Consider the following 57,671-nt stretch of genomic DNA (forward strand, 5'->3'; position numbering starts at 1 on the left):
CCGTAGAGCGGGGCTTGCCCCGCTGCTGCCGCCGTCCGGTTCCCCGGGCAATCGGGCGGGGGTAGCCGGGCAATCCCGGCTCCGCGGGGCGTTGCGCGGCTTTGCTTGAAGCTGTCATGCGGGCTGGGTACAGTGCCGTTTGTCGCAAGTTGGCGACATACGTCACAGAACAGCACGCTTAGGTTCGGAAGAGAGCCTTCCAGCCGCACGTGGTACTGCACTTGGGGGGTGCGGATGTTGGACAGGGGGGAAGGTGCGATTCTGTCGTTGATCGGTGAACCGGTACTGGTAGCGCTGGGCGTCTTCGCCACCGCACTGGTCGCCTGGGCGATGATCTGGCTGCTGCAGCCGCTGGCCCACCGTTTCGGCCTGCTCGACCATCCGAAAGGACGCAAGGACCATGCGGCGCCGACGCCGGTCACCGGCGGGCTGGGCATCGCACTGTCGCTGCTGCTGCTGTTCGCGCTGGTGCCGCTGCCGATGACCTTGGGCAAGCTGGCCTACCTGCTGGGCGCCGGCCTGCTGCTGCTGGTCGGGCTGCTGGACGACCACCACGACCTGCGCTGGTGGTGGCGGATCTTGGCCCAGGTGGTCGCAGCGCTGCTGATGGTCTACCTGGGCGGGGTGCGGATCGAGCAGCTGGGCCCGGCGTTCGGGTTGCCCGACCTTTCGCTGGGGGTGCTGTCGGTGCCGTTCACCGTGTTCGCCACGGTCGGCCTGATCAACGCCATCAACATGATCGACGGCGCCGACGGCATCGCCGGCTCGCTGGTGGCCGCGGCCCTGGCGATGCTGGCCGCGGCGGCCTGGTACGCGGGCAACGATGGCGTGGCCTTCGTCGCCGCGGCCATCTTCGGCGCGACCCTGGGCTTCCTGCTGCACAACTTCCCGCTGCCGTGGCGGTCGCGGGCACGGGTGTTCCTGGGCAACGCCGGCAGCGCGTTTCTGGGCTACTCGATCGCCTGGATCGTGTTCCGCCTGACCCAGAACGACGGCCACCCGGTCAATCCGGTGCTGGCGCTGTGGCTGATCCCGATCCCGGTGATCGACTGCCTGGTGCTGATCGTGCGCCGCATCCGCCAACGCCGCTCGCCGTTCTCGGCCGACCGCGACCACATCCACCACCTGATGCGCGATGCCGGCTTCAGCACCCTGCAGGTGGCGTTGACCCTCACCGCCTTCAGCCTGCTGACCGGGCTGGCCGTCGGGCAGGCCATGCGCCTGGACGTGCCCAACCCGCTGCTGCTGGGGCTGTTCCTGCTGGCCTGCACGGCCTGGTGCGTACTCACGCTGAAGCGCGAACGCGCGTGCGCGTTTTTTGCTGCGATGCATCGCGGGCTGGCGGTTGTGCGCGAGCGTGCGGGGGCCAAGGCCGGCGCGGAGGCGATCATGGAGCCGGCCGTGGATTGCGGCGAGCCGGGGCTGGAGAGCAAGGGCGGCTGAGCGCAGGCGGCGGCCGCAGGCGCGCCGACCCGGCGCTCCGGTCGGGCAGCAGGCCGTCGCCAGGGTTCGGGACGAACGATTTCCGCTACAATGCCCGGCCGCGCGCCCGTAGCTCAGCCGGATAGAGTAGTGGCTTCCGAAGCCATTGGTCGGGGGTTCGAATCCCTCCGGGCGCGCCATGTACAGACCCCTCGCCAGCGGCGGGGGGTTTGTCGTTTCAGGGGCGGCCCCGCGCCCCCGCACGGGTGCACTCCGCCCCGCTGTCGGTGGCGCCCGTCCGTGGCCGAGGATGATGCGTTCGCCCTGAAGGGCCTTGCGGGCCCTTAACCGAAATTAGTTGCATTGCAGGTAATCAGTGTATATTCGAAAAACAGCTATTCTGTGTTTATCTGCATAGCGGGTACTCGTCATGCCTGGTCCTGCCCACCCCCTGATCGATCCACGGCAACTCGGGACGATCCTGCGGTCCGCGCGCAAGGCGCAACGGCTCACCCAGACGCAGCTGGCCGAGCGCGTTGGCATGAGCCAATCCCGGATCTCCTACCTGGAGAAACACGCTGCCGAGATCAACGTCGGGCAGTTGCTGCGGGTATGCGCGGTGCTCGGCCTGGAACTGACGATCGGGACGCGCGGCAAAGCGAAGGCTGCCGCCGCCCCGGGCGAGGACTGGTGACATGGGGCGACCCTCGCACAGCCGCAGCCTGACCCTCTGGGCCAATGGCGTCCATGTCGGTCGGTGGACCATTCCCACCCGCGGGGACATGGAGCTGCGATACGACGAAGCATGGGTCGACGACGCGCGCGGACGCCCGCTCTCGCTCTCCCTGCCATTCAACCTGCACGGCCAGGCCATCAAGGGCCAGGCTGTCGCCAACTACTTCGACAACCTGCTGCCGGACAGCGATGCGATCCGGCGGCGCATCGCCGAGCGCTTCGCCACCGGCTCGGTGGATCCATTCGACCTGCTCCAGGCCGTCGGACGGGATTGCGTGGGCGCCCTCCAGATCCTTCCCGACGGCGACTGGCCCCAGGGTCTGGACCGGGTTGAAGGCGTGCCGCTGTCCGAAGAGGACGTCGAACGCCACCTGATCGGGGCGGTAACCTCGAGGGGATTCGCCGGGCATCAGGATCCGGACGACGACTTCCGGATGTCGCTGGCCGGCGCGCAGGAAAAAACCGCCCTCCTGCGCTGGAACGGCGCCTGGCATGTGCCCCGTGGTGCCACGCCCACCACGCATATCTTCAAACTGCCACTGGGCCTGGTCGGCAACAAGAACGCCGACATGACCACATCGGTGGACAACGAATGGCTGTGCCTGCGGCTGCTGAAGGCTTACGGCCTGCCTGCCGCCAACGCGGAGATCGCCACCTTCGGCCAGCAGCGCGTACTGGTCGTGGAGCGTTTCGACCGGCGGCCGTCATCGGATGGATCCTGGCTGCTGCGCCTGATGCAGGAAGACTTCTGCCAGGTGGCAGGGCTCTCGCCGCTGCTCAAGTACGAGAGCGATGGCGGGCCGGGTTTGAAGGACCTGTTCGCCACCCTGGCCGGATCCGAGCGTCCCGAGGACGACATGCGCACGCTGATGGCCTCGCAGATCCTGTTCTGGCTCCTGCGTGCTCCCGATGGCCATGCCAAGAATTTCAGCATCGAACTGCTGGCACGTGGCCGGTATCGGCTGACCCCGATGTATGACGTCATGTCGAGCTATCCCGTGCTTGGGGATGGACCTGCCCAGTGGTCCCCGTTCTCGGTCAAGCTGTCCATGGCGCTGCTGGGCAAGAACAGGCACTACAGGATGCACAACATCCAGCGGCGGCATTTCAACAGCACTGCCCGGATCGTCAACTACGGGGCCGATGCCGAGTCCCTGATCGGGGAAATCCTCGCCCGCACGCCTGCCGCGATCGCCCAGGTGGCTGCCGAACTTCCAGCCGGGTTCTCCGACCATGTGGCCAACACCCTCCTGGGAGGGCTGGAGAAATCCGCAGCAGCACTGGCAGCCATGTCGCCATGATCCGTGCGTCGAATTCCTCCGGCGCACCATTGTTCCCCGCGACTCCTATAGAAGAGCCTGGACCTCACTCGTAGTCGGTGCGTGGGCGCCGGCGTGGGTGCAGGCGGCGGCCGCGGCGGCGGCGGCGAAGCGGACATGTTCCACCAGCGACGCCGCCGGGCGCTGCAGCAGGCTGGCGAGATAGCCGCCGACGAACGCGTCGCCGGCGCCGACGGTGTCGGCCACCGCCACTTCGAATGCGGGCTGCTCGATCCGTTCGTCGCCGCGGTACGCGGTCATGCCATCGCCGCCGCGCGTGTACAGCAGGGTCGCGGCCGGGGCCAGCGCGCGCACGCGTGCGAGGGCGTCCTCGGTGGCCAGCGCCGGATAGACGTGGCACAGGTCCTCGTCGGACAGCTTCAGCACCGTCGCCAGTGCGGCCATGCGCTCGAACAGCGGCGGGTAGGTGGCGTCCATCAGGTTGCGGCAGTTCGGGTCGAAGCTGACCGGGACGCCGGCGGCGTGCAGGGCTTCAGCGATCGCGACCAGGCGCGCGCCCAGCGGCTGCCGCACCAGGCTGATGCCGCCGAAGTGGGCCAGTTCGCAGGCGCGTTCCCAGCCTTCGGGCAGGCGCGAGGGATCGAAGGCCAGGTCGGCGCTGTCGTTGCCGAGGAAGAAGTACCGCGGTGGGTCCAGCTGGTGGACCACCGCGACCAGCGGCGCTTTCGCCACTACCTGCCAGAAGCGCGGGTCCAGGCCGGCGGCGCGTGAGAGGTCGATGATCTCGCGGCCGAACAGGTCGTCGCTGACCGCACCGCCCCATCCGGTAGGCACGCCGAGCGTCGCCGCCACCCGCGCCACGTTCCAGCAGGCGCCGCCGGCGATGCTGCGCCAACTGTCCTCGCCGCTGCGGACCAGGTCGGTCAGCGCTTCGCCGAACACGACCAGGCGTGGCAGTGCGTCCGCTGCGCCGGTCACGACCGTCGCGTCCGGCTCAGGCTTCCCCGGCGGCGGGCGCGGCGGCCACCGGCGGCGCCAACACGCGCGACCGCACCAGCAACCCGTAGCAGGCGATCCACGCGTAGCACACCGCCGGCACCAGCAGCGCCAGCGCCAGGCCGATGCGGTCGGCGGCCAGGCCGGTCAGCAGCGGCACGATCGCGCCTCCGACGATGGCAAGGCAGAGGATGCCCGAGCCGCCCGGGGTGTCTTCGCCCAGTCCGTCGATGGACAGGGTGAAGATGGTCGGGAACATCACCGAGTTGAACAGGCCGATCGACAGGATCGCCACCGCCGCCGGCACGCCTTCCAGGGTGGTCGCCGCCAGCAGGGCCAGGCCACCGGCGCACAGCGCGCACACCGCCAGCACCACGCCCGGCGGCACGAAGCGCAGCACCCACGCGCCGATGAAGCGGCCGACCATGGCCAGGCCCCAGTACACCGCGATCAGGTTGCCGGCCGCATGTTCGGAGCCGACCGCACCGGCCATGATCAGGTAGTTCACCAGCGCGCTGCCGATCGCCACTTCGGCGCCCACGTACAGGAAGATCGACAGCGCGCCCAGGCTCAGCCGGGGGATGCGCAGCAGGCGCAGGTAGTCGCCGTGGCCGACCGCGCGCACCGCCGGCACCGGCGCGCGGCGCAGCCACCAGCACAGCGCGGCCAGCACCAGCAGCACGCCGGCGATGATCATGTACGGCAAGCGCACGTGGCTGGCCTGCTCGACCCGGAACGCGGCCAGCGCCACTTCATCCATGCCCGGAGTCGGCTCGGCCACGCCCGCAGCGAGGATCAGCGCCGAGCCGAACAGCGGGCCGATCATGGTGCCGAACGAGTTGAACGCCTGCGCCAGGGTCAGCCGGCTGTGCGCGCGTGCCGGATCGCCCAGCCCCGCGGCCAGCGGGTTGGCCGCCACCTGGACGATGGTGATGCCGCCGGCCAGCACGAACAGCGCGGCCAGGAACGCCGGGTAGAAGCCCATCGACGCGGCCGGCGAAAACATCAGGCAGCCGCCGGCCATGATCACCAGGCCAATCACTATGCCGCGCATGTAGCCGATCCGGCTGACCAGCAGCCCGGCCGGGATCGAGACGATGAAGTACGCCAGGAAGAAGCAGAACTGGGTCAGCATCGCCTCGGCGTAGTTCAGTGAGAACGTGGCCTTGAGCTTGGGGATGAGCACGTCGACCAGCACCGTGCAGAAGCCCCAGGCGAAGAACAGGGTGATGACCAGCGGCAACAGGCGCGAGCCCGCGGGGCCGGTGGTGGTCGCGCCGGTCGCCGACGCGCCGGCAGCGATGGTGCCGAAGGCGGATTCCTGGGGTCCCGAAACTTGCATCTTGCCGCTCCTCAGTGGCGGCGATACGGTCGCCGCGTCCGTTCCGATGATGCCCACGCAGGGCGCGGCAGGCCGCAGGTAACGTTATCCATTGTCGCCCCCCGCTTCATCCCGCATCGCAGCACGGCCGCCGGCCTCGTCGCCCGAAATCTTCGTTGCTTTTCTGTAGGAGCCCGCATGAGGGCGACCCGACGCCGCTGGAAGGGGCGGCGGTCAACGCGACGCATCCGGATCGCCGCGTTCACCGCCGTGTGTTCCGACGACCGGGGGTCGCCCTCATGCGGGCTCCTACAAAAAGAGCCACGCAGTCAGCTCGCCAGCGCGTAATGCAACGCGATGCCGGCGAACATCGCCGCGCCGATCCAGTTGTTGTGCAGGAAGGCCCGGAAGCACGGCCCACGCTCACGCCGGCGTGCGAGCCAGAACTCGTACCCCACCAGCACCGCGGCCGCGCCCAGCGCTATCCAGTAATACAGCCCCAGCTGCGCTTGCCGCCCGACCAGCGCCAGCCCCAGCAGCACCAGCGCATACAGGATCCCCTGCACCACCAGGTCCAGGTCGCCGAACAGGATCGCGGTGGATTTCGAACCGGCGCGGATGTCGTCCTCGCGGTCGACCATCGCGTACCAGGTGTCGTAGGCGGTGGCCCAGAGGATGTTGGTGCAGTAGAGCAGCCAGGCCAGCGGCGGCACCGTGCCCTGGACCGCGGCGAAGGCCATCGGGATGCCCCAGCCGAAGGCCATGCCCAGGTACACCTGCGGCAGATAGGTGTGGCGCTTGAGGTAGGGATAGGTCGCGGCCAGGAACAGGCCGGCGAAGCTCAGCCACACGGTCAGCCGGTTCAGGGTCAGCACCAGCGCGAACGCCACCAGCATCAGCACCGCGAACACCGCCAGCGCCTCGCGCCCGGATACCGCGCCCGTGGCCAGCGGCCGCGCCTTCGTGCGCTCGACCTGTGGGTCGAGCCAGCGGTCGGCGTAGTCGTTGATCACGCAACCGGCCGAGCGGGTCAGCCACACCCCGGCGGTGAACACAAACAGCATCCACAGCGGCGGCACGCCCCCGGCGGCCAGCCAAAGCGCCCACCAGGTCGGCCACAACAGCAGCAGCACCCCGATCGGACGGTCGCCACGGCACAGCTTCCAGTACTGCCCCAGGCGCTCGCGCCAGCGCGGCAGCGGCGCCCGGTACGGGGATTCGAAACGTTCGTAAGCCATGGTGCGAAGGTTAAGCCATCGTCGCCCGCGCCGCCCCGCCCCGCCCCGGCGATAGTGGCTGGTACTCTTGGGGGCTGATCGCCATCGAGGCTTTGCCTGATCCCCGTCATCCTTTCCGGCGGGTCCGGCACCCGCCTCTGGCCGCTCTCGCGCGAGGCCTACCCCAAGCAGTTCCTGCCGCTGGCCGGCAGCGACACCATGCTCCAGGCCACCTGGAACCGGGTCGCGCCGCTGGCCACGGGCGCGCCGCTGGTGGTGGCCAACGAGGACCACCGCTTCATGGTCGCCGAGCAACTGCGCGAAGCCGGCTGCACGCCGGCGGCGATCCTGCTCGAACCGGTGGGCCGCAACACCGCCCCGGCGATCGCCGTGGCCGCGCTGCAGGCCACCGCCGGCGGCGAGGATCCGCTGCTGCTGGTGCTGCCTTCGGACCACGTGGTCGCCGATGCGATCGCGTTCCGTGCCGCGGTCGCCACCGCCGCCCCGGCCGCGACGGCGGGCAGGCTGGTCACCTTCGGCATCGTGCCCACCGGCCCGGAGACCGGCTACGGCTACATCAAGGCCGCGGCCGGGCAGGGCGCGGCGGCCGTCCTCGCGGTCGAGCGTTTCGTCGAAAAGCCCGACGCGGCCACGGCCGAGGGCTACGTCGCCTCGGGCGAATACTTCTGGAACAGCGGCATGTTCCTGTTCAAGGCTTCGCGCTACCTGGCCGAGCTGGAACGGCACGCGCCGGCGATGCTGGCCGCGTGCCGCGCCGCGTTCGAGGGCGCGAAGCGCGATGCGGACTTCGTGCGCCTGGACAAGGATGCCTTCGCCGCCTGCCCGTCCGATTCGATCGACTACGCGGTGATGGAAAAGACCGCCGACGCGGCGGTGCTGCCGATCGCCGTGGGCTGGAACGACGTAGGCAGCTGGTCGGCGCTGTGGGAAGTGGCCGAGCAGGACGGCGACGGCAACGCCCACCACGGCGACGTGATCGCGCTGGACTGCCGCGACACCCTGGCCTGGGGCGACGGCCGCCTGGTGGCGATGATCGGGCTGCGCGACGTGGTGGTGGTGGACACCGACGACTCGCTGCTGGTGGCGCACAAGGACCGCGTGCAGGAGGTCAAGGCGGTGGTGGCCCGGCTCAAGGCCGAGGGGCGCCCGGAGCCGACCCTGCACCGGAAGGTCTACCGGCCGTGGGGCGCGTACGACTCGATCGACATGGGCGAGCGCTTCCAGGTCAAGCGGATCACGGTCAATCCCGGAGCGGCGCTGAGCCTGCAGATGCACCACCATCGCGCCGAGCACTGGATCGTGGTCAGCGGCACCGCCGAGGTGACCCGCGGCGAGGAAGTGCTGTTGCTGTCGGAGAACCAGAGCACCTACATTCCGCTGGGCGTGACCCACCGCCTGCGCAACCCGGGCAAGGTGCCGCTGGAGCTGATCGAGGTGCAGTCCGGCAGCTACCTGGGCGAGGACGACATCGTCCGCTTCGAGGATGTGTACGGGCGAGGGTGAACCCGATCCGGGATCCCCGCACACGACCCGCCTGCCCCTGTAGGAGCCCACTTCAGGGGGCGACCTGGTGCACCTGTGAGGGCGCCGCGCTCAACGCGACGGCTGCGGATGGGCCGCGTTGAACATCGCTGCGCCGGACTCCTTCGGGTCGCCCCCTGAAGTGGGCTCCTACAAGTGGGGGGCGGGGGTCATAATCGGGGCCTGTTCTGTGCTTGGGGTTTTCCATGAGCGTGTCCGTCCAGATCGATGACCGCGTCCGCGTCGCCAACGATGCTCCGTTCGTGCTGTTCGGCGGGCTCAACGTGCTGGAGGACCTGGACTCGACCCTGTCCGCCGCGGCGAAGTACGTGGAGGTGACCGGCAGGCTGGGCATCCCGTTCGTATTCAAGGCCTCCTACGACAAGGCCAACCGTTCCTCGATCCGCTCCTACCGCGGGGTGGGGATGGAGGAGGGGCTGCGCATCTTCCAGGAGGTGAAGGCGCGCTTCGGGGTGCCGGTGATCACCGATGTGCACGAGCCGGCCCAGGCCGCGCCGGTGGCCGAGGTGGTGGACGTGCTGCAGATCCCGGCGTTCCTGGCCCGGCAGACCGACCTGGTCCATGCGATCGCATCCACCGGGCGGGCGGTGAACATCAAGAAGCCGCAGTTCCTCAGCCCCACCCAGATGAAGAACATCGCCGAGAAGATCCGCGAGGCGGGCAACGAGCGGATCATCCTGTGCGAGCGCGGGGCGCAGTTCGGCTACGACAACCTGGTGGTGGACATGCTCGGCTTTCGCGAGATGGTCGAGGCCACCGGCGGGCTGCCGGCGATCTTCGACGTGACCCACAGCCTGCAGCGGCGCGAAGCCGGCGCGGCGGCCTCGGGCGGGCGGCGGCGGCAGGTGGCGGAACTGGCGCGGGCCGGCATGGCGGTGGGACTGGCCGGGCTGTTCCTGGAGGCGCACCCGGATCCGGACAACGCCCGCTGCGACGGGCCCAGCGCGCTGCCGCTGGCGGTGCTGGAGCCGTTCCTGGCCCAGGTCAAGGCGATCGACGAGCTGGTGAAGGGGTTTGAGCCGCTGTCGATCCGCTGACGCCCCTTTGCAGGGGCCCGTCTTGCGCGCGACCCGAGATCGCCGGAATCGCGACGGGCGATAACGGACTCATGGGCCAGGTGCCGGCCTATTCGACAGCGCCAACCGCGGACGCCGCCGGCGGTATTGGTACTCGCCTGGAATGCCCGGGGCTGCGCATTGGGAATCGACTGTCAGCGCAGGGTCGCGGCGAGATAGTCGTGATCGCCCGGCACGACATGGACACGGGTGGTCAACACCGGATCGTCGAAGGCGTGCACCGCGTCCAGGGTCACGGGCAGGGTGGTGCCGGGCTGGTAGTACCATCGGCTGTGCACCATCGCGATCATATGCCTGTTGGCCGACGACAGGTTGGGCATGCCGCGATGCCACAGGCGCGGGTCGCGCAACAGCACGTCGCCTTGCCTGCTGCGGATCCGGACAGGCGCCACGACGTCGGCCCGCGCGCATTGCGCCTGTGCGTCGATGCGCGTGGACCCGGGGATGCGGTGCGTGCCGGGCCACAGTTCGATGGCACCGTTGCCTTCATCCACGTCGACCAGCGGCACGTTGACGATGACCGACACGAACGGATGGACCACGTCGTTGCCGACATTCGGTGCATCGCGGTGCAGGACCTGGAAGCCGCTTCCTGGCATGTTGGTGTTGCACGTATAGAAGTGCTGGTGGACGCCGGCGCCGAGCATCGCGTGCGTGACCTGCACTACCTGCGGGTTGGCCACGATCGAGCGGTGGATGTGCCGTGCCTGCGGCGGCATCGCCTGGGGCAAATGGCCATAGGCGTTCGCTTCCGCCGCCCAGTCCACGCGCTCAGCCAATACCGCCGTGTCCTGCTCGAGCTGGAGCCGCAGCGCATCCAGCGCCGCCGGATCCACGACCCCGGGCAGCACCACATAGCCCAACTGCGCCAGCTGCTGCATGGCCTGGGCAATCCACCCCGGCTCCAGCGGCGGCGGACCCTCATATCCAAGGCGTGGCGCAATGCGCATGGCCGCCTCAGACGAAGCGCTGCGGCTGGCGCTCGAACCACAGTCCCGCCGGCCGCACCACCGCACCCTGCGGCGACCATCGTCCGGGCACCCGCGTGGCGCAGGCCGCGCATTGCCCTGCCGCGTCCAGCGCGTAGCCAGTGACCTGGTAGCCCATGCGCTCGACCACCGCCGTCCCGCACCCCGGGCAACGGGTGTTCTCGAAGTCACCGACCCGGCCCGGCTGCACGCCCGCATAGGTATATCGCAACCCCTCAGCGCGACCGATCGACGCCGCGCGTACGACGTCGGCCGCGCCGGCGTCCGAGCCGCCACGCATGCGGTAATCGCGGTGGAAGTTCCACAGGGTCCATGGAATGTCGGGCGACACCGACGCGATCGCGCGTGCGGCACCGCGCAACTCGTCCTCGCTGTCGTTCCAACCCGGGACGACCAGCGTGACCAATTCCAGCCAGAAACCGCGCTCGGCGACCATGCGCAGGGTGTCCAGCACCGGCTGCAGGTGCGCTCCGAGCGAACGGTAGCGTTGCGGCGACAGCGTCTTCAGGTCGATCTTGACCAGGTCGACGTGCGGACGCAGGAAATCCAGGACCTCCGGCGTGGCGTAGCCGCTGGAGACGATGCCGGTGGTCATGCCGGCGGCCTTGGCACGGGCGAATAGCTCCACCGCCCACTCGGCCGTGATCAGGGGCTCGTTGAGCGAACTCAGCAGCACGCGGATACCGCGCCCGTGCGCCGTGGCGACGATTTCCTCGGCCGACACCGCGGTCGGCCGTTCCGGCGCTTCGACGTCGCGCAGCACCTGCGACAGGTGCCAATTCTGGCAATAGCTGCAGCGCAGGTTGCAGCCCAGCATGCCCAGGGTCAGTACGTCCTCGCCGGCATGCGCATGCATGAAGGGCGCCTGCTCGATCGGATTGATCTGCAGGCTGCCGGCGTAGCCCCACGGTACGTGCAGCAGGCCGTCGCGGTTGAAGCGGACCTTGCAGGCGCCGCGTCGCCCCGGGGGTATCACGCAGCGATGGGCGCAGGCGATGCATTGCACCCGCCCATCGTCGCGCATGCGCGCCAGCGTGCTGTCCGGGCGTGTCGCCGCGTCGAGCTGGGTCGCGACCGCGGTGTCGTCCGCCTCGAGCCGCGTCGGAACCGGAACCACGCTCATGGCGCGCCATGTCCAAGCAGAACCCCGAGGACGAAATGTTCCTGCGTCCCGTCCGTCTCGATGGCCTGGTCGACCAGTGCGTCAAAAACGCCGGTGAACGGGCCGGCCGACAGTCCCTGCGCCTGCGCCACCAGCAGCAGGTTCTGGACGATGCAACCGGCTTCGGCCATCAGGATCCGGTACGACACGTCAGCATACTTTGGCGTGACCCTCGACAAGCGGATGGTCAGTGCAATGAATGCCGCCGCGCCAGCGGCGATCGGGCGGGTATCGGGCAGGCAGAGATCGGCCGGATCGATCGCACGGCCATGCACGCGTTGCAATGCGTGCCGGGCCGGGTCGTACCGGTAGGCGCCCGTCTCGAGGCCATCGACCCGATGCGCGATGACGCACACGTCCACGCCATACAACGCACCCGGCGACGGATAGGCACGCAGGCCCAGCCGCCTCTCGCCCCACGCCAGCTCGCCGGTGATGCCACAGGCGCGACCCAGCCATTGCCCCAGTTGCTCCAGCGACACGGGCCGTCCGGCATAGCGGGTCGGCGAGCGCCGATGGCGCAGGGCGGACGACAACGAGTCGTCCGGCAACGCGTCCGGCGCAGCCAGCGGCAGCCACGCGCCATCGGCGATCCGGCCGGGTGGATCGAAGGTCAGCGCCGCGAGCCGATCGGGGGTCAGCAGGGTCTGCGCGCCGGCACCGCGCATCGACCAGGCGTGCGCCTGCCGCGGACGCGCCCCTTCCGCCGGCGTCAGTGCCTCCCAGCCGATCAGGTCCTGGGTGACCACGCGCGCCAGTTCGCCCCAGCGCAGGCCCATGGCCTCCGGATCAATGCCCTGCGCCCAAGCATCCAGCCACGTGTCCAGGCATCGGGCGTCACCCTCGATTTCCACCGTACGCCGCGTCCGCGATACGACGACCCGGCCATGGTCGCGGCCCACCGCATCGGGCAGGACGTCGAACGCCAGGGTCAGGCGATCGTCGTGCAGGCGCGCGATGACACCGGGCGTGAGCACCCACTGGCCTGTGGGCGCAGGCGGCGCGGATCGCGCCGGCGCCGGACAATCGAAACGCGAATCGGCCACAACCATGCCCGATGGCAGGATCATGTCGACGGAAACCTGATCGGCGGCACGGCACACCGGACTGGCCGCCGCGAAGGTCATCAGCGCAACGGCCTCTTTTCAGTCAGCATCGGAGCCGCTTGGCCGGCGACGTAGGTGCCCAGTTCCGCGACGATGTTCGGAGCCAGCTGCGGCGTGATCAATGCCAGCAGCCCTTCGCCGGACGCCAGCCAGTCACGTTCGGCCTGGGCTCGCGCCGCGCGCTGCAGCGAAGAACCGATGATCAGGGCGATGACCTTGCGCTCGTCCGGTTCCAGGCCCGTGTAGAACGCTTCCAGCTTGCGAATGGCCGAGTGGCTGGCGTCGTGTTGCATGGCGATGCTCCTTGGGGACGGTCCGTGCTTGGGTTGCGTACCTCAAACCGAACGCATGAATGGGCAGCACCGGGCCACCGGCCCGACCAGCGGCATCCATCCCGTCGGCCCGGAACTCCCCGCCACTTCTTCATCCGGTGCCAACGCCGGCCGCGACAGGCTGGACGCCCCTTCCGACGGAGCCGTCCCATGTCCCGCACGATCCTCTGCAGCCTCGCCCTAGCCACCGGCCTGCTCGCCGGTTGCGCCGGGCCGCAGATCGCCGGGGTCCAGCCGATCGACGGGCTGATCTCCGGCCAGTGCCACACCGGCATGGCCCGCGGTGCGGTGGGCCTGGCCGCGTCCGATGCCACGGTCCAGCGCGCGCGGATCGACAGCGACAGTAACGAGGTGCAGGTCGTGCGCGGGGCCGACAAGCGCACGGGCGGGGCCAGCACGCCAGTGGAGGCCACTTCCGGCGGACCGCGCCTGACCATCGAAACCGGCCGCAACAACGCCATCACGGGGATGCATTGCGGCTGAGGGCGCGGTGCGTCCGTCAGCTGGCCGGCGTCGACCGCGCCAGACCGGGCGTCGCGCATCCGCCGGGTTCCGGGTACGCGACAGGCCGCCGCGGCGCGCCGATGGGCACGTTCGATGCGTCGCACCCGGACGAGGCGGACCCCCATCCGCTCAAGGCAGGGCTGTGCGCAGCGCGGTTAACGACTCCCGAATGCGGGCTGCGGCAATCTCGGCGCCTCTGTCCTCCGGAAACCGCCGATGCAAACGCACCTGCTCCGCACCCTGCTGCCGCTCGCCCTGGCCACCGCACTCTGCGCCTGCTCCGCCGGCACCGCGCCGGAAGACGATGGCGCCGAACAGGAGCAGGCGCTCGCCGACGCGCAGCAGGCCGCGGAGTCGGCGGCCACTCCACCCGAAGGCACGGGCGCCGCCGCGCCGCCGCTGGAGTGCGACGACACCCAGGTGCAAGGGCTGGTCGGCCAGGTGCTGGAAGAGTCCACTGCCGAGCAGGCCCGTGTCGACGCCGGCGCGAAGAGCGTGCGCGTGCTCGAGCCGGGGCAGATGGTGACCATGGAGTTCGACGGCGAGCGGTTGAACATCGAGGTCGATGGGGAGCGGAAGATCGTGGCGCTGCGCTGCGGCTGAGGTGGTGTACTGCCGGGCGGCCGCTACGGGCGTGACCGGCATCCATCTGTAGGAGCCCACTTCAGGGGGCGACCCGATCCCGCTGAAGGCGCTGCGTTCAACGCATCGCTTCCGGATCGGTCGCGTTGAACGGGGCTGCGTTCCTGCCACCTGGGGTCGCCCTCATGCGGGCTCCTACAGGGGGCATCCCCGTTCGCGGGACGGTTTCGGATGCATCTTTTTTGTGGGCCGTACGCCTGTTGCGGCAGTGCAGCACTTGTGGTCTAGTCGGGCTTCCGGTGACATTCTGGCAGCGCCCGTTTCGAATGAAACCGGTGCGGTGTCGCCTTCCCTCGCGTCCGGGAAACAGCGCCCGGCATGCATGTTTCGAGATGCAGATGGCCCCCCGCAACCGCCACGGGCTCTACGACCCGAACTCCGAACGCGATGCCTGCGGCTTCGGCATGATCGCCCAGCTCGACGACCAGCCTTCGCGCGCCCTCGTCGACACCGCGATCGCCGCGCTGTCGCGCATGACCCACCGTGGCGGCGTCGCCGCCGATGGACTGACCGGCGACGGTTGCGGCCTGCTGATCCGCAAACCGGTGCCCTACCTGCGCGCGATGGCCGGCGAGGCCGGCATCGCCGTGGGCGACGGCGCCCTGTTCGCTTCCGGCCTGGTGTTCCTGCCCGACGAGGTGGCACTGGCGCAGCGCTGCCGCGAAACCCTCGAGCACGAGCTGCGGAGGGCCGGCCTCAGCATCCTGGGCTGGCGCACGCCACCCACAGACACGCGTGTCTGTGGGGAGCTGGCCAGGCAGACACTGCCTGCAATCGAACAGATCTACGTCCAGGCCGGCGCCGGGCAGGACGAGGAAAGCTTCAACCTGGCGCTGTTCCTGGCTCGCCGCCGCAGCGAGCAGCAGCTGCGCGACATGACCGACTACTACGTCGTGACCCTGTCCTCCCATTCCATCGGCTACAAGGGAATGGTCCTGCCGGACAAGCTCACCGGCTTCTACCTGGACCTGCAACGCCCGGACCTGGCCTCCAGCGCGGTGGTGTTCCACCAGCGCTTCTCCACCAACACCCTGCCGCGCTGGCCGCTGGCGCATCCGTTCCGGATGCTCGCGCACAACGGCGAGATCAACACCATCGAGGGCAACCGCCGCTGGGCGCAGGCCCGCGGCCAGGTGTGGAAGACGCCGAAGTTCGACGTCGCCGAACTGCAGCCGATCGTGTCGATGCACGGCTCGGACTCGCAGAGCCTGGACAACATGCTCGAGCTGCTGGTCTCCGGCGGCATGGAACTGATCCAGGCGCTGCGCATCCTGGTGCCGCCGGCGACCCAGTCGCTGGAGTTCAAGGACCCGGACCTGGCCGCGTTCTACGAGTTCTACGGCCTCAACACCGAACCGTGGGACGGCCCGGCCGGGATCGTCACCATGGATGCGCGCTACGCTGCGTGCACCCTGGACCGCAACGGCCTGCGGCCTTCGCGCGGGCTGCTGACCTCCGACCGCCACTTCATCGTCGCCAGCGAGGCGGGCGTGTGGGAAGTGCCGACCGAACGCATCGTGCGCAAGGGCAAGCTCGGCCCGGGCGAGATGGTCGCCATCGACCTCAAGCGCGGCGACCTGCTCGACTCCGAGGCGGTGGACCGGATCAACCGCGGCCGCGCGCCGTACAAGCAGTGGCTGCAGCAGGGCGTGACCTACCTGCAGACCGAACTGATCGATCCGTCGCTGGCCGAGGAGCCGTTCGACGAGAAGACCCTGCGCAGCTACCACAAGCTGTTCCAGCTCACCTCCGAGGAGATCGAGCTGGTGCTGCGGCCGATGGCCGAGACCGAGCAGGAAGCCACCGGCTCGATGGGCGACGACACGCCGATGGCGGTGCTCAGCCGGCGCAACCGGCCGCTGTACGACTACTTCCGCCAGGCCTTCGCGCAGGTGACCAACCCGCCGATCGACCCGCTGCGCGAAGACTGCGTGATGTCGCTGGCGACCCAGCTGGGCCGGGAGACCAACATCTTCCACGCCGGCCCGGAGACGGTGAACCACATCCTGCTCAACTCGCCGGTGCTTTCGCAACGCAAGCTGCGCCAGCTGATGGTGATGCCGCAGTACGCGCAGAAGAACCGGCTGATCGACCTGTCCTACGCGATCGAAGAGGGACTGGAGGCCGGCATCGCGCGGATCTGCCGCGAGGCCGAGCAGGCCGTGCGCGACGGCATGGTCATGCTGCTGCTGTCCGACCGCTACCCGGTGCCGGAACGGCCGATGGTGCATGCGCTGCTGGCCACCGGCGCGGTCCACCACCACCTGTGCAGGGCGGGGCTGCGCTGCGACGCCAACCTGGTGATCGAGACCGGCACCGCGCGCGACGCGCACCACATGGCCTGCCTGCTCGGCAACGGCGCCACCGCGGTGTATCCGTACCTGGCCTACCAGACCCTGTTCGACATGGGCCGACGCGGCATCCTGCAGCTGAAGAAGGGCGAGGTCGCCCAGGTCGGGCGCAGCTACCGCAAGGGCGTCTACAAGGGCCTGTCCAAGATCATCTCGAAGATGGGCATCGCCACCATCGCCAGCTACCGCGGCGCGCAGCTGTTCGAGATCGTCGGCCTGGAGCAGGAGGTGGTCGAGCGGTGCTTCGGCGGCACGCCCTCGCGCGTGGGCGGCGCCGGCTTCGAGCGCCTGGACCGCGATGCGCGCGGGCTGCAGGCGGCGGCCTGGAACGAACTGGAGAAGCCGGAGATCGGCGGACTGATCAAGTACGTCCATGGCGGCGAGTACCACATGTACAACCCGGACGTGGTGATGACCCTGCAGCACGCCACGCGCACGGGCGAGGCTGAGGACTGGAATGCATATACGGAGGCGGTGCATTCGCGGCCGCCGTCGGCGCTGCGCGACCTGCTGGCATTGAGCCCGGCGGAGACGCCGACGCCACTGGACGAAGTGGCGCCGGCCTCGGACCTGCTGCGCCGCTTCGACACCGCCGCGATCTCGCTGGGCGCGCTGTCGCCGGAGGCGCACGAGGCGCTGGCGATCGCGATGAACCGGCTGGGCGGACGCAGCAACTCCGGCGAAGGCGGCGAGGATCCGGTGCGTTACGGCACGGAAAAGCGCTCGAAGATCAAGCAGGTCGCCTCCGGCCGCTTCGGCGTCACCCCCGAGTACCTGGTCAACGCCGAGGTGCTGCAGATCAAGGTCGCGCAGGGCGCCAAGCCCGGCGAAGGCGGCCAGCTGCCCGGGCACAAGGTCAACGAGCTGATCGCACGGCTGCGCTACGCGCGCCCGGGCATCGGCCTGATCAGCCCGCCGCCGCACCACGACATCTATTCGATCGAGGACCTGGCGCAGCTGATCTACGACCTCAAGCAGGTCAATCCGCAGGCGCTGGTGTCGGTGAAGCTGGTCTCGCACGCCGGCGTGGGCACGATTGCCGCGGGCGTGGTCAAGGCCGGCGCCGACCTGATCACCGTGTCCGGCCACGACGGCGGCACCGGCGCCTCGCCGATCAGCTCGATCCGCTACGCCGGCGGGCCGTGGGAACTGGGCCTGGCCGAATCGCACCAGGCGCTGGTAGCCAACGACCTGCGCGACCGCACCATCCTGCAGACCGACGGCGGCCTGAAGACCGGCCTGGACGTGGTCAAGGCCGCGCTGCTGGGCGCCGACAGCTTCGGCTTCGGCACCGGGCCGATGATCGTGCTGGGCTGCAAGTACCTGCGCATCTGCCACCTCAACAACTGCGCCACCGGCGTGGCCACCCAGGACGAACGGCTGCGTTCGCAGCATTTCACCGGGCTGCCGGAGCGGGTGGAGAACTTCTTCCGGCTGATGGCCGAGGAAGTGCGCGGCTGGCTGTCGCTGCTGGGCGCGCGTTCGCTGGACGAGATTGTCGGCCGTACCGACCTGCTGCGGCAGATCGACGCGGCGCCGCGCGAAGGCGTGCGCCTGGACCTGTCGCGGCTGCTGCATCCAGCCCCGCGCGACGACGGCCGTTGTGCAGCGGCGCGCCTGTACGAGTCGCCCGACAGCCTGGCCACCCAGCTCGACATCCAGCTGGCCGATGCGATCGCCGGCAAGTCCGGCGGCGAGCACCGCTACCTGATCCACAACACCGACCGCAGCATCGGCGCGCGGCTGTCCGGCACGATCGCCCGGGCGCACGGCAACCACGGCATGGACGAGGCGCCGATCACGCTGCGCTTCCGCGGCACCTCCGGGCAGAGCTTCGGTGCGTTCAATGCCGGAGGCCTGCAGCTTGAGCTGGAAGGCGAGGCCAACGACTACGTCGGCAAGGGCATGGCCGGCGGCCGGCTGGTGCTGCGCCCGCCGCGCGCGGCGCGCTACGAAGCACGCAGCACGCCGATCCTGGGCAACACCTGCCTGTACGGGGCCACCGGTGGCGAGCTGTTCGCCGCCGGCCGCGCCGGCGAGCGCTTCGCGGTACGCAACTCCGGCGCGCTGGCGGTGATCGAGGGCGCGGGCGACCACTGCTGCGAGTACATGACCGGCGGCATCGTCCTGGTGCTGGGCAAGGTCGGGCTGAACTTCGGCGCCGGCTTCACCGGCGGCCTGGCCTACGTGCTCGACCAGGACCGCGACTTCGTCGACCGCTACAACCACGAGCTGATCGACATCCACCGGATCTCGCCGGAAGGCTTCGAGAGCTACCGCCAGCACCTGCACCGCCTCGTCAGCCGCCACCGCGAACTCACCGGCAGCATCTGGGCGCAGCAGATCCTGGACGAGTTCCGAGACTACGTCGGCAAGTTCTGGCTGGTAAAGCCGAAGGCGGCAAGCATCGAATCGCTGGCCGATACGCTGCGGAGGGCTGCATGAGTCGCAAGCAGGTATTCCAGTTTCTTGACCTGCCGCGGGAGATGCCACGGCGCATTCCTGTGGAGCTGCGCACTTCGGGCGACTGGGGCGAGCTGTACGGGAAGTTCGGCCACGCCGAGGCGTCACACCAGTCGGGTCGCTGCCTGGACTGCGGCAATCCCTACTGCAGCTGGAAGTGCCCGGTGCACAACGCCATTCCGCAGTGGCTGCAGCTGGTGCAGGAGAACCGCATCCTCGAGGCGGCCGAGCTGTGCCACTCGACCAATCCGCTGCCCGAAGTGTGCGGGCGGGTCTGCCCGCAGGACCGCCTGTGCGAGGGCAGCTGCACGCTCAACGACGGCTTCGGCGCGGTCACCATCGGCGCGGTGGAGAAGTACATCGTCGACACCGCCTTCGCCCAGGGCTGGCGCCCGGACCTGTCCGAAGTGGTTCCGACCGGCCGCCGCGTGGCGGTGGTCGGTGCCGGTCCGGCCGGGATCGGCTGCGCCGACCGGCTGGCGCGCGCCGGCATCCAGGCGGTGGTCTACGACCGCTACGAACAGATCGGCGGCCTGCTCCAGTTCGGCATCCCCACCTTCAAGCTCGACAAGACTGTGATCGCACAGCGCCGCGAAGTGCTCGAAGGCATGGGCATCGAGTTCCGCCTCGGCGTGGAGGTCGGCCGCGACGTCACCGTCGAGCAGCTGCTGGAGGAATACGACGCGGTGTTCCTCGGCACCGGCGCCTACCGCTATACCGATGGCGGCCTGCCGGGCCAGGACGCCGAGGGCGTGCTGCCGGCGCTGCCGTTCCTGGTGCAGAACGGTCGCATCGTCGCCGGCAACGACCCCGCGCATGTCGCCAGCATGGGCCGGCCGATCGCCGGCTGGGAAGACACGATCAGGCTGCCCGACCTGGCCGGCAAGCGCGTGGTCGTGCTCGGCGGCGGCGATACCGGCATGGACTGCGTGCGCAGTGCCATCCGCCTGGGCGCCGGCAAGGTCACCTGCGCCTACCGCCGCGACGAGGCATCGATGCCCGGTTCGGCACGCGAGGTCGGCAACGCGCGCGAGGAAGGCGTGCGCTTCCTGTTCAACCGCCAGCCGCTGGCGATCGAGGCCGATGCCGATGGCCGCGTCATTGGCGTGCGCGTGGTCGAGACCCGGCTCGGCGATGCGGACGCGCGCGGCCGGCGCAATGCGGTGGCGATCGAAGGCAGCGAGTCGGTGCTCGAGGCCGACGTGGTGATCATCGCGTTCGGGTTCGCGGCCGAAGTGCCGGAGTGGGCCGCGGCGCTGGGCATCGAGGGTACGCCGAACGGCCGCATCGTCACCGGCGGCGCCGGCCGGCTGCCGTACCAGACCAGCCACCCGCGCGTGTTCGCCGGCGGCGATGCGGTGCGCGGCGCGGACCTGGTGGTGACCGCGGTGGCCGAGGGCCGCGATGCGGCGCAAAGCATCGCCGGGATGCTGGCGGCGCAGGCGCGGACGACGGAGCCGGCGGCAGCCTGAGCGGCGCGGCCTGTATGGTCCGTCAGGCGGACATGTCGAGGACGATGCGGCCTTCGATCTCGCCCTTGTGCATGCGGGCGAAGATGTCGTTGATGTTCTCCAGCCGGTCCGATGCCACGGTCGCGGCGACCTTGCCCTGTTCGGCGAACTCCAGCGATTCCTGCAGGTCCAGGCGGGTGCCGACGATCGAGCCGCGCACGGTGATCCCGTTGAGGACCATGCCGAAGATATCCAGCGGGAAGCTGCCCGGCGGCAGGCCGACCAGGGAGACGGTGCCGCCGCGGCGCATCATCCCCTGTGCCTGCTCGAAGGCCTTGGGCGAGACCGCGGTGACCAGGGCGCCGTGTGCGCCGCCGATCTCCTTCTTCAGGAACGCGGCCGGGTCGGTCGTGAGCGCGTTGACGGTGACCGTGGCGCCCAGGCGCCTGGCCAGTTCGAGCTTTTCGTCGTCCACGTCGACGGCGGCCACGTTCATGCCCATGGCCTTCGCATACTGCACGGCCATGTGGCCGAGGCCGCCGATGCCGGAGATGACCACCCATTCGCCGGGACGGGTGTCGGTCACCTTCAGGCCCTTGTAGACGGTGACCCCCGCGCACAGCACCGGCGCGATCTCGACGAAGCCGATGCCCTTGGGAAGGTGGCCGACGTAACCGGCATTGGCCAGTGCGTACCGGGCGAAGCCGCCGTTGACCGAATAGCCGGTGTTCTGCTGCTGCTCGCACAGGGTTTCCCAGCCGCCCAGGCAGTGCGCGCAGTAGCCACAGGCCGAGTATAGCCACGGGATGCCGACGCGGTCGCCTTCCCTGACGTGGGTGACGCCGGCGCCCACCGCGACCACGTGGCCCACGCCCTCGTGCCCGGGAATGAAGGGCGGGCTGGGCTTCACCGGCCAGTCGCCCTCGGCCGCATGCAGGTCGGTATGGCAGACGCCGCAGGCCTCGATCCTGACCAGCACGTCGCCAGGACCCGGGCGGGGCACCGGTACTTCCTCGATCACCAGTGGCTGGCCGAAGCCGCGCACGACCGCGGCCTTCATCGTCTTGTCCATGGCGGATCCTCGCGGGAGGGCAGGTTTGGCCACCTTACACCCGTGCCGTTATCACGCCGTTGACCGGGATCGAGCCGTCCATCCCCACTGCCGTGGCGGCATCGCCACGCTCTGCTACGATCCCGGCACATCCCACCCGACGCGGAGCTGTGCGATGGACCATGCGTTCCTCTGGGGCGTCATCGCCCTGGCCTGCGGCACGGTAATGATCGTCTACGGTTCCACCATGTTCCGGGTGGTGCTGGCCTTCGCCGGCTTCTACATCGGCTTCGGCGTGGTCTCGGCCGCAATCGGCTCGATCGGCAGCGGGCCCAGCCCGGCGCTGCAGACCATCGTCGCGATCATCCTTGGCGCGGCGCTGGGTGGAGTGCTGTATTCGTTCGCTTCCCTCGCGGTATACGCGGCCGGTGCGATCCTGGGGCTGGTGGTGGCGCTGTTCTTCGCCTCGCTGGTGGGCATCGGCGGCAGCTGGATGCTGACGGTGCTCGCTCTGGCCGGCGTCGGTGCCGGCGCCTTCGGCGGACGCTACCTGGGCAGCTGGCTGACGATCCTGTCCTCGGCGGTGGCCGGTGCCTACTTCAGCGTCACCGGCCTGGCGCTGATCTTCGGCTCGCAGGCGGCCAACGGGATGATGCCGGTGAACGCGCGCACGCTGGTGGTGTTCGCGCTGCTGGCGGTGATCAGCTTCCTGGCCCAGGCACGCACGCGCAACCTGCGCCGCAGCGGCGCGTTCATCCGCTGACGTGCCGGTGCGCCTGGGCCTCGCCGCCAACCGCCTGCACCACGCCACCGCGGACGCCGCGCTGTTCCGCTGGCTGCGCGCCAGTGGTGCGGGGATCCGCGAACTGGGGATCGAGCTGCATGCGGTGGGCCGCACCCACGACGCGATCGCCGCGGCGGGTCTGCTCGATGGCCATGCAGGCCTGAAGCGCTACCCGTACGGGCGCGACGGCGGCCTGATGAAGCTGGTCGCCGAAGTGGTGGGCATGGAAGGCGACGCGCGCACGCTGGACGGGGCGATTTACCTGATCGATCCGGTCGACCCATCCTCGATCTTCCCCGAGGCGGCGGCGCTCAAGCGCCAGTGCGTGATCCACGGCAAGCCCTTCCTCTCCACCGTGGCCAGCGCGCGCGACTGGATCGAGAACGAGCGCGTTCTCGCCGGGCTGGCGCCGGACCCGGGGGCCGATGCGCTGCATGCCTTCGAAGCGCAGACCCTGGCGCTGATCGCGCATGATGCGATGAAGCCGCAGATGCTGGCGTTCGCCGCCGCGCATTACGAAGCGCTGTCGCGGTTCGCCCGGCGCGTGGCCACCGGCACCACCGGCCAGCGCCTGAACGAGATGGCCTGGAGCCGCGGCTGGCCGCAGGACACGCCGTGGGTGCACCGCTTCCACAGCGGCCCGATGGGCGGCGATGCGCAGATCGCCGACCTGGTGCTGGAGCGCCAGTGCCAGCGCGCGGTGTTCTTCGAGGATCCGCACGTCGCACGCCAGCACGAGGCCGACATCCAGCTGCTCGAGCGTGCGGTGACGACGGTGACCGACGACGCGATGTGCATCACTTCGCCGGTGGTGGCCGCGCGCTGGATGGACGCGGTCGGCCGGCGCGCGCGCTGGCGCGCGGCCTGAGCGGCACGGAATCATCCGCCATGTGCGTGGTCGCCTTCGCCTGGAACGCGCATCCGCGCTGGCGCTTCGTGCTGGCCGGCAACCGCGACGAGTTCCATGCGCGGCCAACCGCGCCCTTGGCGGCCTGGGACGATGGCTCGGGTATTGTTGCCGGCCGCGACCTGGAAGCCGGCGGCACCTGGCTGGGCGTGGACGGGCGCGGGCGCTGCGCGCTGGTGACCAACGTGCGCGACTTCCGCCAGCCGCAGGGCGGCCTGTCGCGCGGGCTGCTCGCCAGCGACTACCTGCGCGGCGAAGAGGATGCGGCGACGCGCGCGCAGATGCTGCAGTCCACCGCGCCGGCGTACCGGCCATTCAACCTGCTGCTGGTCGATGCGCAGGCGTGCGCCTGGATCGGCAACCTGCCGCAGGTACGCATGGCGATGGCCACGGCGGGCGTGCACGTGCTGTCCAACGCACAGCTCGACACGCCGTGGCCGAAGGCGGTGGCGCTGGGCGATGCCCTGCGCGGCTGGATCGAAGACGGCGGCGACGGCGATTTCGAGCCGCTGTTCGCCGCGCTTGCCGATGAGACGCGCTGGCCGGATGCGCGGCTTCCCGACACCGGCATCGGCCTGGAACGCGAGCGCTGGCTGTCGTCGGCGTTCATCCGCGGCGAGGAGTACGGCACGCGCGCGAGTACCGTGCTCGCAGTCGACCATGGTGGAGCCGCGCTGGTCGTCGAGCGCCGCTGGGGGCCGATGGGCGTGGCGCTGGGTGAAACCCGGGTGGCGATCGCCAGCCCGTAGCGTGGGGCAAGCCCCGCTCTACGGGGCGCGGGCGTAGCGCCAGCCCACCAGCCAGGCACAGGCCAGCGCGAACGCCGCCAGGAACCACGGTGCGCCAGGCAGGTGCGCCGGCGCACTGGCGCCGACGAACAGCGCGAACACGTTGGCGAACAGCAGCGGGCCGATGATCCCGGCCACGCTGGTCAGGCTCATCAGCGCGCCCTGGATGCGGCCCTGCACCTGCGGCCCGACCTGGCGGGTGATCAGCGCCTGCGTCGCCGGCGTGGCCAGCGCCCACAGCGCGCTCACCGGCAGGCCGAGCAGGAACAGCCAGCCGGTGTCGGCAAGCCCGTAGATGACGAAGCCGGCTACGCCGCAGCCCAGCCCCAGCAGCAGCGTGCGCCGTTCGCCCAGTGCGGCCACGGTGCGCCCGACCAGGCCGGCGTTGACGATGATGCTCATCACCCCGACCGCGGCCAGCACCCAGCTCACTTCGCGCGGGCCCCACTGGTAACGGTAGTCCGCGAACAGCACGAAGATGCTCGGGTAGACGTAGTGCGCCAGGTTGGCCAGGAACACCACCGCGGCCAGGCCGAACACCTGCGGGTAGCCGCGCAGCAGCACCAGTGCGCCGAACGGATTGGCGTGGGCGACATCGAAGCGCTGCGTGCGGCGTTCGGGCGGCAGCGACTCGGGCAGCACGAACCAGCCGTAGAGGAAGTTCAGCAGCGCCAGCCCGGCGGCGAACCAGAACGGCAGGCGCAGGTCGATCCCGCCGAGCCAGCCGCCGACCAGCGGGCCGAGCACGAAGCCCAGGCCGAACGCGGCGCCGATCATGCCGAAGCTCTTGGCCCGTTTCTCCGGCGCGGTGACGTCGGCGATGTAGGCGTTGGCGGTGGTGAAGCTGGCGGACGCGATGCCGGAGATGATGCGGCCGATCAGAAGCATCCCCAGCGAGCTGGCGACGGCCATGAAGATGAAATCCAGGCCCAGCCCCAGGCACGAGAGCAGGATCACCGGGCGCCGCCCGTAGCGGTCCGACAGCGCGCCCTGCACCGGTGTGGAGACGAACTGCACCGCGGCGAACACCATGCCGAACACGCCGACCCAGCGCGCGGCGCTGGCGATGTCGCCGCCGGTGAACTCTTCCACCAGGTGCGGCAGCACCGGGATGATCACGCCGAACGAGAGCACGTCGATCAGCACGGTGACGAAGATGAAGGCCAGCGCCGCGCGGCGCGCACCGGAAGGTGGCTGCAAGGGGGGTCCTGTGGCCGTGGGCGGCCGTGTGCGGAAGGGGCGCAGTCTATCCGTTCGCGCCGCATCCCCTGTAGGAGCCCACTTCAGGGGGCGACCCCGGTGGCATCATGCGGCGGTGTTCAACGCGGAGCCTCCGGAGAGTGCGCGTTCTGCGCGACGCTTTCCGGCGGGATCGGGTCGCCCCCTGAAGTGGGCTCCTACAGGGGGGTGACGGTGATTTTCTGGGTGAGGGTGTGGGTGGCGCCGGGGGGGAGGTCGACGACGTCGGGGCCGGCGTTGCCGGCTTCCAGGCAGACGAAGTGGCGCCAGTGCGCGCCGACGTCGGCCATGCGCGCGGCGGCGGCTTCGCCGGGGTTCCAGACGATGGCGGTGCGGCCGTCCTCCACCTCCAGCGCGATGCTGCGCGCCAGCCCCGGATCGACCAGGCGGTAACGGCCACCGGCGCCGGGGAACAGGCGGTCGGCGCGACCCGGGTCGCGCGGGTCGTGCAGGGTCCAGTCGCCCTGCTGCAGGTGCCGGCTGCCGCCGTCGTTCTTGTCGAGGAAGACCAGGCCATCGAGTCCTTCGATGCGCACGCCTTCGACGTCGCCGACGCGGAAGTAGTTGTGCAGGGCCTCGGTGAAACGCAGCGGCTGGTTGCCGGTATTGGTCGTGACCAGGCGCTGTTCGAGGCTGCGGCCGATGTGCAGCTGCATGCGCAGGTTCAGCGCCAACTCCTGCAGCGGCGGCGGTTCCAGTTCCAGCACCATCGTGCCGTCGGCCTCGCGCCGCGCCGCGGCCAGCTGCCAGGGCAGGGTACGGACGAACCCGTGCGCGGGCACGGCGTCGGACTGGCCCTGGCGGCTGAAGTACGGCCAGCACACCGGCGTGCCGCCGCGGATCGGCGTGGGCAGGTCCGCGCGCAGCGGCGAGAGCCAGAACACGTCTTCCTGCCCGGCCGGCGTCCAAGACACCAGCTGCCCGCCGAACAGCGACACCGCCGCCTTGCCCAACGGCGTGTCCACCAGCAGCGCATCGAGGCCCTGGAACGTGCCGACGGTCAGTCCGGGAATGTCGTGCATGTTCTTCACTGTCCTTGCGGTGGTCGGCGACGGCGACTGCAGCAGCGCAGGATAGCCGGCGGGAAGCGCGAACGCGGTGCTTGCCGGCAGCGGCGCGGCGGGCGCAGGCGCGGCGGTACGCAGCGCGTCGAGGATGCGATGCCCGGCGCGGCCATCGGCTGGCTGCTGGCCCAGTCGCTGCTGCTCGATGGCGATCGCCCTGCGGGTGGCGTTGCCGACCATGCCGTCGGCGGCGCCGATGTCGTGGCCACGTGCGAGCAGCAGCGCCTGCAGCTCCTTGCGCTGCGCGCGCGACAGGCCCGGGTCGTCGGTCGGCCAGCGCGCGACCACGCCTTCGCCACCGCGCAGCCGGTCGGCCAGGGTGGTAATGGCCAGCGCATAGCTTTCGGCGGCGTTGTAGGAATGGATCGCGTCGTAGTTGCGGAACACCAGGAACGCGGGGCCTTCGCGGCCGGCGGGCAACAGCAGCGCACTGCGCGCGTCCGACGGCGCGATCGCACTGCCGTCGACGCGGACGATGCCGCGCGCAACCCAGTCCGACAACGGCCGCCGCGCGGTGCGGCCGGCCAGCGCGGCATCGAAGCCGGCCGGCAGCTTCACCTCGTAGCCCCACGGCTCGCCGCTGCGCCAGCCGGCGCGCTGGAGGTAGTTGGCGGTGGAGGCCAGCGCGTCGGGAATGCTGCCGACCAGGTCGCGGCGGCCATCGCCGTCGCCATCGACGGCGATGCGCGCATAGGTGGTGGGGATGAACTGGGTCTGGCCGAAGGCGCCGGCCCAGGAGCCGGTAAGGTCCGGATCGGTGAGGTCACCGGACTGGAGCAGCGAGAGCAGCGCGAGGAATTCGCCGCGGAAGAATTCCCGGCGGCGGCCTTCGCAGGCCAGGGTGGCCAGCGACACGCGCAGCGGGCGCTTGCCGGTGATGCGGCCGTAGTCGCTTTCCACGCCCCACACCGCCACCACGGTCTCCGGATCGACGCCGTACTCGCCCTGCAATCGCGCCAGCAGCGCGCGGTGGGTGGCGAGCATCGCGCGGCCGTCGGCCACGCGCTGGTCGTCGACCAGCCCGGCCAGGTAGTCCCAGATCGGCGTGGTGAATTCCGGCTGCGCGTCGAGCAGCGGCAGCACGGTCGGGTCAGGCTGGAGGCCGGCGGTGTAGCGCGCGAACGTGGCCGCATCGATCCCGCGCGCGGCGGCGAGCGGCTGCATCGCGGCGAGGCAGCGCTGGAATGCGGGGTTGGGGGCCTGTGCGGGCGATGGCGCGGCGGTCGCAGTCGCGGCGTTCGCGATCATGAACAGCGCAGGCAGCGCGGTGATCCGGAATGACGATGCGGGGGGGCGCATGGGCGGCATCCGTGGCGGGGTGAACCCATTGTAGGAGCCCACTTCAGGGGGCGACGCGAGGTGGCTGGGGCGCAGCGGTGTTCAATGCGGTCGTTCCGGAGGGGGCGCGTTGAGCGGCGCGCATTCCGGCGGGATCGGGTCGCCCCCTGAAGTGGGCTCCTACAGGGGGCTCCTACAAGGAGGGGCGGGCCATCGGGCGCGGGGTCAGCGACGGCCGGCTTCGATGAAGCGCAGGAATTCGGCGCGGGTGCGCGCGTCTTCGCGGAAGTTGCCGAGCATCTTCGAGGTGACCATGCTGACCCCGCGCTTGTGGATGCCGCGGGTGGTCATGCACTCGTGCGCGCCTTCGACCACCACGCCCACGCCCAGCGGGTGCAGCACGTCCTGGATGCACTGGGCGATCTGCGCGGTCATCTTCTCCTGCACCTGGAAGCGACGCGCATAGGCTTCCACCACCCGCGCCAGCTTGCTGATGCCGACCACTTTGCCGTCCGGCAGGTAGCCGACGTGGACCCGGCCGATGATCGGCGCCATGTGGTGCTCGCAGTGGCTTTCGTACTCGATGTCGCGCAGCACGATCATCTCGTCGTAGCCGGCGACCTCCTCGAAGGTGCGCTCCAGGTAGCCGCGCGGGTCTTCACGGTAGCCGCTGAACCAGTCGCCGTAGGCCTCGGCCACGCGCTTGGGGGTGTCGAGCAGGCCCTCGCGCGAAGGATCTTCACCGGCCCAGCGCAGCAGGGTACGCACCGCTTCTTCGGCCTGGTCCCGGGTGACGGGGGCGGACTTGTCCTGGTCGGTCATGGCTCGGGCACCGATGGCGGGGGCATGCATCGTACCCGAGTCGCACCGGCCAGCCGGTGTTTGCGCCGTGCGTCGCCGGCGGACCCCGGGAGTCCGGGCGCCCACGACCGCGTCCATGCCGCCGGCAACGTCCGCCCGCAGCGCCCGGCGGGATCGGTCGGGGCATGACCATCCGCATGGTCCATGGCCGCCGGTTGGGCGCAGAATCGGCTGTCCCTTCATCCGAGACTCCGCCGTGCGCCCAGCTTCCGCCTTGACCCCCCTGGCCCTCGCCCTGTCGCTGGCCCTGTTCCTGCCCGCCTGCTCGAAGCCGGCCGGCGACGCCGGCTCGCCGACCGCAACCGAATCCGCCGCCGCGACTCCGGAGCAGATCAAGGCCGAGTCCGAACGCCTCAACACCTGGTTCGACGCCAAGTACGAAGAGCAACTGCAGTTCAGCCCGATCCAGCTCTCGTTCCAGGGCCGCAAGGAACTCAACGACCAGATCGACGACATGTCCGAGGCCGGCTTCCGCAAGCAGCTGGCCTGGATGGAGGCCTCGGTCAAGGAGATGGAGTCCGGCTTCGACTACAACAAGCTCGATCCGGAGACGCAGCTGTCCTGGAACCTGTGGAAGCGCCAGTACGAAAGCGCGCGCGACGGCGTGCCGTTCCTGGCCGACGGCTACCCGTTCGACCAGATGAGCGGCATGCAGAACCTGGTGCCGACCTTCCTGATCAACTTCCACAAGGTCGACGGCGAGAAGGACTACCTGGCCTACGTCTCGCGCCTGCAGAAGGTGCCGGTGGCGTTCGACCAGCTGCTCGAGCGCACCGGCGCGGCGACCGCGCAGGGCATCCGCCCGCCGAAGTTCGCCTACGAGGGCGTGATCGACCAGTCGAAGAAGGTCGTCGCCGGCGCGCCGTTCAGCGACGGGCCGGACAGCGCGCTGTGGGCCGATGCCCAGGCCAAGGCCGATGCGCTGGCGAAGGATGGCAAGGTCACCGCCGAGCGCGCTACCGAGCTGAAGGAACTGGCGAAGAAGGCGCTGCTGGAGAACGTGGCCCCCGGCTACGCGAAGGTGATCGCCTTCGCCGAGGGCGAACTTCCCAAGGCCGCGGTCAACGCCACCGGCGTCGGCACCACCCACCCGAACGGCAAGGCGTACTACGAGTACCAGCTCCGGCAGAACACCACCACCGACATGACCGCCGAGCAGATCCACGAGCTCGGCCTGGCCGAAGTGGCGCGCCTGCGCGGCGAGCTGGAGGCGCTACAGAAGAAGATGGGCGTGGAGGGCGACCTGCAGGCGTTCTTCGAGCACGTGCGCCACGATCCGGCGCGGGTCTACCCGAACACCGATGCCGGCCGCCAGGCCTACATCGACCAGGCCACCGCCGACATCGCCAACATCAAGACCCACCTGCCGGAATACTTCGGCCTGATGCCCAAGGCCGACCTGGTGGTCAAGCGCGTGGAAGCGTTCCGCGAGCAGCCCGGTGCCGCCCAGCACTACTACCCGAGCACTCCGGACGGCTCGCGCCCGGGCGTGTATTACGCGCACCTGTCCGACATGAACGCGATGCCGAAGACCGAGCTTGAAGTCATCGCGTACCACGAGGGCCTGCCGGGCCACCACATGCAGATTGCGATCGCCCAGGAACTGACCGGCATCCCGAAGTTCCGCACCCAGTACAACACCACCGCCTACGCTGAAGGCTGGGGCCTGTACTCGGAGTGGCTGGCCAAGGAGATCCCGGGCACCTACACGACCGACTACGCCGAGTTCGGCCGGCTGATGTCGGAGATGTGGCGCGCGATCCGCCTGGTGGTGGACACCGGCATGCACGCCAAGGGCTGGACCGAGCAGCAGGCGATCGAGTACTTCACCGCCAACAGCTCGGTCCCGGCGGCGGCGATCAAGTCCGAAGTGCAGCGCTACCTGGTCAATCCGGGCCAGGCCACCGCCTACAAGATCGGCATGATCAGGATCCAGGAACTGCGCCGGAAGGCCGAGGCCGAACTGGGCGACAAGTTCGACATCCGCGGTTTCCACGACGTGATCCTCGGCGGCGGCGCGATGCCGCTGGACCTGCTGGAGCGCCGGGTGGACACCTGGATCTCGGAGAAGAAGGCCGCCGCGTAACTCCTGCGGCCGCGGAAGCAAGCTAACGAGGGGCAGGCCATGGGCCTGCCCCTTTCCTTTGGCGGCGACGGCGCCATGCCATCCGGGCATGGCTGGCATGCCGGCGGCCCCGGCGGCTAGATTCGCCACGGATGCCGCAGGAATGCCGATGACCACCCGCCGAGACCTGTTCAGGACCCTGGCTGCCGGCGCGGTGGCCGCACCGCTGTCCGCGCTTGCCGGAAGCATCGCCACGGCCGCTCCCGCCACCCCGGGCGAACCGTGCGTGCCGGTGCCGCCACGCTGGCGCCGCGGCGTGGAAGACCAGCGCCGCGCCGACCTGGGTGATGGCACCTTCCTCAACCCGATCGTCGCCGGCGACCGCCCGGACCCGACCATCCTCAAGGATGGCGACGATTACTACATGACGTTCTCGTCGTTCCGCGACGTGCCCGGCATCGTCCTCTGGCACTCGACCGACCTGGTGAACTGGACACCGCTCGGCCCGGCGCTGCGGCAGTCGCTGGGCGACGTGTGGGCGATGGACCTGTGCAGGCACGGCGACCGCTACTACATCTACCTGCCGGCCAATCCGGGCGACAAAGGCTGGCGGATCTTCGTGATCTGGACCGACGACATCCGCGGCGGCCGCTGGAGCGCTCCGGTGGACCTGGGCATCGAGCACTGCATCGACCCGGGCCACGTGGTCGGCGAGGACGGCAAGCGCTACCTGTTCGTCAACGGCATCCGCAAGGTGCGGCTCACCGACGACGGCCTGGCCACCGACGGCGAGCTGGAGATGGCCTACGAACCATGGCGCTATCCGGAGGAATGGATCACCGAGAACTTCGCCCCGGAAGGTCCCAAGCTGTTCTGGCGCGATGGCTGGCTGTACCTGGTCACCGCGGTGGGCGGCACCGCCGGGCCGGTCACCGGGCACATGGTCATCGCCGCGCGCTCGCGCTCGGTGCACGGGCCGTGGGAACACTGCCCGCACAACCCGCTGGTGCGCACGCTGTCGACCGCCGAACCGTGGTGGTCGCGCGGCCATGCCACCGTGGTCGAAGGACCGGGCGGCGATGCCTGGATGGTCTACCACGGCTACGAGAACGGCTATCGCACGCTGGGCCGGCAGGCGCTGCTCGAACCGGTCGAATGGGACGCCGATGGCTGGTTCCACGCAAAAGGCGGCGACCTTTCGCGGCCGCTGCGCAAGCCGGTGCCCGCATCCACGCCAACGGCCGGCACCGCGCTGTCCGACGACTTTTCCAGCGACCGGCTCGGCACGCAGTGGTGCCTGTTCCAGCCGGGCACCGACGGCCTGGCGCGGATCAGCCGCACGGGCGGCGCGCTCGTGCTGGCCGGCGCCGGCACCTCGCCGGCCGACAGCGCGCCGCTGCTGTGCACGCTGGTCGACCGCAGCTACGAGATCGAAGTGACCGTGGAGGTGTCCGACGATGGCGAGGGCGGCCTGCTGCTGTTCTACAGCCACCGCGCCTTCGTCGGCCTGGGCTTCACGCCGGAGACGGTGAAGACCTTCCAGTACGCCGAGGAACATCCGTGGGCGCGGGTGCCACGCCCGGGCAATGGGCCGGTCCGCGTGCGGCTGAGCAACGACGCGCACGTGCTGACCTGGCGTTACTCGTTCGACGGCGGCCGCAGCTGGCGGCTGCATCCCACGCGCATGGAAGTGTCGGGGATCCACCACAACGTGTTCGGCGGCTTCCTCAGCCTGCGCGCGGGCCTGTACAGCGCGGGCCGGGGTGCGGTGCGCTTCCGCGACTTCCGTTACCGCGCGTTGCCCGGTCCGGTCCACGCCTGAGCGAAGCTGGCGCCCGGCGCCGAGGGCAGGTGCACGGAGCCACAGGCTGCACCACAATGGCCGCGACCTGACGGGGATGCCGCATGAACGAAGGATTCCGCGTACTCGTGTACGCCACCGTGTTCGCGGTGCTCGCCGGCTGGGTGCTGTACCTGGGCCGCGACATCCTGGTGCCGATCGTGTTCAGCGTGATGGCGATGTACGTGATCCTCGGTTCGGCGCGGCTGCTCGAACGCGCGCCGGTGATCGGCCCGGCGCTGCCGCCGCGCCTGCGCTACGGTCTTTCGGCGCTGGCGATGCTGGCGGCGCTGCTGCTGCTGGGCTGGCTGGTGATGGACAGCGTGGACGCGCTGGTCGCGCAGGCACCGCACTACCAGGCGCAGCTGGTGGCGCTGGCGCAGCGCGGCGCGACCGTGCTGGGCCTGGAATCGGAGCCGAGCTGGGAGACGATCCGGCGCGGCGCGCTGGATCGCTTGAGCCTGCAGAAGCTGGCCGCCTCGCTGCTGCTGTCGCTGGGCGCGATCCTGGCCGGGCTGACCGTGATCGGCCTGTACGTGGTGTTCCTGATGGTCGAGCGCGGCCACTTCGATGCCAAGGTCGCCGCGCTGTCTGACGATCCGGCGCGCGTGGCCCAGGTGCGCCGCATCGTCACCGACATCAACCACCGGATCGGCACCTACCTGGCGCTGAAGACCCTGCTCAGCCTCCTGCTGGGCCTGGCCAGCTGGATCATCCTGGCGGCGATGGGAGTGGAACTGGCCGGCTTCTGGGCACTGCTGATCGGGCTGCTCAACTACGTGCCCTACATCGGCTCGGTGCTGGGCGTGGCCCTGCCGGCGCTGTTCGCGCTGCTGCAGTTCGGCGACCTGAAGACCGCGCTGCTGCTCGCCGGCGGGCTGTCGGTGGTGCAGTTCCTCAACGGCAACCTGCTCGACCCGTACCTGATGGGCAGCTCGCTCAACCTCAGTCCGTTCGTGATCCTGGTCTGCCTGACCGTGTGGACCGCGCTGTGGGGCATGGCCGGCGCATTCCTGGCGGTACCGCTGACCGCGTGCCTGGTGATGGTGCTGGCCGAGTTCAACGGCGGGCGGCCGATCGCGGTGCTGCTGTCGAAGAAGGGCGAGGTCTGAGCGCAGGCGGCAGCCGCGACACAGCCCGCGTCGACCGCGTTATTCCGCCGCCACCGGGGCGCTGAAACTTCCGCTGTACTTTCCCGAGCGGTCGAAGCAGCAGGAAGGTCCAGTCGGCGACGTCCGGCTGCGCCGGGCGCAACAGGCGCGCCTTGAAGCGGATGGGTCCGGTCGGGGTGGCCATGGCTGCAGGATAGCGGAACAGCCATACCAGCTATCCATACTTGAAATCGTAAAGAAATATGGCGCTATGTGCTTGTTAAGGTATTGAATATAAAAGATTTGACTGTCCTTATTCGTGGTTGTATCGTTCTTCAATCGTAAATAAATGTTCTTCGATGGCCCGCCCACTCGCCACGACCGTTCCGGACCTGTTGGCCCTGCTGGCCTCGGGCGATCCGGTCCCAGCGTCCCGGCTGCTGGCCCTGCTGGGCATCAGTCGCCCGGTGTTGTCGCGGCTCGTGCGCGAGGCGGGTACGCGGGTGCTGCGGCTGGGCAAGGGCCGTGCCACGCACTACGTGGCACGGACCGGCACCGATGCCGACAGCACATGGCCGCTGTGGCGCATGCGCGCGGACGCGACCGTGGAAGAGCTCGGCACCCTTTACGTGCTGCAAGGCGAACGGTTCCAGTTCCAGCCCCAGGCGGACCGGCCGAACCTGACTCGCGCGGTGGATACGATCGCCGGACACTTCCCCAGCCTGCCCTGGTTCCTGGATGACCTCCGGCCACAGGGCTTCCTGGGTCGCAACTTTGCCCACCGCCGCGGCGCGGAACTGGGCGTGCCTACCGACCTCAACCGCTGGCAGCTGCGCGACACGCTCCTGGCCATCACCCGCACCGGCGGCACCGGCATCGGCGACCTGCTGCCAGGCAGCCGTGCGCTGGAGCTGGCGCTGGCCGAGCTCGACGCGGCCTCCGATGCGGTCGCCGCCGATGCGCGCGCGCGCCGCTATTCGCATTGGGCGGACGACGCCCTGGCTGGCGAGGACATCGGCTCCTCGCCCGGCGGCGAACAGCCGAAGTTCACCAGTACCGTCAGCACTGCACATGGCCGCTACGCAGCGCTGGTGAAGTTCGCCGTGCGCGACAGCGGGCAGGCCGCCACGCGCTGGGCGGACCTGCTGGCCTGCGAACAGCTGGCGCTGGAAAGCCTGCGCGAGGCCGGCCTGCCCGCATCGGAAGCGGAGCTGGTCCAGGCTGAGCGCCACCTGTGCCTGGAAGTGCGGCGCTTCGACCGCACGCCCGACGTGCTCGGAAGGCGCGGCTTCGGATCGTTGCTGGCACTCGACGCGGCCTTCGTCGGCAGCGGTGCGCGCGACTGGTCGCTGGCCGGCGAGCAGCTGGTGGCACTGGGCTGGATCGACGCGGCCACCGCAGCCGACATGGCCGTGCTGCACTGGTTCGGCCGGCTGATCGGAAACAGCGACATGCACCCGGGCAACCTCGGCTTCCATCTGGTCGATGCCGGTCCGCTGCCCTTGGCACCGGCCTACGACATGCTGCCGATGTACCTGGCGCCGTCGCGGACCGGTGCGGTGCGACCAGTCGCGCCGATCACCCCGCGCCCGCCCGAGCGTACCGGGCAGACACCCCACATCACTCGGGCTGCGGAAGCGGCGCTGCGGTTCTGGGAGCACGTTGCGGAGGCAACGTCGATCCAGTCCGAGGAAATCCACGCGGTAGCCGCTGCCAATCGCGAAATCGTGGCGAGGTTTGCGCGCACGTTCCAGTAACGGGGGGCCGCGGCCAGCCCTGCGGATCGCCGCGGTTTCGCAGGTACCCGGTCAGCGCCCGGTTTTTTCACCCCCCAACCGCCACGCCAGCCCGGAAATCCGGCTGGCATGACGCGACAATGCGGTGGCGAGGATGTCCGGGCTGGCGGCCAGGTGCAGTTCGTGGCAGGCGCGGGTGAGGCCGGTGTAGACCAGTTCGCGCGAGAGCACGCGGCTGTCGCTGGTGGGCAGCAGCAGCCACACCGCATCGAACTCCGAGCCTTGCGCCTTGTGCACGGTCATGGCGAAGGCGCTGTCGTGGCGCGGCAGGGTCGCCGGGTGGAAGGCGCGCGGCTGGTCGGGCGCGTCGCCGGGGAACCAGGCCGCCATCTGGCCGTCGGCGTCGCGCAGGCAGATGCCGGTGTCGCCGTTGAACAGGCGGTGGCGGTAGCTGTTCTCGGTGATGAGCAGCAGGCGGCCGTGGAAGAAGGCGCCGTCGCCACGCGCGTGGCGGGCATGGCTGCGCACCGCCGACGCGGCCAGACGGCCGGTGAGCAGCGCTTCGATCCGCGTGTTGAGGGTGCGCGCACCCTGCGGGCCTTCGCGCACGGCGGTGAGCAGGCGCAGTTTGGCGGCACAGGCCAGTGCGGTAGCCGGGTCGGGTGCATCGGCCAGTGCGGCCCAGTGGGCGAGCAGGCGCTCGCGCTGGGTGGCATCGGCGAGCGGATCGGCCAGGGCGGGGTGGTAGTGCACGCCGTTGAGCTGGCCGGCATGCAGCAGGCGCAGCGCTTCGCCGGTGTCGCCTGCGCGCACGGCGGCGGCCAGCGGCGCCAGGTCCAGCGCGTCGGACTGGCGCCTGCCACGCAGCAGGTGCACGTGGCGCGCGGGGAATGCGCTGCGAGTGCTGTTGATGGGTGCGGTGTCGAGGGTCGCGGTGTCGCTGCCTGCTGAGTCGATGGCCGCGGCATCGATGTCTCCCAGCAGCGGGCGCAGCGCGCTGGCGTCGTCGGCGGCCAGGCGCAGGCCGTCGCCGGCGGCGGCGAGGATGCCGCTGAGCACATCGCCGGCCTCCACCGAGGGCAGCTGGTCCGGGTCGCCGAGCAGGATCAGACGCGCGCCGTCGGGCACGGCTTCGACCAGCTTGGCCATCAGCGGCAGGTCGATCATCGAGGCTTCGTCGACCACGATGAGGTCCTGGTCCAGCGGATTGCCGGCGTGGTGGCGGAACTCCGAAGAATCCCGGCGCGTGCCGAGCAGGCGGTGCAGGGTGGAGCCGCTGGTGGAAAGCGGCGCGAGCAGGCCGGCGTCGATGCCGTCCGCAGCGAGCAGTTCCGTGGCCTTGCGCAGGCTCTCGGCCATGCGTTCGGCCGCGCGCCCGGTGGGCGCGGCCAGGGCGATCCTCGGCGCGCCAGCGCCGGTGGCCGCCGCGCGCGCAACCAGCAGCACCAGCAGGCGCGCGATGGTGGTGGTCTTGCCGGTGCCCGGGCCGCCGGTGACCAGCAGCAGGCGCTGGCGCAGGGCCACGGCGGCGGCGCGGGCCTGGCGGTCGTCGCCGCCGGCGGCCTGCGGGAACAAGCATGCGAACAGCGGCGCCAGCGCGGCGAGCGCGGCCTCATCGACGGCATCGACACCACCGAGGCGCTGCAGGCCGGCGGCGAGGCGGCGTTCGTATTCGCGGTAGCGGCGCAGGTAGAGCAGGCCGTGTTCCAGCACCAGCGGCGCATCGGCGGCGGTTTCGGCGTCGCCGGCCTGCGGGGTGGCGATCCAGGGCGAGGCTTCGAGGATGCGCTGCCATTCGCCGGCTGCGGGCCACGGCACCTCGGCATCGACCAGGTCGAACGGATGCGTGGGGCGGAAGCCGGCATGGCCGGCGGACACCGCCAGCGATGCCAGTGCCGCGGCGGCGGCGACTTCATCGGGCGTGTCCGGATCGAGCCGGCGCAGGCTCAGGCCCAGCGCGTGGTCGACGGTACGCAACTGGCCGCGCAGGGCATCGAGCAGGCTCATGCCGCCGCCTCCTGCGACTGGCCGGCGAACAGCGCGTCGACCGCGTGCAACAGTTCCGGCGCGAAGCGCCATGCCTGCACGCCGGGTGAATCGACCTGGCTTGCATCGAGCCCGCGGCAGAACAGGTAGCGCACGCCGCCGAAATCGCGCGCGTAGTCGTACCCGGCACCAAGGTGGAAGCGCAGCCAGCGGTGCAGGGCTATCGTGTAAATCAGCGCCTGTAGCGGGTACTCGCTATGCTCCATCGCCTCGTCCATGGCGGCGGCGTGGTAGGCGGGCAGGCGGTTGGACTTGTAGTCGAGCACGTACCAGCGGCCGTCGTGGACATAGGTGAGGTCGATCAGGCCGGTCATCAGGCCTTCGAGCTGGCGGCGGCCGCCGAAGCCCTGGCGCGTGCGCAGCAGGCCATGCGCGTGGAGCAGGGCGAGCAGGCGGTCGATGCGAGTGGGCGCCAACGCGAACTGGAACTCGATTTCCGGGCGGCGCTGCGGCTCGGGCACGTCGGCCAGGCGCGTGCCTTCGGGCAGGGCCACGGTGAGCGCCTGCCCGGCCAGTGCGGTGAGCAGGCCGGTGCCGGCTTCGACCTCGTCGGCGCCGTAGCCGCCGCGGCGCAGGGACTCGACGATGCGTCCGTGTTCGCCGGCGGGTGCCGGATCGCCGGGTCGCCAGTCGCGCCAGGCGGCGGAATCGGCGGTCTCCAGCACTTCGTGCATCACCACGCCGAAACGCGCACCGGCGAAGCGTGGATCGAAGCCGTCGTCGGCGCTGGCGGTTTCGGTGACGGCGTCCGCTTCGCCAGGCTCGTCGCGACCGCTGGCCGCCGGCTGGGGCGCCGCGCTGGAAGGATCGTGGCCAGTGTCCGCGTTGGCCAGCTGGGTGAAGCTGTAGACCCACCAGTCGCTGGCCAGCGTGCGGGTCGCACGACGCACCGGCGGCACCTCGCCCTCGGCCTGAGGCGGCAGCCAAGGCAGTGCGGCCGGCGGCGGCTCCTGATCGATGACGATGCTGCCGCGCGCGCGCGCGGCCAGCGCGGCCGGGTCCTGCACCATCGTCCACAGCGGCGACTGCGCGTGGCTGTAGAACGCGCCGGTGGCCAGCCACAGCGCGTCGCGGGCGCGGGTCAGGCCAACGTAGAGCAGGCGTGCGTCCTCGGCTCGCTGGGCCCGCTTCCAGGCGTCCACGGCCGGCTCCCAGCCGCTGGTTTCCGCCTGCAGCTTCCAGTGCAGCACGCGGCCTTCGCCTTCGTGCACGACCACCCGGCGCCCGGCGTCCGGCGGCTTGCCGCCGATGCCGGCGTAAGGCAGGAACACCAGCGGGTATTCCAGGCCCTTGCTCTTGTGCAGGGTCACCACCTGCACGCGGCGCGCATCCGACTCCAGGCGCAGCAGCTGCGCATCGTCGTCGGCACTGGCCGCGGCGATGACCTGCTCCAGCCAGTCGACCAGGCCGTGCAGAGCCGGTGCGTGGCGCTGCGCTTCCTGCAGCTGTTCGGCCAGCTGCAGGTAGTTGGTGAGGCGGCGCTCGCCGTCGAGCAGGGCGAGCAGGCGGGTGGCATGCCAGGCGCACAGCTCGTTGACCAGGGCCAGCGGGCCGCCGCGGTCGAAGCGTTCGCGCCAACCGAGCGCGGTGTCCTGCCACTGGCGCAGCGCCGGGCTGTCGTCCTTGAGCGCGGAGAGGCGTTGCGCGTCCTCACCGACCAGCACCGTCGCCAGCGCCGCGCGCAGGCGCGACTCGTCGCCACCATGCAGCAGTGCTTCCAGCAGCACGTGCAGTTCGTGCGCCTCTGCGGTGGCGAACAGGCTCTGCTTGCCCGCGGCCACGGCGGGGATGCCGACCCGGGCCAGCGCCTCGCGAATCATCGTGGCCTCGCGATGCTTGCGCACCAGCACGGCGATGTCGCCGGGCTGTACCGGGCGGCCATCGATGGTGGCGCGGCCGGCGCGGGCATCGCCCAGCACCGCGTGGATCGCAGCCACGCAGGCGGCGGTGGCCAGTTCGCGCGACTCGCCGGCCTTGTGCGCCTTGTCCTTCGGTGGCGGCGCCTGCCACAGCACCAGCGCCGGCGCGGGGACGCCGGCGCGCAGGTAGTCGCCGTCGGCACGCTTGCCGCCGGGCTGGACCGCGTGGAACTCGATGCGCTCATCGACGAACGGCGGCGACAGCTTGTCATTGCTACGGGCCGCGGCATCAGCCTGCGCGTACAGCGCCTCGATCGCGCCGAGCACGGCGGGGCGGGAGCGGAAGTTGTGCGACAGCGGCGGCGCCTGCTCGGCGGTGGCGCGCGCAGCCAGGTAGGTCTCCACGTCGCCGCCACGAAAGCCGTAGATCGCCTGCTTCGGATCACCGATCACGAACAGCGCCGGATCGTCGCTGCCGGCGCCGAACACGCGGTCGAAGATCTTCCACTGGCGCGGGTCGGTGTCCTGGAACTCGTCGACCAGGGCGATCGCGTACTGCGCGCGCAGCTGCTGGGCCAATGCGGCGGTGTGCGGGCCGTCCAGCGCGGCGGCGACGCGGTCGATCAGGTCGTCATAGGTCTGTACCTGCAACTGCTGCTTGTGCGCGGCCAGGCGCCTGCGTGCGTCTTCGCGGATGCGGTGCAGCAAGGTGGCGCGGCGCGCCTCGCGGTAGTCGCCCATCGCGGCCAGCGCCACGGCGTAGCCCTCCACCGCGGTGCACAGCGGCGAATCGGGCGTGCGCCCGGCTGCGGCCTTGAGGGTGCGCGCCTGCAGGGTCTGCCGCTGCAGCTGTCCCAGCTTGCCGTGCGTGAACGGCTGCCGCGGGTCGCCAGCCGCGCACCAGCGGCGCAGCGCGGCGAACAGGTCCTCGATCCATTCGACCTTGTAGCTGTTCGCGTTCAGGACCTTGCCTTCGACCGCCGCCAGCAGCGACTCGCGGAAGCCTTCGGCGTGGGTGCGCGCCGATTCCACCAGCGCTCCGGCGGCGGCGTGCAGCAGCGACGTGGGGTCCGGCAACGGAGCGGGCGGTGGCGGCAGCAGCACCGCTTCGCGCACCAGCAGCGACAGGTCCTGCGCCAGCGCCTTGTGGCCCTGCGACCACAGGGTGGTGAGGTCCTCGACGCTGTCATCGTCGCGGGCATGCGCGCGCCACAGGTCGGCGGCGATGGCCTCGCGCAGGGCCTGGTCGTTGGCCAGCAGTTCCTGGGCGTGGAAGCCCTGGCCGCTTTCCAGCGCGTGCTCGCGCAGCACCCGCGCGCAGAAACCGTGGATGGTGAACACCGCGGCCTGGTCGATGCCGTCGGCGGCGGCGCGCAGGCGGCGCGCCACCTGCTCGCGTGCTTCGCCACTGCTCGCGACGTGCGCGTCGATCAGCGCAGCGGTGAGCGTAGCCTCGGGACTGGCGCCGTCGTACGGCACGCCGGCAGCGATGCCGGCGGCCAGCAGCAGGCGCCGGCGCACGCGGGCACGCAGTTCCTGGGTGGCCGCTTCGGTGAAGGTGACGGCGAGGATGCGCTCGATCGGCAACGCGCGTTCGAGCACCAAGCGCACCACCAGCGTGGCCAGGGTGAAGGTCTTGCCGGTGCCGGCCGAGGCCTCGATCGCGCGCACGCCGGACAGCGGCAGCGACAGGTAGGCGTCCTGCGCACTCATGCCGCGTCCTCCGCGTCCCAGGCATCGGCCAGGCCCCGGAGGGCTTCCGCATCCACGCCTTCGTAGACCCTGCCTTCCACGACCGCGGCGAACACCACCATGGTGGTGTCGGCGAACCGCAGCAGCATCGCGTCGTCGGCGAACGGATCGCGCCCGCGCAAGGCCAGCCGCAACGCCGGGTCCTCGCCTTCGGCGAAGCCCCGGCCGTTGCCATGCCACTTCGCGCTGGCCTGCTTCACCGCCCTGGTGAAGTTGTCGCTGCAGCAGTACAGCTCCCAGCTGCTGTAAGGCGCGAACGGCAGCGGTTCGCGCAGGCCCTGCGCGCGCAGTTGCAGCAGGCGGCCCAGCGCCTGCCGGGCCTGCGCCGGCGGCAGCGGCTCACGGATGTGCGGGCCCGGCCCCTCCTTCGTTTCGTGGAACTCGACCAGCGGCAGTGCCAGGCCGGCCGCGGACGCCAGCAGCCAGTCCAGGCCGTGGCGGATCGAAGACGGTCCATTGGGTTCGCCGAAGCGCAGGCGGGCCAGGCCGTGCGGCCAGGCGTTCCCGATCCGGCCCTGCAGGCGCACGCCATCGATCTCCAGCCCGGGCAGCACGAGCGACTGCGGTTGCGCATCGCCACGCCAGCCCCGGAAGGCTTCCGCGTATGGCGCCAGCCCGCCACGCAACACGGCCAGCACGCGCCGGCCCGACGCACCCGAAGGCAGCAGGCCACGGGCACGCAACAGCGCATGGGTGGCGGCGGAATCCTCGTCGCGCAGCAGCGCTTCGAACACGGCCTGCTGCAGGTGCATCTTTTCCAGGCCGGTGCCGGGCGCGGACAGCGGTTCGATGTCTTCGCCGGCTGCCTCCACCTCCGGCAGCTGCAGTCCCATGCGGCGCACCAGCGCGCGCGCCGGATGCCGCAGGAAGCGCTGCAGTTCGTCGACCTGCAGCGCAGGCGCGGACTCGTCCGTGATCGCAGGCAACGCCTCGCCGGCGAACCATGGCGGCAGTGCGATGCGGCGGGTTGCCGGCTGCGCGGCGGCGTCGCGCCAGGCCTCGCGATAGGAGAAACGGCGCGATTCACCGCTGGCGCCGAACGCGGCCGGCGAGAACGGCTGCAGCGGGTGGCGCACGACCAGTTCGCGCGCGGCGGCCTCCGGATCGGCGTGATGCGCCTTCGCCACGTCCACCAGCTCGGACACCAGCACCGATGATTCGCGCTCGCTGCCGTCGCGTGGGTCATTCCCGATCCAGCTGACATAGAACACGTCCTGCGCGGCGACCATCAGCTGCAGGAACAGGAAGCGGTCGTCGTCGCGGGTGGAGCGGTCGCCGGGGCGGCGGCGGTCGCTGCCCAGGGCGGCGGTGAGCCGGTTGAGCCCGGCGGCCGGATCGCGCCGCGGGAACTCGCCATCGTTCATGCCCAGCACGCACACCACCCGGAACGGCAGCAGCCGCATCGGCACCATGCGGCCGACGCTGACGCCGCCGGTGAGCAGCGGCGCGCGGGGATCGGCCTCGGCCAGCGCGTCGGCGAAGTGCGCGCGCACCGCCTCGGCCGGCACCGGCGCCTCGTAGCCGGCGCGCGCGGCGGTGGCGGCGAAGGCGTCGACCAGGCTGCGCAGGCGGTCCAGCGCTCGCTGGGTGGCCGGGTTCGAAGGCGCCCGCGGCAGCAGTGCGTCGAGCAGGTGCAGCAGGCGGTCGCGCCAGTGCGCCGGCGGCATCGCTTCGCCGAGCACGCGCGCATGCAGGGCGAGCACGCGCAGCAGGCGGACGAGGGTATCCAGCGCATCCAGGGCGCCGCCTTCCAGCTCCGGCAGCGGCGCCAGCACCTGGCCACCGGGCAGCAGCACCGGCGCGTCGCTGCCGGTGGCGTGGCCCAGCAGCAGGCGGTCCAGGGCGAAGGCCCAGGTGTAGGCCTCGTCTTCCGGCGCATCGAAACCGGCGCGATGCCGGGCATCGATACCCCAGCGCGCACCGGCCTGCTCCAGCCAGGACTGCAGCCGTTCCAGTGCCGGCGCATCCAGGCCGTTGGCCTCGGCCAGCGCCGGGCTGGACAGCAGGTCCAGCACTTCATGCAGGCCGAAGCGCGAGACCGGCAGCGCCAGCAGGCGCAGGAACACTTCGGCCAGCGGCTCGTTGGCCAGCGGGCTGGCATCGGCCAGCGCGTAGGGAATGGCGTCGTCCTGGCCACGGCGGCCGAACACCGCGTCCAGGTACGGCAGGTAGGGATCGATGTCCGGCGCCAGCACCGCGACCTCGCGCGGCTGCAGCGGCGGATCGAAGCGCGGATCGTCGAACAGCCCGCGCAACTGGTCGTGCAGCACCTGCAGTTCGCGCAGGCGGGTGTGGCAGGCGTGCAGCTGCAGGCTCGGGTCGCCGCGATCGACCTCGTCGCGCGGCGGGAAACCCGGGGCGGCGCGGCGATGGAACAGGTCCGACTGCAGGCGCCGCAGCAGGCCGGGCGCGGCACCGGAGCCGGCGTTCCCTGCGCCAGCTTCCGGGGGTCCGCCAGCCCCGGCCCCAGCCGCTTCCAGTGCCGGCACGGCGCCCGGGTCGACATTCGCCTGCAACTCCGCCGAGGCGTGCACCACCTCGTAGTCGCCGACCATGCGCATGAAGTCCACGCCGGCCGCGCCCCAGCGCTGCAGCAGCGGGTGCTCGCCGGCGTCCTCCGCAGCCTCGCCGCGGCGCTGGCGCTGCAGGTCGCCCCAGTAGTCGGCCACCGGCGAGGGCACGAACAGGTGCAGGCTGCCGACCCGCGCCTGGGTGGCGATCACCCGCAGCACGTCCGGCGAGACATTGAGCGTGGCGAAGGCCGACAGCCGCGGCGGCAATCCCCGTGGCAGCGGCCCGTCGTGCGCGCCGAAGCGCTCCAGATACTGCTGGATCCGTCGCGCCCGGTGCGCGCGGCCACTCGCCACGCGGCGCCAGAGGATTGCCTGCGGATCGTCGCGGTCGGCACCGGCCTCCCAGCGCAGCAGCCAGTCGCGGCGCCAGGCCTGGTACTTCTCGAACACCCCGGCCAGCTCGCCGGCCAGCGCCCACGCCCGCAGCGGATCGCCGCCGCCAGAACGCGCGACGTGCTCTCCGTAGAGCGGGGCTTGCCCCGCTGCCTCCCCGCCACCGCCCACATGCGCCGCGATGGCCGCCATTCCCGGCATCGCCAGCACCGCCGGATCGGTCAGCGCCGCATACAGGTGCCAGTGCAGCATCGCCGCGTCGAGCTCATCGCGCGTGGCATCGCGCACGATGGCATCGGTAGCCTGTTCCGGCCCGGGGTTCGCCGCCAGCGCGCGGCCGACGAATTCGCCGGGGGTGAGGAACTCGATGTTCGCCGCCACTCCGTGCGCAGCCGCCAGCGTGGCCTGCAGCCAGCGCCGCATCGCCACCTGCGGGATCAGCACCACCTCCGGCGCCAGCAGCGGCTGCCCCGGCGCCGGTTCGCGCAGCACTTCGGCGAGGATCCCGGCGAGCACGTCCAGCGCGTTGGAGTGGTAGAGGCGGAAGTCCGGGGCGGCCGTCATCGGGCCATCTTGCCGCAGCCCGCTCTCATGGCGCGAGACGCGCTGCGCGCGCTGTACCCGGATAATGGCCCCCGCCTTTGCCACCGAAGCCGACCGCCTTGACCTGGAAGACCCTGCGCCTGCCGCTGTTCGTGCTCCTCGTCGCCGCGCTGGGCTGGTCGTTCTGGCGCAGCGGCGGCTGGCTGCAGCTGTGCGCGGGGCTGGCGCTGTTCCTGTTCGGCCTGCAGTGCCTGGAAGACGGGCTGCGCCAGCTCGCCGGCGGCAAGCTGGAACAGCTGCTGGCGCGCAGCACCGGCACCCCGGCGCGCGGCCTGCTGTTCGGCATCGTCGGCACCACCGTGCTGCAGTCGAGCACGCTGGTGTCGCTGCTGGCGATCGCGTTCATCAGTTCCGGGCTGATCCAGCTGGCCGGTGGCATCGCGATCATCTTCGGCGCCAACCTCGGCGCGACCACCGGCATCTGGCTGCTGGCGCTGGCCGGACAGAACCTGAGCCTGTCGCCGCTGGCGCTGCCGCTGCTGGTGTTCGGGGTGATGGGCGGCTTCTTCGGGCCGCGCGGCAAGGCCACCGGGCGGGTGGTGATGGGCGTGGCCTTCATCTTCCTGGGCATCGACCAGATCCGCGCCGGCTTCGAGGCGATGGGCGGCAACATGGACCTGGCCGAAGCCGGCGGCAGCGGCTGGGCGCAGACCCTGCTGTTCGTGCTGGTCGGGCTGGTCGCCACGGTGGTGCTGCAGTCCACCCACGCTGTGCTGATGCTGGCCCTGGCCGCGCTGGCCGGCGGTCAGCTGCAGCTGGACCAGGGCCTGGCCATCGCGATCGGTTCCAACGTGGGCAGCAGCGTGAGCACCGCCTTCGTCGGCATGCTCGGCGGCAACCGCAGCGGGCAGCGGCTGGCGCTGGCGCACGTGCTGTTCAACGGGGTGACCGCGCTGCTGGCGCTGCTGCTGCTGGTGCCGCTGACCTGGACGATGCGGACGCTGGCCGGGCTGGCCGGCTTCGGCGACAACGCGCTGCTGCAGCTGGCGCTGTTCCACACCCTGTTCAACGCTGGCGGCGTGGCCCTGTTCTGGCCCTGGCAGGACCAGCTGGCGGCGTTGCTGCTGAAGTGGCTGCCCGAGCGCGACGAACCGGCGGTGCCGGCGACGGTGGCGATGGAAGGCGCCGCGCCGGTCGAGCGGCTGCGCGCGCGCCATCTCAGCGGGCCGGCGCTGGAGTCGGCCGATGCCGCATCCGCCGCCGTGGCGCTGGAACTGCGCCATCTGGGCGGGCTCAGCCTGGAGGTGATCTGCCAGGCGCTGGGCCTGCCGGCGGATCTTTACGCCCGCGCCGAGATCGACGATGCCCTGCTCGATGCGAGGCCACTGGCCGAGGCTTGCCACGACGTGGAGCTGCTCTACCAGCAGCGGGTCAAGGGCGTGTATGGCGACCTGCTCGGCTTCATGGGCCGGCTGGAGGCGCCGCTGGACCAGGAGCACCAGCGCTTCTGGGCCGGCAGCCAGATGGCGGCGCTGCAGCTGGTCAACGCGGTCAAGGACGCCAAGCACCTGCAGAAGAACCTCGGGCCACGGCTGCGCGAGCCGGACTCGGCGGTGCGGCAGGCCTACGTGGCGCTGCGCCGCAACCTGTTCGGCCAGGGCCGGGCGCTGCACGGCATCGCCCGCGCCGGTGATGGCGGCGCCAGCACGCTGCGGCTGGACGAACTGGACCGGCAGGCGGAGGCGTTCGACGCGCGGTTCCGCGATGACCTGTTCGAACAGGTGCGCAACGGCCGCTTCGATGGCCTGGAAGCCGGATCGCTGCTCAACGACCAGGGTTACGCCGAACGCATCTACCGCAGCCTGCGCCAGGTCTCCGCCTTCGCCGAGGAGCCGGCGTCGCTGCAGCGCCTGCGACAGCTTGCCGCGCACGGCGACGGCAGCCCGGAGACGCGCGACGGCAAGACCCGTCCACGGAACGGATAATTCCTGTACCCACAGGTTTAATATAGGGTCTGGATTCAGTATGAAGTGCGCATGATGCGCGGTTCGCACGTGCCGCCACGGATCGCCACCCCCTCCCGATGACCGCTCCGACCGCCCCCGCCGTCGTCCTGCAAGGCGCCCGCCTCGATCGCGGCTCGCGCACGATCCTGCGCGACCTCGACCTGGTGGTGCCGGCCGGCAGCATCACGGCCGTGCTGGGCCCGTCGGGCACCGGCAAGTCGACCCTGCTCGCCGCGGTGACCGGCGAACTGGTGCCGGCGACCGGTTCGGTGCAGGTGTTCGGGCAGCCGGTGCCGCGCGTGGCGCGCGCGCTGCTGGAGATGCGCAAGGGCCTGGGCGTGCTGCTGCAGGGCAACGGCCTGCTCACCGACCTGAGCGTGGCCGAAAACGTGGCCCTGCCGCTGCGCGCGCACACCGCCCTGCCCGAGCCGCTGCTGCAGCGGCTGGTGGCGATGAAGCTCAATGCCGTGGGCCTGCGCGCCGCCGCCGACCTGTATCCGCGCGAGCTGTCCGGCGGCATGGCCCGGCGCGTGGCGCTGGCCCGGGCGCTGGCGCTGGATCCGCCGCTGATGCTGTACGACGAACCGCTGACCGGGCTGGATCCCATTGCCTCGGGCGTGATCATGAGCCTGATCCGGCGGCTGTCGCGCAGCCTGGGGCTGACCAGCATCATCGTCAGCCACCACGTGCACGAGACCCTGCCGATCGCCGACCAGGCGGTGGTGGTGGCCAACGGCGGGATCGTCTTCGACGGCACCCCGGCGCAGCTGCAGGCCAGTTCCGACCCGCTGCTGCGGCAGTTCCTGGATGGCCAGCCGGATGGACCGATTCCGTTCGAGAGCGTTCCGCCGCGCCGCACGGAGGCCGCGTAATGGCCTTCGCCGCGACCGTGCAATCGCTGGGCCGCGCCGGCCTGTTCTCGCTGTCGGTGCTGCGCGCCTCGCTGCCCACGCGCGACTTCTTCGCCGAACTGGTGCGCGAGATCTACAAGATCGGCGGCCGCTCGCTGCCGATCATCGCCGTGGGCGGCGCGTTCGTGGGCCTGGTGCTGACCCTGCAGGGCTACCGCACCCTGACCACCTTCGGTGCCGCCGACGCGCTGTCCACCTTGCTGGGCCTGTCGCTGTACCGCGAACTGGGCCCGGTGCTGACCGCGCTGCTGTTCATCGGCCGCGCCGGCAGCTCCATCGCAGCGGAACTGGGGCTGATGCGCGCCACCGACCAGATCAAGGCGCTGGAGCTGATGGCGATCGACCCGGTGGCCAAGGCGGTGGCGCCGCGGTTCTGGGCGGCGGTGCTGTGCGTGCCGCTGCTGACGGTGTTCTTCTGCTCGCTGGCGATCAGCGCCAGCTGGTTCCAGGCGGTGCAGGTGCTGGGCCTGGACAACGGCACGTTCTGGTCGGCGCTGCAGGGCAGCGTCGATTTCTGGGACGACTTCGGCGTTGCGCTGCTGAAGTCGGCCGTGTTCGGCGGCACCGCGGCGCTGGTGGCGGCCTACGTGGGCTTCCACGCCGAGCCGACCATCGAGGGCACTTCGGTGGCGACCACCCGCGCGGTGGTCAACGCCTCGCTGCTGGTGCTGATGCTGAATTTCGTGATGTCGGCTTTGCTTTTCCAGTAGCCGCGGCGCTGTTCACCGCGTTGTTTCTTCGTTCAAACCGGTTCCTATAGGTAATCCCCATGGCAATCCGTGGTCCCAGGCTCGAATTCGCGGTCGGCGCCTTCCTCGTGCTGGCGCTGGTGTCGCTGCTGGTGCTGGCGTTCGCCTCGACCAACCGCCAGTTCGGCATCGGCGGCGGCAGCTACGAGCTGACCGCGCGCTTCTCCAACCTCGGCCAGCTGCGGCTGCAGGCGCCGGTGAAGATCGGCGGCGTGGTCGTGGGCCGGGTCGACCGGATCGACCTCGATCCGGTGAAGTTCGATTCCATCGTCACCCTGGCGATCGACAAGCGCTACGCCGAGCTGCCCGCGGACACCTCCGCCGGCATCTTCACCTCCGGGCTGCTCGGCGAAAGCTTCATCGGCCTGCAGCCGGGCGGCGATCCGGAAGCGCTGCGGCCCGGCGACGAGATCGCCTACACCCAGCCGGCGATCGACCTGATCCAGCTGGTCGGCAAGTACATGTTCGGCGGCGCCGGCGGTTCCGGCGCGGCCTCCCCTCCGCCGGCGGAAATTCCCGCCACGGAACCGCCCCCCACGGAAGCACAGTGACCATGAAGCCCCTGATCCTCTCCCTCGCCCTGGCCCTGCCGCTGCTGGCGGCCGCGCCGGACGCCGCCCGCGCCCAGCAGGCCACCGCCACGGCCCCCGCCGCGGCCGGCAAGCAGGTGGTCGCCAACGGCACCCGCATCCTCGACACCCTGCAGCAGCGCCCCGCCGAGTTCCAGAAGAACCCGGCCGCGCCCAAGGCCTTCGTCAACAGCGAACTGAGCGCCGCCTTCGACCGCGAGTACGCCGCGCGCCTGGTGCTGGGCCCGCACGGCCGCGGCGCCAGCGACGCCGACGTCAAGCTGTTCGCCGACGCGATGACCGACAACCTGATGCAGCGCTACGGCGCGGCGCTGGTCAACATCGAAGGCAAGCCGCGGATCCGGCTGAAGTCGGAAACCGCGCTGCCGGGCAACCGCGGCTTCAAGGTGTCCACCGAAGTGGTGCGCGACGGCGGCAACCCGATCCCGGTCGACTACCTGGTCCGCGACAACGGCGGCTGGAAGATCTTCGACGCGATGGTGGAAGGCGTGTCCTACGTGCAGACCTTCCGCAGCCAGTTCGACGCCCCGCTGCGGCAGAAGTCCATCGCCCAGGTCGCCGCCGACCTGCGCGCCGGCGCCCTGCAGCCGCAGGCGGAGTGAGCACGCACGCGACCATGGCCGGCCTGCAGTTGCGACGCGAAGGCGAGGTGCTGCACCTGGCCGGCGAGCTCGACCGCGCCGCGGCTACCGCGGCGTGGCCGTCGCTGCCGCCGTTGCTGGCCGGTATCCGCAGCATCGACATCACCGCGGTGACGCGCCTGGACAGCGCCGGGCTGGCGCTGCTGGCCGAAGCGATGACGTGCGCGGCCGCACAGGGCACCCCCCCGGTGCTGCACGGTGCGCCCGAAGGCCTGGCCGAACTGCGCGCGGCTTATCGCCTGGATGCCGCGCTGGGCTACGCGGACGCCGCTCCGTGATCGATCGCGTGCTGCGCCCGCTGGCGCCCGTTGCGCTGCTGCTGGCGCTGGCCGCCTGCGCCGGCACCCCCGGGCCGGCGGCGACGCCGCCTGGCGGCACGCCGGTGGCCGGCATGGCCGGTGCCACGGAAGTGGCGACCGGACCGGAGTCAGCCGCTTCCTCGTCCTTGCCGCCGGCGGGTGAGGGCGGCACTGTTGCCGCCACTGCGACGGAAGTTGGCGCCGGTGTCGAAGGCCCTGCCGATGCGGGTGCCGCCGCGGGTCCGGACGATGGTTCCGCTGCCATCGCAGCGGAGCCTCCGGCGGGCGCGGAAGCCGCCACCGCTTCCGGCGCGCCCACCGCGGCCGAGGACGACTACGCCGCGCTCTACGGCGAGGCGCCACCACTTGCGGATCCGGCCGTGGACACCGCCCCGGCCGCGGTCGCCTACGACCCGTGGGAGCCGATGAACCGCGGCATCCACGCCTTCAACAACATGGTCGACCGCGCCGTGGCCCGGCCGATCGCCCGCGCCTACGTGGCGGTGGTGCCGCAGCCGGTGCGGCTGGGCGTGACCAACTTCTTCGACAACCTGTCCTCGCCGCTGACCTTCGTCAACCAGGTGCTGCAGGGCCGGCCGCGCGACGCGGTGCAGACCGTGGGCCGGTTCCTGGTCAACTCCACGCTGGGCATCGGCGGCGTGTTCGACCCCGCCAGCGACCTGAAGATGAAGCGGCGCAGCGAGGATTTCGGCCAGACCCTGGGCATCTGGGGCTGGCGCAGTTCGCGCTACGTGGAGCTGCCGTTCTTCGGCCCGCGCACCCTGCGCGACGTGATGGGCCTGGCCGGCGACGCGCCGCTGTCGATGACGCCGCGGATCGAGGAAGACAAGGTACGCATCGCCCTGCAGGGCCTGCAGCTGGTGGACACCCGCGCCCAGCTGCTGGCGCTGGACGCGCTGCGCGACGCGGCGCCGGACGAATACGCGATCACCCGCGACGCCTGGCTCAAGCGCCGCACCTTCCAGATCGAGAGCGACCGCCGCAACCGGTCGCAGGACGGCGACCTTCCCGACTACCTGCGCGAAGAGGAAGAGGAAGAACGCAATCCGACCGTGCCGGCGAACGCGATGCCGATCCCGGTGACGGTGCCGTAACCGCCGCGCACGTGCGCATGCCGGATTCGCCGCCGCCCACGCCGGCGCCGATGCCATAACGCCGCGAAGCGCGTGCATGCCCTTTGTAGGAGCCCACTTCAGGGGGCGACCCGATGCGGCAGGTCGAAGCCACGCATGAACGCGCACCCATCCGGAGGATGTGCGTTGAACACCGCGTATCCAGGCGTTGCCAGGTCGCCCCCTGAAGTGGGCTCCTACAGGGGGTCTTCTTCGGGGTCGGGGTCGTCGGGGAGCGGGTCGCCGAGCAGGGCTTGCGCCTGTTCCTGGCCCAGCGTCTCCACCCCGCGCAGGCGGCGCTCGATGGTGCGGGTCTTGCGGCTGGCGTCGCCCAGGCTCTTGCCGACGGTGTTGATCTGCTTCTCGGCCCGCTCCAGGATCCCGGAGAACTTGCCGAACTCGCTCTTCACCGCGCCCAGCAGCGCCCACACCTCGCTGGAACGCTGCTCGATGGCCAGGGTGCGAAAGCCCATCTGCAGGCTGTTGAGCAGCGCCGTCACCGTGGTCGGCCCGGCCACCACCACGCGATGCTCGCGCTGCAGCGCATCGGTCAGCCCCGGGCGGCGGATGGCTTCGGCGTACAGGCCTTCGGTGGGCAGGAACATCACCGCGAAATCGGTGGAGTGCGGTGGCGCGATGTACTTGTCGCAGATGGACTTCGCCTGGACCCGGATCGCGCGCTCGAGCTGGGCGCCGCTGGTGCGCACCAGTTCCTGGTCGCCCTGTTCCTGCGCGTCGAGCAGGCGCTCGTAGTCCTCGCGCGGGAACTTGGCGTCGATCGGCAGCCACACCGGCGCATCGGCCTGGCCGCGGCCGGGCAGGCGCACCGCGAAATCGACCATCTCGCCACCCTCGGGACGGATCTTCACCCCGCGTGCGTACTGCTCGGCGGTGAGGGTCTGCTCGAGGATGTTCTCCAGCTGCACCTCGCCCCAGCCGCCACGGGTCTTGACGTTGGCCAGCACGCGCTTGAGGTCGCCGACCCCGGTGGCCAGCTGCTGCATCTCGCCCAGCCCGCGCTGCACCTGCTCCAGCCGCTCGGACACCAGCTTGAACGAGGAATCCAGGCGCGTGGTCAGCGTGCTCTGCAGCTTCTCGTCCACGGTCTCGCGCATCTTCTCCAGCTTCTGCGCGTTGTCGGCCTGCAGCGCGCGCAGCTGCTGTTCGAGGGTGGCGCGCATCTCGCCGATGCGCTGCTCGTTGCGCTGGGTCAGCTCGCGCAGCTGGGTGGAAAGGTTCCCGCTGGAGCGCTGTTGCGACTCGGCCGATTCCAGCCGGTGCTTGCGCGCGTCCTCGGTGAGGGTGTCGCGCAGGGTGTCCAGGCGGGCGTCGGTGCGGGTGCCCAGGTCGGCCAGGTTGCGCGCGAAGGCGTCGATGCGCTGGCCCTGGGTGGAGGCCAGGCCGTCCAGCTGCTGGCGCAGTTCCAGGCGGCCGTCGCGCTGCTCGGCGCGCAAGGCCTCCTCCAGCTGCGCCCGCACCCGCTCCAGCGCGGCCTCCGGGCGGCGCAGCAGCAACGCCAGCAGGAAGGCCAGGACCGCCAGCAGCAGGCCGGCGACCAGATAGAGCAGGGCGGTATCGGTCATGCGGACAGTCTAGCGGGGGCGGTCGCAGGGGTCGCGACCGGAGGCTGCGCCCGGCCATTCACGCGGCCCCAAGGCCGGCCGGGCCAGACTTGGCGGCATGGGCACCAGCACGCGCCACCCCATCCACCTCAAGCGCGCCTACGAAGAGCCGGCGCCGGGCGACGGCCAGCGCCTGCTGGTGGACGGGCTGTGGCCGCGCGGGGTGTCGAAGGAGAACCTCGCGGCGGAGGCCTGGCTCAAGGCGCTGGCCCCCAGCACCGCGCTGCGCAAGTGGTTCGACCATGATCCGGCACGCTGGGACACCTTCCGCGCCCGTTACTTCGAAGAGCTGGAGGCCAAGCCAGAGGCCCTGGCACAGCTGCGTGCCTACCGCGCGCGCGGTCCGGTAACCCTGCTTTACGCCGCCCGCGACGAAGAGCACAACAACGCGGTGGCGTTGCGCGACTACCTGCTGCGCGGACGGTGACGCGCCGGATGCGGCGAACCACGGTGCGGCGCAGATTGCCAGACGCACGCACTGGCACTTAGGCTGCGCCGGCCGGGCATTTTCCCGGCCATGTCACCGCCGCCGTCCGCGCACCGGAACAGATCCGCGCGCGACGGCCGCACCACCGCCAGCCCCGGGATCCCGATGACCGCCAGCACGCCGCTGCTCCTCACCTTCTGCGCCTACCTGCTGCTGATGGTCGGCATCGGCTTCGCCGCCTGGCGCCGCACCCGCACCTTCGACGACTACATCCTCGGCGGGCGCTCGCTGGGCAGCTTCGTGACCGCGCTGGCGGCCGGCGCCTCGGACATGAGCGGCTGGCTGATGATGGGCCTGCCGGGCGCGCTGTACCTGAGCGGCGCGTCGGAAGCGTGGATCGCGGTCGGCCTGGTCATCGGCGCCTGGTGCAACTGGCGCTGGGTCGCCGGGCCGCTGCGCGTCTACACCGAGCGCACCGAGAACGCGCTGACCCTGCCGGACTACTTCACCCACCGCTTCGAGGATGGCAGCCGCCTGCTGCGGATCCTCTCGGCGCTGGTGATCCTGGTGTTCTTCACCATCTACTGCGCCTCGGGCATTGTCGCCGGCGCGCGGCTGTTCGAGAGCCTGCTCGGGATCCCGTACGCGCAGGCGATGTTCTGGGGCGCCGCGGTGACGATCATCTACACCTTCGTCGGCGGCTTCCTGGCGGTCAGCTGGACCGACACCATCCAGGCCTCGCTGATGATCTTCGCGCTGCTGCTGGTGCCGGTGTTCGCGATCACCGGTGCCGGCGGCCCGTCGCAGGCGATGGTCCTGATCGAGCAGGTCGATCCGTCGCGCCTGCACTGGATCGGTGCCGGCGGCGCGATCGCCGTGGTGTCGGCCCTGGCCTGGGGGCTGGGCTATTTCGGCCAGCCGCACATCCTGGCGCGATTCATGGCCGCCGGCAGCCTGGCCACGATCCCGCGCGCGCGCCGCATCGCCATGACCTGGATGACCCTGTGCCTGGCCGGCGCGGTGGCAACAGGTTTCTTCGGCATCGCCTGGTTCGCCGCCCATCCGGAGGTGGCCGGTCCGGTGAACGCCAATCCGGAGCGGGTGTTCATCGCGCTGTCGGAACTGCTTTTCAACCCGTGGATCGCCGGCGTGCTGCTGTCGGCGATCCTGGCCGCGATCATGAGCACGCTGTCGGCGCAGCTGCTGGTGTGCTCGAGCGCGCTGACCGAAGACTTCTACCGCGGCCTGTTGCGGCCGAAGGCCTCGCATCGCGAACTGGTGTGGTTCAGCCGCTCGATGGTGCTGGCCGTGGCGCTGCTGGCGATCTGGATCGCACGCGACCCGGAAAGCCGCGTGCTCGGCCTGGTGGCCTATGCCTGGGCCGGGTTCGGCGCCGCGTTCGGCCCGGTCGTGCTGCTGTCGGTGTTCTGGAAGCGGATGACCCGCAACGGCGCGCTGGCCGGCGTGGTCGTCGGCGCGCTGACGGTGGTGCTGTGGAAGCAGACCGGCAGCGCGCTGTACGAGATCGTGCCGGGCTTCATCGCGGCCACCGTGGCGATCGTGGTCGTCAGCCTGCTCGGCAAGGCGCCCTCGGCGCCGGTGCAGGCCCGCCACGAGCAGGTGCGGGCCACGCTGCGCGAGAACGGGTACTGACCGCGGCCCGGCATTGCCGGGCCCGGCTCAGTCCAGCACCCGGCAGAACACCGCCTTGAGGTAGCGCGACTCGGCCACGTTGGCCAGGAACGGGTGGTCCGGCCCGGCGCCGGACACCTTCAGCACCTGCACGGTGCGCCCGGCGTAGAACGCGGCGCGGCGCAGCATGTCGAGGAACTGCTCCTCCGACACCAGCCCGGTGCAGGAGAAGGTGGCGAACAGCCCGCGGGGCTTGACCACGCCGAGCGCCAGCTTGTTCATGTCCAGGTACTTCTTCAGCGCGGGGATGACCTGGTCGCGGTCGCGGGTCATCTTCGCCGGGTCCAGGATCACCGCGTCGTAGCGGTCGCCGCGGTTGGCCGCGTCGCGCAGCCACGGGAAGATGTCGGCCTGGACGAACTTCGGGCGCACGCTGTTGAGCTTCGCGTTGCCCTTGGCGATCTCGATCACGTCGGCATCGATGTCGATGCCGGTGACCTCGGCCGCGCCACGCGCCGCCGCGTACACGGCGAAACCCCCGGTGTTGCAGCACAGGTCGAGCACGCGCTTGCCGGCGACCTGCTGCGAAAACCACTGCCGGTTCTCGCGCTGGTCGGCGAAGAAACCGGTCTTGTGCGCCCCGGCCGGGTCGGCGCGGAAGCGGATGCCATGCTCGGTGATCACCGCCGGCTCCGGCGAGCCGCCCTCGCTGTACACCGGGCGGTAGTCGAAGCTCTCCTGCTTCTGCACGTGCTCGTCGGCGAAGCTGTAGATGCGCGCGCCGTCGAAGTGCCGGCGCAACGCCGCGTAGATCCACTCGCGGTGGCGGTACATGCCGGCGCTGAAGAACTCCACCACCAGCAGGTCGTCGTAGCGGTCCACCACCAGCCCGGAGAGGCCGTCGCCCTCGGCGTGGACCACGCGCCAGGCGTTGGAGACCTCGTCCAGCTTCAGCACCTCGCGGCGCAGGCCCACGGCCGCACCGATCTTGCGCTCGAACCAGCCGGCATCGACCTGCACCGCCGGATCGGTCTCCAGGATGCGCAGCGCGATCCGCGAATGGCCGTTGTAGAAACCGCGGCCGATGAACTGGCCGTCGACGTCGAAGGCATCGACGATCTCGCCCGGCCTGGGCTTCTGCGCCGGCTTCTCGACCAGCTTCTGGAAGATCCAGGGATGGCTGGAACGCCAGGCGTTCTTCAGCCGCACGGTGGGGTTGGGGGTAGTCATGCGGCAATTGTACGGGCCGCGGCTCCGGGCTGGCCCGCGCATACCGCGGAGCATGGCCCGCCGGCCGCACCGCGGCGGGCGCCGGCCGGCAAAACACGCGACAATACGGGGGTTCCGCCGCCGCCGGACCCGCCGCGCCCCGCGCCCGCCCCCGTCCCGGCCGCCTCCTGTTCTGTCACTCGATCCGCAAGAGAGCCCCCGCAGACCATGTCGAACCCGCCCAAGATCATCTACACGCCCACCGACGAAGCCCCGTTCCTGGCGACCCAGTCGCTGCTGCCGATCGTGCAGGCCTTCGCCGGCACCGCCAGGATCCAGGTCGAGACCCGCGACATCTCGCTGGCCGGCCGCATCCTGTCGCAGTTCCCGGACTACCTCGGCGACGCGCAGAAGATCGGCGACCACCTGGCCGAGCTGGGCGAGCTGGCGACGAAGCCGGAAGCCAACATCATCAAGCTGCCCAACATCTCCGCCTCGGTGCCGCAGCTCAAGGCCGCGATCAAGGAACTGCAGGCGCAGGGCTTCGCGCTGCCGGACTACCCGGACGCGCCGAAGGACGAGAAGGAAAAGGACATCCAGGCCCGCTACGACCGCACCAAGGGCAGCGCGGTGAACCCGGTGCTGCGCGAAGGCAACTCCGACCGCCGCGCGCCGGCCTCGGTGAAGAACTACGCGCGCAAGCATCCGCACCGCATGGGCACGTGGAGCCGGGATTCGAAGACCCACGTGGCGCACATGGACGGCGGCGACTTCTACGGCAGCGAGCAGTCGGCCACGGTCGCGCAGGCCGGCGCGCTGAAGATCTCGCTGCACCAGGCCGACGGCCAGGTCGTGGTGCTGAAGGAGAAGACCGCGGTCAAGGCCGGCGAGATCGTCGATGCCTCGACTCTCAGCCGCAAGGCGCTGGCGACCTTCGTCGCAGCGCAGGTGGCCGACGCGAAAGCTCAGGGCGTGCTGTTCTCGCTGCACCTCAAGGCGACCATGATGAAGGTCTCCGACCCGATCATGTTCGGGGTGGTGGTCTCGGAGTTCTACAAGGACGCGCTGGCGAAGCATGCCGACGCGCTGGCCTCGGTCGGCTTCTCGCCGGACAACGGCATCGGCGACCTGTACGCGCGCATCGCATCCCTGCCCGAAGCGCAGCAGGCAGCGATCAAGGCCGATGTCGAGGCGGCATACGCCACCGGCCCGGCCGTGGCCATGGTCAACTCCGACAAGGGCATCACCAACCTGCACGTGCCCAGCGACGTGATCGTCGACGCCTCGATGCCGGCGATGATCCGCGACTCCGGCCGCATGTGGAACGCCGAAGGCAAGCTGCAGGACACCAAGGCGCTGATCCCGGACCGCTGCTACGCCGGCGTGTACCAGGTGGTGATCGAGGACTGCAAGGCGCACGGCGCGTTCGACCCGACCACCATGGGCAGCGTGCCCAACGTCGGCCTGATGGCGCAGAAGGCCGAGGAATACGGCAGCCACGACAAGACCTTCCGCATCCCGGCCGACGGCAGCGTGCGCGTCACCGACGACGCCGGCCAGGTCGTGTTCGAGCACAAGGTCGAGGCCGGCGACATCTGGCGCATGTGCCAGGCCAAGGACGCGCCGATCCAGGACTGGGTCAAGCTGGCCGTCAGCCGCGCGCGCCTGAGCAACACCCCGGCGGTGTTCTGGCTGGACAGCGCGCGCGCGCACGACCGCCAGGTGATCGCCAAGGTCGAGAAGTACCTCAAGGACCACGATACCGACGGCCTGGACATCCGTATCCTCTCGCCGGTGGAGGCGACGGAGTTCTCGCTGCAGCGCATCCGCAAGGGCAAGGACACCATCTCGGTGACCGGTAATGTCCTTCGCGACTACCTGACCGACCTGTTCCCGATCCTGGAGCTGGGCACCAGCGCCAAGATGCTGTCGATCGTGCCGCTGATGGCCGGCGGCGGCCTGTTCGAGACCGGCGCCGGCGGTTCGGCGCCCAAGCACGTGCAGCAGTTCGTCGAGGAGAACTACCTGCGCT

General features: G+C 70.6%; 42 protein-coding genes and 1 tRNA gene (1 of these 43 running past the window's edge). 27 read left to right on the forward strand and 16 right to left on the reverse strand.

Translation table 11 applies throughout. From position 1 onward, the window contains the following. Nucleotides 1-267: 267 nt before the first annotated feature. The 4 genes from CSC64_RS04695 (at nt 268) to CSC64_RS04710 (ending at nt 3,458) form a co-directional block, all read left to right on the forward strand. On the forward strand, nt 268-1,443 hold the full coding sequence (locus CSC64_RS04695; protein ID WP_162434170.1) for an MraY family glycosyltransferase: 1,176 nt from the start codon (nt 268-270) through the stop codon (nt 1,441-1,443). Nucleotides 1,444-1,545: 102 nt separating this feature from the next. Then, nucleotides 1,546-1,622, forward strand: a tRNA-Arg gene (locus CSC64_RS04700). Nucleotides 1,623-1,852: 230 nt separating this feature from the next. Next, nucleotides 1,853-2,116: a helix-turn-helix domain-containing protein gene (locus CSC64_RS04705; protein ID WP_162434171.1), complete on the forward strand. Its 264-nt coding sequence runs from the start codon at nt 1,853-1,855 to the stop codon at nt 2,114-2,116. Nucleotide 2,117: 1 nt separating this feature from the next. Further along, nucleotides 2,118-3,458 (forward strand): type II toxin-antitoxin system HipA family toxin, encoded by a 1,341-nt coding sequence (locus CSC64_RS04710; protein ID WP_162434172.1) that lies wholly within the window; start codon nt 2,118-2,120, stop codon nt 3,456-3,458. A 45-nt stretch (nt 3,459-3,503) separates the two neighbouring features. Here the strand turns inward: CSC64_RS04710 and CSC64_RS04715 are convergent, their stop codons facing one another. From CSC64_RS04715 to ubiA, 3 genes are all read right to left on the reverse strand, one after another. Beyond that, nucleotides 3,504-4,415, reverse strand: a complete 912-nt coding sequence (locus CSC64_RS04715) for a carbohydrate kinase family protein (RefSeq protein WP_238389760.1) — start codon at nt 4,413-4,415, stop codon at nt 3,504-3,506. 16 nt (nt 4,416-4,431) lie between these two features. Continuing rightward, complete coding sequence (locus CSC64_RS04720; RefSeq protein ID WP_162434173.1) at nt 4,432-5,775, reverse strand: sugar MFS transporter; 1,344 nt, start codon at nt 5,773-5,775, stop codon at nt 4,432-4,434. Between the two features lie 308 nt (nt 5,776-6,083). After that, entirely contained in the window at nt 6,084-6,992 is a 909-nt protein-coding gene (gene ubiA, locus CSC64_RS04725; RefSeq protein WP_162434174.1) for a 4-hydroxybenzoate octaprenyltransferase, read from the reverse strand. Nucleotides 6,993-7,088: 96 nt separating this feature from the next. Between ubiA and CSC64_RS04730 the strand changes: the two genes are divergently transcribed. After that, nucleotides 7,089-8,495 carry a mannose-1-phosphate guanylyltransferase/mannose-6-phosphate isomerase gene (locus tag CSC64_RS04730; protein ID WP_162434225.1) on the forward strand — a complete coding sequence of 469 codons (1,407 nt, stop codon included), beginning with the start codon at nt 7,089-7,091 and terminating at the stop codon, nt 8,493-8,495. Between the two features lie 224 nt (nt 8,496-8,719). Next, nucleotides 8,720-9,571, forward strand: coding sequence for a 3-deoxy-8-phosphooctulonate synthase (gene kdsA, locus CSC64_RS04735; RefSeq protein ID WP_162434175.1), 852 nt, complete (start codon nt 8,720-8,722; stop codon nt 9,569-9,571). 173 nt (nt 9,572-9,744) lie between these two features. Here the strand turns inward: kdsA and CSC64_RS04740 are convergent, their stop codons facing one another. The 4 genes from CSC64_RS04740 to CSC64_RS04755 all read right to left on the reverse strand — a co-directional run bounded on the left by CSC64_RS04740 (nt 9,745) and on the right by CSC64_RS04755 (nt 13,160). After that, the gene (locus CSC64_RS04740; RefSeq protein ID WP_162434176.1) at nt 9,745-10,491 is read right to left on the reverse strand and encodes a phytanoyl-CoA dioxygenase family protein; all 747 of its coding nucleotides are present in this window, start codon (nt 10,489-10,491) and stop codon (nt 9,745-9,747) included. A gap of 76 nt (nt 10,492-10,567) precedes the next feature. Next, a complete protein-coding gene (amrS, locus tag CSC64_RS04745; protein WP_162434177.1) occupies nt 10,568-11,722 on the reverse strand; it encodes an AmmeMemoRadiSam system radical SAM enzyme in 1,155 nt (384 codons plus the stop codon). Next, nucleotides 11,719-12,888 (reverse strand): SagB/ThcOx family dehydrogenase, encoded by a 1,170-nt coding sequence (locus CSC64_RS04750; protein WP_162434178.1) that lies wholly within the window; start codon nt 12,886-12,888, stop codon nt 11,719-11,721. The genes amrS and CSC64_RS04750 overlap by 4 nt, the downstream gene beginning before the upstream one ends. Next, entirely contained in the window at nt 12,888-13,160 is a 273-nt protein-coding gene (locus CSC64_RS04755; protein WP_162434179.1) for a hypothetical protein, read from the reverse strand. The genes CSC64_RS04750 and CSC64_RS04755 overlap by 1 nt, the downstream gene beginning before the upstream one ends. A 189-nt stretch (nt 13,161-13,349) precedes the next feature. On the opposite strand from CSC64_RS04755, the gene CSC64_RS04760 reads away from it, so the two are divergent. The 4 genes from CSC64_RS04760 to CSC64_RS04775 all read left to right on the forward strand — a co-directional run bounded on the left by CSC64_RS04760 (nt 13,350) and on the right by CSC64_RS04775 (nt 20,631). Then, a complete protein-coding gene (locus CSC64_RS04760) occupies nt 13,350-13,682 on the forward strand; it encodes a hypothetical protein (RefSeq protein WP_162434180.1) in 333 nt (110 codons plus the stop codon). A 237-nt stretch (nt 13,683-13,919) separates the two neighbouring features. Beyond that, nucleotides 13,920-14,306 carry an I78 family peptidase inhibitor gene (locus CSC64_RS04765; protein WP_162434181.1) on the forward strand — a complete coding sequence of 129 codons (387 nt, stop codon included), beginning with the start codon at nt 13,920-13,922 and terminating at the stop codon, nt 14,304-14,306. 377 nt (nt 14,307-14,683) lie between these two features. Then, nucleotides 14,684-19,141, forward strand: coding sequence for a glutamate synthase large subunit (gltB, locus tag CSC64_RS04770; protein WP_162434226.1), 4,458 nt, complete (start codon nt 14,684-14,686; stop codon nt 19,139-19,141). Continuing rightward, nucleotides 19,138-20,631: an FAD-dependent oxidoreductase gene (locus CSC64_RS04775; RefSeq protein ID WP_162434182.1), complete on the forward strand. Its 1,494-nt coding sequence runs from the start codon at nt 19,138-19,140 to the stop codon at nt 20,629-20,631. Before gltB ends, CSC64_RS04775 begins: the two co-directional genes overlap by 4 nt. Nucleotides 20,632-20,653: 22 nt before the next feature. On the opposite strand, the gene adhP is transcribed toward CSC64_RS04775, so the two are convergent. Next, complete coding sequence (adhP, locus tag CSC64_RS04780) at nt 20,654-21,682, reverse strand: alcohol dehydrogenase AdhP (RefSeq protein WP_162434183.1); 1,029 nt, start codon at nt 21,680-21,682, stop codon at nt 20,654-20,656. Between the two features lie 154 nt (nt 21,683-21,836). Between adhP and CSC64_RS04785 the strand changes: the two genes are divergently transcribed. The 3 genes from CSC64_RS04785 to CSC64_RS04795 are packed head-to-tail and all read left to right on the forward strand — an operon-like array spanning nt 21,837 to nt 24,101. Continuing rightward, entirely contained in the window at nt 21,837-22,424 is a 588-nt protein-coding gene (locus tag CSC64_RS04785) for a TM7S3/TM198-like domain-containing protein (RefSeq protein ID WP_162434184.1), read from the forward strand. A 7-nt stretch (nt 22,425-22,431) separates the two neighbouring features. Beyond that, nucleotides 22,432-23,313, forward strand: coding sequence for a methylglyoxal synthase (locus CSC64_RS04790; RefSeq protein ID WP_162434185.1), 882 nt, complete (start codon nt 22,432-22,434; stop codon nt 23,311-23,313). Nucleotides 23,314-23,333: 20 nt separating this feature from the next. After that, entirely contained in the window at nt 23,334-24,101 is a 768-nt protein-coding gene (locus CSC64_RS04795; RefSeq protein WP_162434186.1) for an NRDE family protein, read from the forward strand. Nucleotides 24,102-24,119: 18 nt separating this feature from the next. Here CSC64_RS04795 and CSC64_RS04800 read toward each other — a convergent pair whose 3' ends face one another. The 3 genes from CSC64_RS04800 to folE all read right to left on the reverse strand — a co-directional run bounded on the left by CSC64_RS04800 (nt 24,120) and on the right by folE (nt 28,543). Beyond that, nucleotides 24,120-25,427, reverse strand: coding sequence for a TCR/Tet family MFS transporter (locus CSC64_RS04800; protein WP_425501674.1), 1,308 nt, complete (start codon nt 25,425-25,427; stop codon nt 24,120-24,122). 110 nt (nt 25,428-25,537) lie between these two features. Beyond that, nucleotides 25,538-27,691 carry a lytic murein transglycosylase gene (locus tag CSC64_RS04805; RefSeq protein WP_162434228.1) on the reverse strand — a complete coding sequence of 718 codons (2,154 nt, stop codon included), beginning with the start codon at nt 27,689-27,691 and terminating at the stop codon, nt 25,538-25,540. Between the two features lie 255 nt (nt 27,692-27,946). Then, nucleotides 27,947-28,543 (reverse strand): GTP cyclohydrolase I FolE, encoded by a 597-nt coding sequence (folE, locus tag CSC64_RS04810; protein ID WP_162434187.1) that lies wholly within the window; start codon nt 28,541-28,543, stop codon nt 27,947-27,949. Nucleotides 28,544-28,796: 253 nt separating this feature from the next. On the opposite strand from folE, the gene CSC64_RS04815 reads away from it, so the two are divergent. The 4 genes from CSC64_RS04815 to yjjJ all read left to right on the forward strand — a co-directional run bounded on the left by CSC64_RS04815 (nt 28,797) and on the right by yjjJ (nt 35,335). After that, entirely contained in the window at nt 28,797-30,668 is a 1,872-nt protein-coding gene (locus CSC64_RS04815) for a DUF885 domain-containing protein (protein WP_238389762.1), read from the forward strand. Between the two features lie 142 nt (nt 30,669-30,810). Beyond that, nucleotides 30,811-32,469, forward strand: a complete 1,659-nt coding sequence (locus tag CSC64_RS04820; protein WP_162434189.1) for a family 43 glycosylhydrolase — start codon at nt 30,811-30,813, stop codon at nt 32,467-32,469. Nucleotides 32,470-32,552: 83 nt separating this feature from the next. Further along, nucleotides 32,553-33,599 carry an AI-2E family transporter gene (locus CSC64_RS04825; RefSeq protein WP_162434190.1) on the forward strand — a complete coding sequence of 349 codons (1,047 nt, stop codon included), beginning with the start codon at nt 32,553-32,555 and terminating at the stop codon, nt 33,597-33,599. A 338-nt stretch (nt 33,600-33,937) separates the two neighbouring features. Beyond that, on the forward strand, nt 33,938-35,335 hold the full coding sequence (gene yjjJ, locus CSC64_RS04830) for a type II toxin-antitoxin system HipA family toxin YjjJ (protein ID WP_162434191.1): 1,398 nt from the start codon (nt 33,938-33,940) through the stop codon (nt 35,333-35,335). 51 nt (nt 35,336-35,386) lie between these two features. Here the strand turns inward: yjjJ and recD are convergent, their stop codons facing one another. From recD to recC, 3 genes are read right to left on the reverse strand one after another with little or no spacing between them, the layout of a single operon-like run. Then, on the reverse strand, nt 35,387-37,321 hold the full coding sequence (gene recD / locus CSC64_RS04835) for an exodeoxyribonuclease V subunit alpha (protein ID WP_162434192.1): 1,935 nt from the start codon (nt 37,319-37,321) through the stop codon (nt 35,387-35,389). Then, entirely contained in the window at nt 37,318-40,932 is a 3,615-nt protein-coding gene (gene recB / locus CSC64_RS04840) for an exodeoxyribonuclease V subunit beta (protein ID WP_162434193.1), read from the reverse strand. Before recB ends, recD begins: the two co-directional genes overlap by 4 nt. Beyond that, on the reverse strand, nt 40,929-44,441 hold the full coding sequence (recC, locus tag CSC64_RS04845; protein ID WP_162434194.1) for an exodeoxyribonuclease V subunit gamma: 3,513 nt from the start codon (nt 44,439-44,441) through the stop codon (nt 40,929-40,931). Before recC ends, recB begins: the two co-directional genes overlap by 4 nt. A gap of 98 nt (nt 44,442-44,539) precedes the next feature. On the opposite strand from recC, the gene CSC64_RS04850 reads away from it, so the two are divergent. The 7 genes from CSC64_RS04850 to CSC64_RS04880 all read left to right on the forward strand — a co-directional run bounded on the left by CSC64_RS04850 (nt 44,540) and on the right by CSC64_RS04880 (nt 50,731). Then, nucleotides 44,540-46,405: a Na/Pi cotransporter family protein gene (locus tag CSC64_RS04850; RefSeq protein ID WP_162434195.1), complete on the forward strand. Its 1,866-nt coding sequence runs from the start codon at nt 44,540-44,542 to the stop codon at nt 46,403-46,405. 98 nt (nt 46,406-46,503) lie between these two features. Further along, nucleotides 46,504-47,298, forward strand: coding sequence for an ABC transporter ATP-binding protein (locus CSC64_RS04855; RefSeq protein ID WP_162434196.1), 795 nt, complete (start codon nt 46,504-46,506; stop codon nt 47,296-47,298). Then, on the forward strand, nt 47,298-48,047 hold the full coding sequence (locus CSC64_RS04860) for an MlaE family lipid ABC transporter permease subunit (protein ID WP_162434197.1): 750 nt from the start codon (nt 47,298-47,300) through the stop codon (nt 48,045-48,047). Before CSC64_RS04855 ends, CSC64_RS04860 begins: the two co-directional genes overlap by 1 nt. A gap of 59 nt (nt 48,048-48,106) precedes the next feature. Continuing rightward, complete coding sequence (gene mlaD, locus CSC64_RS04865; RefSeq protein ID WP_162434198.1) at nt 48,107-48,637, forward strand: outer membrane lipid asymmetry maintenance protein MlaD; 531 nt, start codon at nt 48,107-48,109, stop codon at nt 48,635-48,637. 2 nt (nt 48,638-48,639) lie between these two features. Beyond that, nucleotides 48,640-49,278, forward strand: a complete 639-nt coding sequence (locus CSC64_RS04870) for an MlaC/ttg2D family ABC transporter substrate-binding protein (protein ID WP_162434199.1) — start codon at nt 48,640-48,642, stop codon at nt 49,276-49,278. A 14-nt stretch (nt 49,279-49,292) separates the two neighbouring features. Continuing rightward, nucleotides 49,293-49,595: an STAS domain-containing protein gene (locus CSC64_RS04875; protein ID WP_162434229.1), complete on the forward strand. Its 303-nt coding sequence runs from the start codon at nt 49,293-49,295 to the stop codon at nt 49,593-49,595. A gap of 113 nt (nt 49,596-49,708) precedes the next feature. After that, on the forward strand, nt 49,709-50,731 hold the full coding sequence (locus tag CSC64_RS04880) for an MlaA family lipoprotein (protein ID WP_162434230.1): 1,023 nt from the start codon (nt 49,709-49,711) through the stop codon (nt 50,729-50,731). Nucleotides 50,732-50,946: 215 nt separating this feature from the next. Here the strand turns inward: CSC64_RS04880 and CSC64_RS04885 are convergent, their stop codons facing one another. After that, nucleotides 50,947-52,332, reverse strand: a complete 1,386-nt coding sequence (locus CSC64_RS04885; protein ID WP_162434200.1) for a DNA recombination protein RmuC — start codon at nt 52,330-52,332, stop codon at nt 50,947-50,949. A 97-nt stretch (nt 52,333-52,429) separates the two neighbouring features. Here CSC64_RS04885 and CSC64_RS04890 point away from each other — a divergent pair, with 97 nt between their 5' ends. Then, a complete protein-coding gene (locus CSC64_RS04890) occupies nt 52,430-52,798 on the forward strand; it encodes a DUF488 domain-containing protein (RefSeq protein WP_162434201.1) in 369 nt (122 codons plus the stop codon). Nucleotides 52,799-52,963: 165 nt separating this feature from the next. Beyond that, nucleotides 52,964-54,451 carry a sodium/proline symporter PutP gene (gene putP, locus CSC64_RS04895; protein ID WP_162434202.1) on the forward strand — a complete coding sequence of 496 codons (1,488 nt, stop codon included), beginning with the start codon at nt 52,964-52,966 and terminating at the stop codon, nt 54,449-54,451. A 27-nt stretch (nt 54,452-54,478) separates the two neighbouring features. On the opposite strand, the gene CSC64_RS04900 is transcribed toward putP, so the two are convergent. Beyond that, entirely contained in the window at nt 54,479-55,660 is a 1,182-nt protein-coding gene (locus CSC64_RS04900) for a class I SAM-dependent rRNA methyltransferase (protein ID WP_162434203.1), read from the reverse strand. A gap of 207 nt (nt 55,661-55,867) precedes the next feature. Between CSC64_RS04900 and CSC64_RS04905 the strand changes: the two genes are divergently transcribed. After that, a protein-coding gene (locus CSC64_RS04905) for an NADP-dependent isocitrate dehydrogenase (protein WP_162434204.1) crosses the window boundary here: on the forward strand, nt 55,868-57,671 show its 5' portion. The gene runs 422 nt beyond the window's last position; only the first 1,804 of its 2,226 coding nucleotides appear in the window; it begins with the start codon at nt 55,868-55,870; the stop codon falls past the right edge of the window.

Source organism: Pseudoxanthomonas koreensis (assembly GCF_010093225.1).
GTDB lineage: Bacteria > Pseudomonadota > Gammaproteobacteria > Xanthomonadales > Xanthomonadaceae > Pseudoxanthomonas > Pseudoxanthomonas koreensis.

Coding starts and splice junctions, on each gene's coding strand:
- CSC64_RS04750 (WP_162434178.1), bottom strand. CDS start 12,888: ATGACCTTCGCGGCGGCCAGTCCGGTGTGCCGTGCCGCCGATCAGGTT.
- recB (WP_162434193.1), bottom strand. CDS start 40,932: ATGAGTGCGCAGGACGCCTACCTGTCGCTGCCGCTGTCCGGCGTGCGC.
- gltB (WP_162434226.1), top strand. CDS start 14,684: ATGGCCCCCCGCAACCGCCACGGGCTCTACGACCCGAACTCCGAACGC.
- CSC64_RS04890 (WP_162434201.1), top strand. CDS start 52,430: ATGGGCACCAGCACGCGCCACCCCATCCACCTCAAGCGCGCCTACGAA.
- recD (WP_162434192.1), bottom strand. CDS start 37,321: ATGAGCCTGCTCGATGCCCTGCGCGGCCAGTTGCGTACCGTCGACCAC.
- CSC64_RS04875 (WP_162434229.1), top strand. CDS start 49,293: ATGGCCGGCCTGCAGTTGCGACGCGAAGGCGAGGTGCTGCACCTGGCC.
- CSC64_RS04880 (WP_162434230.1), top strand. CDS start 49,709: ATGGCCGGTGCCACGGAAGTGGCGACCGGACCGGAGTCAGCCGCTTCC.
- kdsA (WP_162434175.1), top strand. CDS start 8,720: ATGAGCGTGTCCGTCCAGATCGATGACCGCGTCCGCGTCGCCAACGAT.
- CSC64_RS04720 (WP_162434173.1), bottom strand. CDS start 5,775: ATGCAAGTTTCGGGACCCCAGGAATCCGCCTTCGGCACCATCGCTGCC.
- CSC64_RS04820 (WP_162434189.1), top strand. CDS start 30,811: ATGCCGATGACCACCCGCCGAGACCTGTTCAGGACCCTGGCTGCCGGC.
- ubiA (WP_162434174.1), bottom strand. CDS start 6,992: ATGGCTTACGAACGTTTCGAATCCCCGTACCGGGCGCCGCTGCCGCGC.
- CSC64_RS04860 (WP_162434197.1), top strand. CDS start 47,298: ATGGCCTTCGCCGCGACCGTGCAATCGCTGGGCCGCGCCGGCCTGTTC.
- CSC64_RS04755 (WP_162434179.1), bottom strand. CDS start 13,160: ATGCAACACGACGCCAGCCACTCGGCCATTCGCAAGCTGGAAGCGTTC.
- amrS (WP_162434177.1), bottom strand. CDS start 11,722: ATGAGCGTGGTTCCGGTTCCGACGCGGCTCGAGGCGGACGACACCGCG.
- CSC64_RS04705 (WP_162434171.1), top strand. CDS start 1,853: ATGCCTGGTCCTGCCCACCCCCTGATCGATCCACGGCAACTCGGGACG.
- CSC64_RS04900 (WP_162434203.1), bottom strand. CDS start 55,660: ATGACTACCCCCAACCCCACCGTGCGGCTGAAGAACGCCTGGCGTTCC.
- CSC64_RS04775 (WP_162434182.1), top strand. CDS start 19,138: ATGAGTCGCAAGCAGGTATTCCAGTTTCTTGACCTGCCGCGGGAGATG.
- mlaD (WP_162434198.1), top strand. CDS start 48,107: ATGGCAATCCGTGGTCCCAGGCTCGAATTCGCGGTCGGCGCCTTCCTC.
- CSC64_RS04765 (WP_162434181.1), top strand. CDS start 13,920: ATGCAAACGCACCTGCTCCGCACCCTGCTGCCGCTCGCCCTGGCCACC.
- CSC64_RS04825 (WP_162434190.1), top strand. CDS start 32,553: ATGAACGAAGGATTCCGCGTACTCGTGTACGCCACCGTGTTCGCGGTG.
- CSC64_RS04870 (WP_162434199.1), top strand. CDS start 48,640: ATGAAGCCCCTGATCCTCTCCCTCGCCCTGGCCCTGCCGCTGCTGGCG.
- CSC64_RS04740 (WP_162434176.1), bottom strand. CDS start 10,491: ATGCAGCAGCTGGCGCAGTTGGGCTATGTGGTGCTGCCCGGGGTCGTG.
- CSC64_RS04785 (WP_162434184.1), top strand. CDS start 21,837: ATGGACCATGCGTTCCTCTGGGGCGTCATCGCCCTGGCCTGCGGCACG.
- CSC64_RS04710 (WP_162434172.1), top strand. CDS start 2,118: ATGGGGCGACCCTCGCACAGCCGCAGCCTGACCCTCTGGGCCAATGGC.
- putP (WP_162434202.1), top strand. CDS start 52,964: ATGACCGCCAGCACGCCGCTGCTCCTCACCTTCTGCGCCTACCTGCTG.
- adhP (WP_162434183.1), bottom strand. CDS start 21,682: ATGGACAAGACGATGAAGGCCGCGGTCGTGCGCGGCTTCGGCCAGCCA.
- CSC64_RS04760 (WP_162434180.1), top strand. CDS start 13,350: ATGTCCCGCACGATCCTCTGCAGCCTCGCCCTAGCCACCGGCCTGCTC.
- CSC64_RS04855 (WP_162434196.1), top strand. CDS start 46,504: ATGACCGCTCCGACCGCCCCCGCCGTCGTCCTGCAAGGCGCCCGCCTC.
- recC (WP_162434194.1), bottom strand. CDS start 44,441: ATGACGGCCGCCCCGGACTTCCGCCTCTACCACTCCAACGCGCTGGAC.
- CSC64_RS04885 (WP_162434200.1), bottom strand. CDS start 52,332: ATGACCGATACCGCCCTGCTCTATCTGGTCGCCGGCCTGCTGCTGGCG.
- CSC64_RS04805 (WP_162434228.1), bottom strand. CDS start 27,691: ATGATCGCGAACGCCGCGACTGCGACCGCCGCGCCATCGCCCGCACAG.
- CSC64_RS04795 (WP_162434186.1), top strand. CDS start 23,334: ATGTGCGTGGTCGCCTTCGCCTGGAACGCGCATCCGCGCTGGCGCTTC.
- folE (WP_162434187.1), bottom strand. CDS start 28,543: ATGACCGACCAGGACAAGTCCGCCCCCGTCACCCGGGACCAGGCCGAA.
- yjjJ (WP_162434191.1), top strand. CDS start 33,938: ATGGCCCGCCCACTCGCCACGACCGTTCCGGACCTGTTGGCCCTGCTG.